We start from the raw sequence: 57011 nt of genomic DNA, 5'->3' as shown, positions 1-57011 counted from the left end.
CGACTGCTCAAGACCAACCGGTTCGGTTATCGAAAGATTATGGATGTCCAGGATGGCATTGCCATTGTCCGTAACCACGCCTTGGCCTTCGGCCGTCTGTCGCCACACCGGCTGGCCGCCGGTCATCGCCAACAACTGACGGGCCACCAGGCTGCGCGCCATGGGAATGACTTCGACGGGAAGGGGGAACTTGCCGAGTACGTCGACGCGCTTGGCCGGGTCTATGATGCAGACGAACTTGTCACTGGCCTCGGCGATGATCTTCTCGCGCGTCAGCGCGGCGCCGCCGCCTTTGATCAGGCACTTGTGCGGGTCACATTCATCGGCGCCATCCACGTACAGGGACAGCGTACCGGTGGTATTGAGGTCAAAAACCTCGATGCCGTGGGCGCGCAGCCGGGCGGTACTCTGTTCAGAGCTGGATACGGTGCCCTTGATGCGGTCCTTGATGCGGGCGAGGGCATCAATGAAATAGGCCACCGTGGAACCGGTGCCGACGCCGACGATCATGCCATCCTCGACGTACTCGATGGCCTTCTCGCCGGCCAGGCGTTTGGCTTCGCTCATGGTGTTGGGGAACTCGTGGTCAGTGGGTGGGGGGCGGGCGTTGCGCGACTTCTGGCCGGACCGCTGCGCTCCGTGAAGGATGGCAGCAGGCGGCCGGAAAGGGCTGATGCAGGCAGGATTGTAACGGGCCTGATTGAATCCGCGTCGCCCGGGCGCTGGCGATCAACCCGCCCAGTGGGATGCAGGCCAGCTCGACCGAATGGAGACCGCGGCCGACCACCCGCGGAAACCCCAAGCGCCGACCGACGCGGCGGTGCGCTTACTCAAGGGCCAGCAGGAACTTCCACTGGCTGGCGCTCACCGGAAACACGGACAGCCGGTTGCCGCGGCGGATAAGCGCGAATTCCTCGCCCAGCTCGTCGCCATGCTGCTTGATTTCATCCAGTGCAATGGTGCGCTTCAGTTTGCGCTCGAAGGCGACATCGACCAGGAACCATCGCGGTTCCTCATGGGTGGCCTTGGGGTCGTGGTAGTCGGACTTCGGGTCGAACTGGGTTTCATCGGGGTACGCCCGACTGGCTACCGTAGCCGTGCCGACGATGCCGGGCACTGCGCAGTTGGAGTGGTAGAACAGCACGCCATCGCCGACCTGCATCTGGTCGCGCATGAAGTTGCGCGCCTGGTAGTTGCGCACGCCGTTCCACGGCTCCGTGCCAACGCGTTGCAGGTCATCGATGGAAAAGGCGTCGGGCTCGGACTTCATCAGCCAGTAACGGCGGCGGGCGGTCATGCGGGAACTTTCCGGCAATCAATGAAGGTGGTTTCAGTGCAAACGGCATCGACGGCCACGTCCCAGGCGGCGCCCGTCAGTGCATCGACCTGTTGCACGTCGAACGCGGCGCCCACCAGGTAAGGCGGCGCGGGGCGTTCTTGGCGGAAGGCGAAGGTGCGGTCGTACCAGCCGCCGCCCATCCCCAGACGCTGGCCCGCGGCATCGAAGCCGACCAGGGGCATCACCGCCATTGCCAGGTGCGACGGCTCCAGCAATGAAGAGGGCGAGACGTCCGGCTCGGGAATGCCGAAGCGGTTGCTGACCAGCGCATCGCCTGGACGCCACGGGGCAAACCGCAACCGCTCGTCGTCACCGAGCACGGGCAGGCAGTACACGCAGTCGCGTGGAAGCTTGAGCTGCCAGGCATGCAGGGCGATCTCTGCGTCCATGGCCCAGTAGCCGGCGACGTAACCGTGCGTGGGGGCGAATGGCATGGCCAGCAGGCGGGTGGCCAGCTGTTCGGCGGCGGCGATGCGGGTGGCGGCCGGCAGGGCGCGACGACGGTCGCGCAGGACGCTGCGAAGTTGTCGGCGTTCTGCCGCGAGGTCGACGGTCATCCAGCGCAATCCGGGGCGGCGGGGTGGACCTGGCCGCGGTTGACCGAGAGTACCGGCAGTGGCCCGCACCGCCGGCAGTGAAAGGGAAGTCCTCCGCTCGTGCCGATGCTTACGAAACGACCTTGAACCCGGGGTTCAAGTGGGAACGCTTGGTGGCCGTCGGGCTTCCCGCTGCGTGGCGGACATGCACTCCGGGCTTCCGTTGCGCCCCCGTGGTCGTAATTAAGGGACAAGGCGAATGTTTGCGTACGCCGTCGAACACAGCAGAGGACGTGGACGCAGTATAGCGTGAGTGCCCGGTAGGCGGCGGCCGCCCGTCGGTGTGGAGTGCGCGGCATTCAGCATCGATCGCTCCGGAGGGTGAGTCCGGGGAGCTGGCCGGCAGAAGGCGCACGGGGGCGCCCTTTACGCATGGCAGTCATGCGCCGTGGCGCGCCGCTTGGCCATCGAAGGGCCGACCCGTTGCTTTGGGGGCTGACGAACTCAACGCGAGGTGGCGTCGAACAGGCCGTCGAGTTTGCGCTGCAGATCACCCAGGGTGCGCGCGAGTTCGCGGTCGCGACCCTCATTCTCGACGCGGGCCACCTGCAGTTCGTGCGCGAGGTTCAGTGCGGCCAGCACGGCCACGCGATCGAGGGCCGCCATGCGGTTGTTCCCGCGGATTTCCCGCATCTTGCCGTCCAGCACCTTGGCCGCGGCGAGCAGGCTGTCGCGCTCGTCGGGCTCGCAGCCCACGGTGTACTCACGGTCGAGGATGCGGATGGTGACCGGATGGTTCGCGCTCACGTGTGCTGCTCCAGCGACTTCAGTCGCGCGATCATCGCCTCGACCCGGGTGCGCGCGAGTTCGTTCTTGGCCAGCAGGGCGGAACGTTCGCCGGCCAGCTGTTCCTGTTGCTGGCGCAGGCTGCGGTTCTCCTCGCCGAGTCGGCGGGCGCGCTCGGTCAGCTCGTCGAGACGGGCGTTGAGCGATTGCAGTTGGGCGAGGAGCTCTTCGCGATCCATCGGTGAACGATAGCAGTGTGGGGCGGCCGGTCAAGGCACGGCGGTCACGCGCTTCGGGCGGTCCCAGTCCAGGATGAAGGCCAGGCACTCGCTTTCCGCCATCGGGCGGGCCAGCCAGTAGCCCTGGATCTCGTCGCAGGCGTGGGCGCGCAGGAACTGCATCTGCGCCTCGGTCTCCACGCCTTCGGCGATGACGTTCAGGCCCAGCGAATGGGCCATGGCGATGACCGTAGTGGTAATGGCCTCATCGTCGGGATCGATGGTGAGGTCGGCGATGAAGGCCTTGTCGATCTTCAGCGTGTTGATCGGCAGGCGCTTGAGGTAGGCCAGCGACGAGTAGCCGGTGCCGAAATCGTCCACGGCCAGGGCGATGCCCAGATCACGGACGGCCTGCAGGGTGGAGGCCGTCTGCTCGGCGTTCTCCATGATCACGCTTTCGGTCAGCTCCAGTTCCAGGCCGTGGGCATCGATACCGGTGGTCTCCAGCGTGCGGGCGACCACACGGGGCAGGTCGCCGCGCAGCAGTTGCAGCGCGGACACGTTGACGGCCATGGTCAGCGAATCCAGGCCGCGGTCCTGCCAGCGCTTGAGCACGGCGCAGGCCTGGCGCAGCGCCCATTCGCCGATCTCCATGATCAGGCCAGTTTCCTCGGCCAGGGGCACGAACTGTATTGGTGCGATTTCGCCGTGCTCGGCACTGGTCCAGCGCAGCAGTGCCTCCACGCCGGTGATGCGCTGGTCGGCCAGCGACAGGCGTGGCTGGAACACCAGGCGCAGTTCACCGCGGTCCAGGACCTTGCGCAGCGCGGCGGAGATGGTGGCGCGCTGGCGGATCTCGTGGTCCATGCTTTCGGTGTAGCGCATGAACGTGCGCCGCCCGATGGCCTTGGCCTGGTACATCGCGGTATCGGCGTGCTTGAGCAGGTCGGTGGGGACCTGGGCGTGGTCGGGGTACAGGCTGATACCGATCGATGGCGAGATCACCACCTCGTGGCGCTCTTCCAGGTCCAGCGGCAGCTCGAATGCGGCGATGATCTCCAGTGCGACCTGTTCGGCCTGTTCGCCAGTGTCGATGTTCTCCAGCACCACGGTGAATTCGTCGCCACCCAGCCGCGCCACGGTGTGCTGCAGACCGACGGTCTGCTGCAGGCGAGCCGCGGCGGCGCGCAGGATGCGGTCGCCCGCGGCGTGGCCGAGGGAGTCGTTGATGTCCTTGAAGCGGTCCAGGTCAAGGAACAGGACGGCGATGCTCTGGTTCTGGCGGCGGGCGCGGACGATGGCGCGGGACAGGCGCTCGGAGAGCAGCGTGCGGTTGGGCAGGCCAGTGAGCGTGTCGTAGTTGGCGAGGTAGCGCAGTTCCTGCTCGGCGCGCTTCTGGTCGGTGATGTCGCCAAGCACGGCGACGTAATGGCCACGCTGGCCACTGGCATCGAGCACGATGCTGGCCTGCAGCCAGCACAGGAATTCCGTGCCGTCCTTGCGCCGCTGCCACACTTCGCCGGACCAGCGGCCGGTCCGTTCCATCTCCACGCGCATGTGCTGGTAGAAGTCGGGGTCGTGCTGCAGGCTGTCGAGCAGTTCGGTGCCGCGGCCGATGACCTCGGCGTCGTTGTAGCCGGTCATGCGCGAGAAGGCGGGGTTGACCGAGACAAAGTTGAAGTCGCGGTCGAACACCGCCACGGCTTCGGCCATGCTGCGCAGCACCTCGCTGGCGATGCGGCGTTCCCGCTCGGCACTGCGGCTGGCGGTGATGTCGCGGGCGGTGCCCGCCACGCGCAACGCGCGGCCATCGGGCCCGCGTTCGACCACCCGGCCGCGTGCGCGTACCCACTGCCAGCTACCGTCCGGTGCGCGGGTGCGGTGCTCGGAGAGGAACAGCGCCGAATCGCCGCGCAGGTGCTGGCGCAACTGGTCCAGCACCTGGGGCAGGTCGTCGCCGTGGATGACGTGGTCGGTGGTGATCTGGGTGTGGATGTCGCCGCCCGTGGGATCGCTGCCCTGGTCGTCCACGCGCATGCGGTGCACCTGGCCGCGCACCAGGTCGTAGTCCCAGAACTGCTCGCCCGAGGCCCACAGCGCCAGCTTCAGGCGTTCCTCACGCTCGCGGATCTGACGGAAGTAGCCCTGGTCCAGGCGCCGCCGTCGGGTCCAGCGCCAACCCATCGTGGCGCTCGCACCCAGCACCACCAGCACCGCCACGAAGATCGCCAGCGGATGGCGCCAGAGCGGCGGTGCGACGTAGACCGGGATCTGCAACTCCTGCGGGCTCCAGATGCCGTCGCGATTGGTGGCTTGCGCACGCAGGGTGTAGTGCCCGGGCGGCAACTGGGTGTAGGTGATGTCGGGTGACGTGCCGTTGTCGATCCAGCCGCGATCGAAGCCGACCATGCGGTAGCGGTAACGGATGCGCGCCGCTGGGTCGAAGTCGAAGGCGCCGATCCGCAGGCGCAGGATGTCGATGCCTGCCGGGATGTCCAGCCGTGTGGGTAGCCACAGGGCGCCGCTGTTGCCGGGGGCATCCAGGCCGATACGGGCCGCGAGCAGGCGGGCCGGGGGGCTGAAGCGGGAGTCGATGATGCGGCCGGGATCGAACAGGTTGAGGCCGCGCACGCCACCAAATGCCAAGCGGCCGTCGTGCAGGCGCGCCGCGGCACCGCCGTTGAATTCGAGGTCCTGCAGGCCGTCCGCGACGCCGTAGCTGCGCACGTCGCCGCTGGCTGGGTCGAGTCGCAGGACGCCGATGTCCGTGCCCAGCCAGAGCGCACCACCGGCGGATTGGCGGATGGAGAAAACCGTGGGCGTGGCCCGGTCGCCCAACTTGCCGCTGAGTGGATGGCTGAACCGGATGCTGCCGTCCGCGCCTTCGATCGCCCGGCTCAGGCCGGAGTGGGTCCCGACCCACACCGAGCCGTCTTCGGCCTGCACCAAGCTGCGCACGAGGTTGCCCGCGAGGCTGTCGGGGGCATGGTCGTGGTGACGAAGGTGGCGGATACGTCCGGTGCCGGGATCGAGCAGGTCAAGGCCATCGCTGGTGCCGATCCAGATCCGGCCGTTGCGGTCCTCCAGCAGCGCATTGGTGGTCGGGTGGGACAACGAGCGGGCGTCACCCTCGCGCCAGGCATAGTGGGTGACACCGGAGCCGTCACGACGGTAATGCAGCACGCCCATGTGGCTGGTGCCCAGCCAGAGGTCGCCGTTGCGCGCGAGCAACAGCGAGCGTATGCCGGGGTGTCCGTAGCCGCCCAGGGCCACGGTTTCGGCGTCACCGTTACGGGGGTCGAATCTCAGCAGGCCGTGCGTGGTCGCCAGCCACAGGCGGCCATGACCCGCATCGCCCATCGCCATGGTCCTGCGCAGGACGGCCAAGGTGGAGGCCGGCGTGGGCAGGCGCGCAGTCCAGTCGGTAAACCGGTCGGTGGTGCTCTCGTAGCGCAGGAGGCGGCCGTCGTCGGTGCCAAGCCAAAGTACGCCGGGCTCGGATTCGTAAACCGAGCGGATGCTGTCGTCCGCGGCGGCGCTGCCCTTGCGGGTGCCCTCCAGTTCCAGCACGTAGGTGAACCGGGAGCCGGCCGGGTTCGTCACGGATACGCCACGGAACCAGCCGCCCGCCCAGAGCATGCCGCCTCGATCCACCATCAGCGTGGTGATGGAGTCCTCCGGCAGGCTGGCCGGAACCGACGCGTTTTCCGCGATGACGGTGACATGGCCGGTTTGCGGGTCCAGTCGACGCAGGCCGCTGCCGACCACGCTGAACCACAATTGGCGGTCAGGGGCCTCGACGACGTTGCGCACTTCGCCGCCCGTGGTGTCGCCGCTGGCAGGCCACTGCCTCAGGAATTCGCGGCCGTTGGAATGCAGGCGGTACAGCCCGTCGCTGCGACCGACCCAGAGCTGCCCTTGCCGATCGAAGCCGAGGCTGGTCACGGCCACCGCCGGCCCGACGCGGGTGGCCTGACCGTCGGCGCTGATGTGGAAAAGGCCCGCCAAGTTGCCGTACCACAGCGTGCCATGCGCGTCGGCCACCAGCTTCTGCGGGGCGACGTCGCGGTCCACGCTGGCGTCCAGGCGCAGCACCGGGTGGCGCTGGCCGCTGGCCGGCTCCAACCATTCCAGCCCCGCACTGGTCGCCACCCATAACCGACCATGCAGCGGCACCAGGCCGGTCACGCGCTGACGGGGGCCTTCCGGCGCATTGCCGCTGAGGTAGCGCTGCACGGAGCCGTTGCCGAGGTCCAACCGGGCCACGTAGCGCGACTGCGTGCCGATCCACAGGCCGCGCTCGCCATCGAGGGCCAGCGCGGTGACGAAACTGTCCGGCAGGCTGGCCGGGTTCTGCGATTCGTGGCGGTAGGGAACGAAGCGTTGACCGTCGTACCGGTGCAGGCCGCCCTGCGTGCCGACCCACACGAACCCCTGGCGGTCCTGGACCATCGAGGTGACCGAGTTCTGGACCAGGCCACGCTCGCTGCCCAGTGACTGGAAATAGAACTCGCGCGTGGCCGCTTGCGCACGCGGGTAGGCCGGTCCCAGCAAGGCCAGGGCCAGCAGGCCACAGCCTACGGCTTTGCGGATGGGCAAGGGCGGCACGGCACCGAAGCGCGGGAGAAGCAACGGGGCCAGTTTAGGCAGCCAATGCAGGCATCACAACCAAAATCAAGCCCTGCCAGTCCAGGCCCGGTTGGTACACTGGACCCCCCTCAACGTGGCAATGCACGTGGCCAATACCGATCTGCCGTCCCTCCCCGCCGTGGAGGCGGAAATCCGCCAGCAGGCATTGGCGATGACCTCCTCGGAACTGCATGGTGCGCTCTGCGGCTGGTTGGCCGGCGGCGGCGCCGCCACCCGCGACTGGCCCGCCAAGGTGCTGGTGGACGCAGGCCTGGAAACGCCCGCCGAGCACTCCCCCTTCGACCAGTTGCGCGAAGCCACCGCGGCCCAGTTCGGCGACCGCAGCTTCGGTTTCGAGTTGCTGCTGCCGGAGGCCGATGCGTCGCTCGCGGTGCGCAGTGGCGCGCTGTTCGACTGGTGCCGGGGTTTCCTGGGCGCGTTTGGCCTGGCCGCCGGCGCCAAGCCGCCCCTGTCCGAAGAAGGCGCCGAAGCCTTGGCGGACTTGGCCAAGCTGGCGGCGGCGCAGCCGCAGGACGAGGGCGACGAGGATGACGAGGCGGCCCTGGTCGAGATCGAGGAGTTCGTGCGCGTGGCGGCCCTGTTGCTGCATGGCGATTGCGTGATGGCCGCCCAGCATCGTGCCCGGTTGAACTGAGACGGTGGCGATGGCCAGCCCCACAGGCATTCCTGCCGCCAACTACGCGCGTCGCCGCAAGCAACTGATGCGCATGGCGGGCAACGACGCGATCCTGGTGCTGCCCGCAGCGGCCGAGCGGATCCGCAGTCGCGATACCCATTATCCGTACCGACAGGATTCCGACCTCTGGTACCTGACCGGCTTCCCCGAGCCCGAGGCGGTGCTGGTGCTGGTTCCGGGGCGCAAGCACGGCGAGGCGTTGCTGTTCTGTCGCGAACGCCATCCTGAACGCGAGGGTTGGGACGGGCCGCGCTTCGGTCCGGAGGGGGCGGTCGAAGGTTTTGGCCTGGACGATGCGTACCCCATCACCGACATCGACGACATCCTGCCGGGCCTGCTGGAAGGGCGCAGCCGGGTGTACTACCACTTCGGTCGCGATGCGGAGTTCGACCTCAAGCTGATCGGCTGGGTTAATCGGGTGCGCGCGATCATGAAAATGGGTGATCGACCGCCGCATGAGTTCCTCGAACTGGGCCACCTGCTGGACGAGATGCGTCTGTTCAAGGACCGCGACGAGCTGAAGTTGATGCAGCGGGCGGCCGACATCTCGGTGATGGCCCACCAGGCCGCAATGCGCGCGGTGCGACCCGGCGTGCACGAATACACCCTGCAGGCCGAACTGGAACGCGTGTTTCGCCTGCATGACGCGCAGCCGGCGTACGGCAGCATCGTCGGCGCGGGCGCCAATGCCTGCGTGCTGCATTACCACGCCAACAACGCGCCGGTGCGCGACGGCGACCTGGTGCTGATCGATGCCGGCGCGGAGTACCGCGGCTATGCGGCCGACATCACCCGCACGTTCCCGGCCAATGGCCGCTTCAGCGCCGCGCAGCGCGCATTGCACGACCTGGTGTCGCAGGCGCAGGCGGCCGCCTTGGCCCATGCGCGACCCGGGGTGCCTTACGAGGCTGGGCACAACGCCGCGGTCGAAACGCTGACCGAGGGGCTGCTGCGTCTGGGCCTGCTCAAGGGCAAGCTCGAGAAGAACATCGACGAAGGCCATTACCGCCGCTACTACCGGCACAAGACCGGGCACTGGCTGGGGCTGGACGTGCACGACGTGGGCGAGTATCGCTTCGATGGCGAATCGCGCCTGCTGGAGCCAGGCATGGTGTTCACCATCGAGCCCGGCCTGTACGTGCCGACGGACGACACCGGCGTGGATGCCAAATGGCGCGGCATCGGTATCCGCATCGAGGATGACGTGCTGGTGACTCGGGACGGGCACAAGGTGCTGACCGATGGACTGGCGCGCAGTGCCGATGAGATCGAGGACTTCATGGCGGACGCGCACGCGGCGGCCTGATTCCCGCGTCGCCGTGCGCCGCGCTGCTCGCGCGATACGGCAGGGGCCACGCACGACCCGATCGTACTGATACAAAGAAGCCCGCGGGAGACCGCGGGCTTTCTGCGGGCAGCTGGCCCCTGCGCCTTAAGCGGCGGCGAAGCCTTCGCGCGTGAGGTTGAGCGGCGCACCTTCGGTGCACACCACGTCGTCCTCGATGCGGATGCCGCCATAGGGCTTGAACGCCTCGATACGCGCCCAGTCCACGTCGTTGGCGTGCGCGCCCTGTCGCAGTTCTTCGAGCAGCAGGTCGATGAAGTACAGACCCGGTTCGATGGTGACCACCATGCCCGGCTGCAGCACGCGGGTCAGGCGCAGGTAGGGATGGCCGGCCGGCTTGGGAATCGTGCCGCCGCGGTCGCTCTCGGCAAAGCCCGCCACGTCGTGCACCTGCAGGCCGATGCCGTGGCCGATGCCGTGCGGGAAGAACACGCTGCTCACCCCCGTCTCCACCGCGGCCTCGGGCGAGAGGCGCGTGATGCCGAAGTCGCGCAGGATGCCGGCGATTGCCAGATGCGCGTTTAGGTGCAGCTGCTTGTAGTCGAAGCCGGCCCGCACCTCGTCGCACATGCGCAGTTGCGCGGCGTCCATGGTGTCGATCAGCGTCTGGAACTCGCCGGCGGTGTCGGCGGCGTAGGTGCGCGTGATGTCGCAGGCATAGCCATGGAAACTGGCGCCCGCGTCGATCAGGAAGCTGCGCGAATCGCGCGGCGGCAGACGGTCGCGCTCGGTGTAGTGCAGCACCGCGCCGTGCTCGTTGAGCGCCACGATGTTGCTGTACGGCAGGTCGTTGGCATCCTGGCCGGCAGCCTGGCAATACGCCAGGTGGATGCCGAACTCGCTGGAGCCCGCGCGGAAATTGCGCTCGGCCGCACGGTGCGCGCGCACGCCAATGCGTGTGGCTTCACGCATCAGCGCGACTTCGTAGGGCGTCTTGAACGCGCGGTGGTACTCCAGGTAATCCACAACCACGGGTGGGTTGTTGGGCACGAAATCGCCCAACGCGCTCTGCGGCTCGCCGAGGATGGCGCAGCGCGACGCATCCTTCGGCAGGTGCTGCAACGCCTCTTCCGGCGTGCGGATCACCACGATGTCGAACTGGTCGACCCACCAGCCGCTCGGGGCTTGCGGTACCGCGTGCCAGTAATCGGCCGGCTGCAGGTAAACCAGCTTGGGCTTCTGGCCGGGCGTGGCCACGACCCAGCTGCCCGGGTTGCGGGTGAGTGGCACCCATGCCTTGAATTGCGGGTTGGTCGCGAACGGGTAATCGCGATCGTCGAAGACATGGTAGTGCAGGGTCCCGCTGGGCACGACCAGGTGGTCGTAGCCGCCGCGGGCCAGGGCCTCGCTCGTCCGCGCAGACGTGGTTTGCACGTGCTGCGGGTATAACATCGCGAGATCTTGGATGGTCATGGGGCTTCTCTTGGGGACGTCGAAGGATGTTGACGGATTCTCCACCTCGCCGCGTTCGACGGCCAGTGTCCCCGCGGTGCGCCCGTGGGCCGTGACGGCCTGGGTGTGGAGCCTGACTGCGCTGCTGGCGGGGATCCTGCTGACGGTTGCCATCTCCAGGGAGCAGCAGCGGCGCGTGGACGCCGAGCAGCGCCTGGCCTTTGACGGATTGGCGCAACGCGGCTTCGAGGCCTTGCAGACGCAACTGGAAGCCTGTGGCCTGCTGTCGCGCACGGTGCAGACGCTGTTCATGACCTCCGAGGAGGTCACGGCCCTGGAATTCGAGCACATCTACGAGAACCTGCGCCCGCGGGAGCGATTTCCGAGCCTGCTGGCGTTGACCTATGCCGACCGGCGGATGATGCCGGACGGTGAGCACTTCATCACCACCCGGGTGGTGCCGCTGCAGGGCAACGAACGGGTGATGGGGTTGGACATCGCCCGGCAAGTGCCCAACCTGCGTGCGCTGCGCCGCTCGACCGCCACGGACCAGCCGGCGCTGTCGGCTCCGTTCACCCTGGTGCAGACCGATGCCCTGGGAGGATCGACCGAAGGAGTGACCTTACGCCTGCCCGTGTTCGCCCCCGGCGTGCGTCCGGACACGCCCGCGGAGCGGCGCGACCGATTGCGGGGATCCTTGGCGGTTTCGTTCCGGATCCGCGACCTCATCGAGAGCGCCATCCAGCGCGAAAGCCGTGATGCGTTGCGGGTGCGGGTGTCGGACGTGACCGATGGCCCCGGCCAGATGCTGTTCGACTCCAACTCCCAGCACCGTGCCAGCGCCTCTGCGCCGGCCTTCGACCGGTTGCTGCGTTACGGCGGGCGCGTCTGGCAGGTGCAGATCCAGCCCTTGGACTACCGGCCAGCGGGCTTGGGTTGGCGGGAGTCGGTGTTCTGGCCCGGATTGCTGGCCAGCGTGCTGCTGGCATTGCTGGTGTGGTCACTGGCCACCACGCGGCACCGCGCCCTGCAACTCGGCCTGCGGATGAGCCACCAGTATCGCGAGAGCGAGGAGCGATTCCGCGCGCTCAACGAGCTGTTGCCAGCACTGGTGCTGCTGGCCGATCGCAAGGACGGCCAGATCAGCTATGCCAACCAGGCGGCACGCGCACGATTGGGTCGCGCGCGACTGGGGCAGGGTTTGGCGGCCCTGTTTGAAGACCCGGCGGTCCACGAGCACCTGGTGGCGGCGGGAGGCGATGACGCTGGCACGGTGGAGGTGGCGTTGCGCGATGCGGAAGGTCAGCGGTTCTGGGCCAGCCTGTCGCTGTCGCCGGCCATGCTCGACGAGCATGAGCAGTGGCTCATGGTCGCGACCGACGTCTCGGAGCAGCGCCAGTTGACCGAAATGCTGAGCTACCAGGCCAGCCACGACGGGCTCACGGAACTGTTCAACCGGCGTGAGTTCGAGCGACGCGCGGAGCTGGTCGTCGAGTCGGTGGTGGTCGGCGGCCCGGCTGCGGCGCTGTTCTACATCGACCTCGACCAGTTCAAGCTCATCAATGACACGTCCGGCCACATCGCGGGCGACCAGTTGCTGATCCAGTTGGCGACGTTGATGCACGAACAGTTGCGCGGGGGCGACATCCTGGCGCGCCTGGGCGGTGATGAGTTCGGCGTGCTCGCCTGCCAGGTGGGCGACCGCGAGGGCGCGAGCCTGCTGGCCGAGCGCATCCGCGAGCACATCGATGGATTCGTCTTCGTGTGGGAGCAGAGTACGTACACCATCAGCGCGAGCATTGGCGCGGTCATGATCGACCATCCGGGCTTGACGCTGAAGGATGTGATGGCGCAGGCCGATACCGCGTGCTACCTCGCCAAGGAAGCCGGGCGCAATCGTGTGCACTTCTACTCCGAGCAGGATGACGAGACCACGCGCCGTCGCAGTGAAATGGAGTGGGCCAACCGCCTACGCTGGGCGATCGACGAGGGCCGGCTGCAACTGCAGTACCAAGAGGTGCGCGCGCTCGATCCGTCCGACGGCGGCGAGCCTCGCGTTGAATTGCTGTTGCGCTTCCGCGACGAAGCCGGTCGGCTGGTGGTGCCCGGTGCCTTCATTCCCGCCGCCGAGCGTTACGGCCTCATGCCGATGATCGACCGCTGGGTGATCGAGAATGCGCTGGCCAATTTCGATCGCCTGCATCCCAGCGGCGATGGCCTGGCGCTGGCCACCATCAACGTCTCCGGTGCCAGCCTGGAGGACGAGTCGCTGACCGAGCTGATCCTGCAGTTGCTGCAGCGCTACCGGGTGGCGCCGCAGCGGGTGTGCTTCGAGATCACCGAGACCGTGGCCGTGCGCAACCTGTCGCAGGTGTCGCGCTTCATCGAGCGGTTGCGCGACGCCGGTTGCCGCATCGCGCTGGACGACTTTGGTGCCGGCATGTCCTCGTTCGGGTACCTGAAGAACCTGCCGGTGGACATCATCAAGATCGACGGCAGTTTCATCCGCGACCTGCTGAACGACCCGATGAGCCACGCCATCGTCCGCGCGGTGACCGACATCGGCCACCAGCGCGGCCTGCAGGTGGTGGCCGAATGGGTCGCCAGCGAGGAAATCCTGCAGGCGCTGGTCGCGCTGGGCGTGGACTATGCGCAGGGCTTCGCCCTGCACCAGCCCACCGTGGTGCCGTTCCAGGCGGGCTGATGCCTGACGGGGTCTCAGTGCACGGGGGCCAGCCACCCGCGCAGGCGGGCCTGCGATGCGTCGGTCAGGGTGATGAAGCGGAATCCGGCCCAGGCCTGGCCGGGGGCGCTGGCCAGGTTTTGCCACAGCAGGTGCGCGCCCACTTCAATGGGCTCGCCGCCGTTGCCGTCGGGCAGGTTGAAGCGCAACTGGTACAGCGCGTCGTCGACGAGGCCGCTGCCCGAAATCAGCAGCATGCCGGTTTCCGAGAGATTGCCCAGCCGGCCGATGACGCGGTCGGTCATGGTGTCGACCACGTCGATGTCCTCCGGCGTGGGCTGGCGCGGCGCTCGGCGGAATTCCTCGGTCATTTCGACACCTCGGCGTTTCGGGCAGGGTGGGCGAAGTTGCGCAGGGCCGACAGGGTGGCCTGCCAGGCGCGATCGATCAGGCGACCGCGGGTGGCCGTGACGACCCGGGCCTGGTTTTTCGCCATCATGCGGGCCAGGCTGTCGAGCGTCTGCTCGTCCACGCGCTGGCCGCGCTGGTTGACGAACAGCACGTGCCCGGTGATGGAGCTGAACCAGGCCAATCGCCGGCGGACCACGTCGCCCTGCTGGTTGGTGACGAATTCGAACCAGGTGCCGAAGGGCAGTTGCGACACTTGCTGGAAGCAGGCTTCCTCGGCCTCGTCGCGGGGCGGCAATGGCGCCTTGTCGTTCTGGGCCTGCTCGCCCAGGCGCGCGCGCGCCTTGAGCTTCATCGCCAGTTCGGTCCGTGAGCCCGGGTCCTCGGAGCTCTGCGCGCCCGATGCGCACAGCCGGCCGGCGATAAGGGCCGCCTCTTCGCCGTGGTAGCCGACCAGTCCGAGCCCCTGCATCACGCGCTGCTCCAGCCCCTTCGGCGCAGCGACACCATCGCAGGTGGCCGCGATGATGCTGCGCGTGTCCTCCTGCTGGCGCTGCCAGGCTTCCGAGTCCTCGCCGTTGCGCAACAGGGTCAGGGTCAACACGTCCGTCCACGCCTGGTCCAGCAGGGCATGGGTGAAGCGCGGCAACACGCGCGGGCCAATGAGCTGGTTGAGCACCTCCTTGGCCCGTCGCTTCGAAACCTCCAGCTTCTCCTTGCCGCGCGCGGCTTCGATGTGGCGGCGCTCGCTGACCTCGGCCTTGCGCGCCATGGCATGCAGGTGGTCCTGCAGCGGCTGGTTGGCCGCCGCGAATACCGAGGGGTCGCCACGGTAGTGCTCGACCACGTGGTCGACGGCGCGCTTGAGGTGATCTTCCAACACCGGATCGCGCTCATCGTCGGCGAGCCAGCTGGCGCCGGACTCGGCCACCGCGTTCAGCAACTGCCGCGCGGGGTGGTGGGTGCGTGCGAAGAAGCCGTGGTCCTGCAGGGCCACGCGCAGCAGGGGCACCTGCAGGCGCTCGAGCAGTGAGCTGCTGGAGGATTCTCGGCGGACGTCACGCGCCAGCTCGGCGTACAGCATGCCCAGCAGTTCGATGGCGTCGCTGTCCTCCTGCGACAGGGTGATGGCCTCGCCGTACTTGCGGCGGCCATGGGCAAGCAGGGTCTGGCGCAGGTCCGACAGGCCGGTAGGGCCCGGTCGCGGTGTGCGACTCAGGCTCTGTTGGGCCTCGAGGGCGGCCTGCACGTCGGTCGGCGACATCTGCTGGCGCAGCGGGGGCGAGACCTCGGGGCGCAGCTTGCCGATCAGGTCACTGCGTCCGGCCAGCAATTCCTGCAGCAGCGGGAAGGTGACGCCATCCTCGTCCTTGCCATCGCCGGCGTCCTCGTCTCCCAGCCAACCGGTGTGCGGACGCTGCAGCGCGGGGGCGGGCGGGGTGGCGGCACGTTGGCCCGCCGGCGCCCGTTGCGCGGATGCGGCGGCAGCGACCGGGTTGACCGGGCGCGTGCGCAGCGGCACGTACGACAGGTTGGGCAGCACGCCTTCCTGCGCCAGCAGCCCATTCAATGCTTCCACGAGGTGCGCATAACCGCCCAGCACGTGGGTGTCGAAGCTGTGGAACAACTCCAGCCGCGCTTCCTGGCTGATCTGCAGCACGTGGCTGGCTTCGGCAACGATGCGCGAGAGTTGCTGGGGCCCCACAGGCAGGTATTCGGCTTCGATGGCCGGCGAACCCGCCAGCACGCCGAAGCGCTGACCCAGCAGCAGCAGCGGCAGGCTGCAGCGCGCCTCGTGCCTTACCGACATGGCTCGCAGCGCGCCGGCTTCCGTCACCACCTCGTCTTCGACCAGACGCAGGTGTCCGAATCCGGCCACCGGATGCGGGGCCTCGGCCGCCTTCACCGCCGGCCGACGAATGCCACTGAGCGAGCGTTCCAACTCGTGCAGGAAGCGCGGGATCAGGTCGGACCGGTTGACCCGCACGCTGCGCAGCGTCTCGAAGTGCACGGTCTGCTGGGTCGGATTGCGCGCCTGTTCCGCGTGGCGGAACAGCTGTTCCTCGTAATCGGCCAGCATCCGCTCCAGGCGCCGGGCCAGGTCATCGGACATCAGCGTCAGGACGCGTTCGAGGATGTGCTGGACGCGCGGTGGCAGCCGTGCCGATTCGAGCGTTGACCGCATGGGATGCACTCCCCGGGCTGCATAGGTATCCATGGCTGCACCTGGCCTGTCGAAGTTTCCGAGGCCACGGACCGGCACCACCCCCAACGACCACCGGTCGGATGAATGCGCCAGGTGAAGCCCCCCCTGATGGCCCTTACGTTACACCCACTCGGAACCGGACAGGAGGGCCGTCAGGCAGCTTCGTCCAGGAACAGGCTGACCACGTCGTTGGTGAAACGGCGGCCCAGTTCGGTCGGGCGGACCAGGTCGCCGTCGCGTTCCAGCCAGCCGGCGCTGCAGGCCGCGTCAATGCGCGGGGCGATGTCGGCCGGAGCCAGCCCAGTCCGCGCCGCGAATTCCGCCAGGGCAAACCCGTCCACCAGGCGCAGGGCGTTGAGCATGTATTCGAAGGGGCGCTTTTCCGGTGCAACGCGTTCATCGCCGCCGATGGCCGCGGCGGTGCCCGCGTGTGCCATGTAGGTTGCCGGGTGCTTGTGCTTCCAACGCCGGAGGATGGCCTGCTCGCTGCCCAGCGTCAGCTTGCCGTGGGCGCCGGCACCGATGCCCAGGTAGTCGCCGTAGCGCCAGTAGTTCAGGTTGTGGTCGCAGCGCCGTCCCGCTTGGGAATAGGCGCTGACCTCGTACTGCGCGTAGCCCGCGTCGGCCAGCAAGGCCTGGCAATGCTCCTGTATGTCCCAGCTGGCATCGTCATCGGGGATGCCGGCCGGGGGGCGTGCGGCGAACACCGTGTTCGGCTCCAGCGTCAGCTGGTAGTGCGACACATGCGTGGGCCGCAGGGCGAAGGCGCGCTGCAGGTCCTGTTCGGCCATCGACAGGCTCTGGCCGGGCAGGGCATACATCAGGTCGAGGTTGATGTTGTCGAAGCCGGCATCCTGCGCCAGCTTGATCGCGGCCTCCGCCTCGGCGCTGTCATGGATGCGACCCAGTCGCTGCAGACAGCCGTCGTCGAAGCTCTGCACACCGAAGCTGAGACGGTTGATGCCCGCCGCGCGGTAGCCCTCGAAGCGGCCGTGCTCGGCGGTGCCGGGGTTGGTCTCCAGCGTGATCTCGCAGCCGGGCGCGAAGCGCAGGCGCGCGCTGGCGCCCTGCAGGAAGCGGTCGATGGCCTCCGGCGGCATCAAGCTGGGCGTGCCGCCACCGAAGAACACGGTGCGCACGTTGCGGCCCCAGACCAGCGGCAGGTCGTGGTCTAGGTCGGCCAGCAACGCGTCCACGTAGGCCTCGAAGAGCGGTGCGCCGCGCCGCTCGTGCGAATTGAAGTCGCAGTACGGACATTTGCGCACGCACCACGGGATGTGGACGTACAGAGACAGCGGCGGGGTAGTCAGCATCATCTGCTTATTGTCCCACCCCGGCAGGGTGGTTGCCGGCCGTTTCAGCGCGGGCGCAGCGGGTCGTTCAGCGACAGCGTCCGCAGCCGGGCCTTGAGCTCCGCCAGGGCCTGGCCGCGGTGGCTCACGCGGTTCTTGGTGGCCGCGTCGAGTTCGGCCGCGGAGAGCCCGGACGCCGGATCGAGGAACACCGGGTCGTAGCCAAAACCGCCGTCTCCACGACGGGCGTGCAGTACGCGGCCGTGCCAGCGGCCCTCGACCACCAGCGGCTGCGGGTCGTCGGCCGCGCGCAGCAGCACCAGCACCGCATGGAAGTGGGCGGTGCGTGCCTCGTCCGGAACGCCTTCGAGCGCGCCCAGCAGCTTGTCGATGTTGGCCTGGGCGCCGGCCCCCGGCCCCGCGTAGCGGGCGGAGTACAGCCCGGGGGCGCCGTTCAGTGCGTCCACGCACAGCCCGGAGTCGTCGGCCAATGCCGGCAGGCCGGTGGCCTGCGCCGCGTGCCGAGCCTTGATCAGCGCATTCTCGATGAAGGTGAGTCCGGTTTCGGGTACGTCATCAACGCCCAGGCTCCCCTGCGTGACGAGCGTGAAGCCCTCGTCGCCGAGGAGCGCGTTGAGCTCGGCAAGCTTGCCCGGGTTGCTGGAGGCGAGGACCCATTTCATTCGAGGCTCCAGCGCGGTGGACTCAGCCCGCCAGCGCCGCGCGCTGCATGTCCACCAGGCGGGCAATGCCGGTCTCGGCCAGCGCCGTCATCGCCTGGAGCTCCTCGCGGCGGAACGCATGGCCCTCGGCGGTGCCCTGCACCTCGATGAAGCCGCCACCGTCGTTCATCACCACGTTCATGTCGGTGTCGCAGTCGCTGTCCTCGGCGTAATCCAAATCCAGCACGGGCACGCCCCGGTAGACGCCAACCGACACCGCCGCCACCGCGCCGAAGATGGGGTCGCGGGTGATCTCCTTCCGCGACTGCAGCCAGCGCACCGCATCGACCAACGCCACGTAGGCGCCGGTGATCGCCGCGGTGCGGGTGCCGCCGTCGGCCTGCAGCACGTCGCAGTCCAGGGTGATGGTGCGCTCGCCCAGCAGCTTGCGGTCCACGCAGGCGCGCAGGGAGCGGCCGATCAGGCGCTGGATTTCCAACGTGCGCCCGCCCTGCTTGCCGCGCGCGGCTTCGCGATCGCTGCGGGTATTGGTGGCACGCGGCAACATGCCGTACTCGGCGGTGACCCAGCCTTCGCCCTTGCCGCGCAGGAACGCCGGCACCTTGTTGTCAACGCTGGCCGTGCACAGCACGCGGGTGTCGCCGAAGCTGACCAGCACCGAACCCTCGGCGTGGCGCGTGTAGCCGCGCTCGATGCGCACCTCGCGCAGCTGGTCGGGGGCGCGGCCGCTGGGCCGGGTGACGCCTTGCGGCAGGGAGCTGGTCATCGGCGCGATTACCGGGATTGGGGCCGGCGAGTTTACCATTCGCCCCTCGCCGGCCCGGTTCCGGACAGGACAACCGCATGATCCGCAGCATGACTGCCTTCGCCAGCGGCGAACGCGACACCGAATGGGGCACGCTTTCGTGCGAGTTGCGTTCGGTCAACCACCGCTTCCTCGAGATCGGCGTGCGCCTGCACGACGAGCTGCGCACGATGGAGCCCGCCCTGCGCGAACGCGTCGCCGCCCGCATCGCGCGCGGCAAGCTGGACCTGACCGTGCGCCTGCGCACGCCGGAGGGCGAGGGTGCGTTGCAGGTGAATGCAGAGCGCATCGGCGAGCTGTCCGAGCTGGCGCTGAAGATGTCCTCGCGGTTCCCCGCGCTGCGCACCGACTTCACCGACCTGCTGCAGTTCCCCGGCGTGCTGCAGGCCAAGGCTGCCGACCCGGCGGTGCTGCAGGCCGAGGCGCTGGCGCTGCTGGAGGCGGTACTGGACGAGTTCGTCGCCGCGCGCGAACGTGAGGGCGCCAAGCTGGCCGCCGTGATCATCGAACGCGTGGACGGTATCGCTGCAATTACCGGTGAAGTGCGCGAACTGATGCCGGTGATCCGCGCCGGCCAGCGCGCAAAGCTGCAGGCGCGCCTCTCCGAGCTGGTCCAGCCCGCCGACCCTGGCCGGTTGGAGCAGGAGCTGGTGATGTGGCTGCAGAAACTAGATGTGGAAGAGGAGCTTGATCGCCTCAATGCCCACGTCGGCGAGGCTCGCCGCGTACTCAAGCTGAAGGAGGCAGTCGGCCGCCGGCTTGACTTCCTGCTGCAGGAATTCAACCGCGAGGCGAACACGTTGGGCTCCAAGTCGGTGGATGCCCGTACGTCGACTGCGGCTATCGAACTCAAGGTCCTGATTGACCAGGTCCGCGAACAGATCCAGAACATCGAATGACCATGCGCGGAACCCTGTTCATCGTCGCGGCGCCCTCGGGCGCCGGCAAGTCGAGCATCGTCAATGCGGTGCTCGCACGCGACCCCAATATCGCCCTGTCGATCTCGTTCACCTCGCGCAAGCCGCGCCCGGGCGAGCGCCATGCCGAGCATTACCACTTCGTCAGCGCCGAGGAATTCGAGGGCATGGTCGCCGCCGGCGACTTCTTCGAGCATGCGTTGGTGCATGGCGACTGGAAGGGCACCGCCCGCCAGTCCGTGGAGCCGCAACTCAATGCCGGCAAGGACGTGCTGCTGGAGATCGACTGGCAGGGCGCGCGCCAGGTGCGGGACAAGGTTCCGGGCGCGGTCAGCGTGTTCATCCTGCCGCCGTCGCGCGAGGCGCTGGACCAGCGCATGCGCGCCCGCGGCCAGGACTCGGAAGAGGTGATCCAGCAGCGGTTGGCCGCCGCCCGCGAGGAGATGTCGCACTACGGCGAGTTCGACTATGTGATCGTCAATGAGCACTTCGCCACCGCGGTGGACGAGATGTGTGCTGTGTTCGTTGCCAGCCGGCTGCGCCGCGAGCAGCAGGTGGCACGCCATGGGCGGCTGATCACCACGCTGTTGGCGGACTGAGGCCACTGCGGGCGCGGCGGGGCTGCCCGCAGTGAGGGTTGCTCAGCCCGTAAATTGCCCGCTTCCGCCGGGAGTGGGGCATGACTGGAGGAAAAGCGCTTCTGAAACAACGGGTTGTGCTGGCGACTCGGTGCCCCGTATAATCCTCGGTCCCACCGCGTTTGTATGGACGGCCCTCGGCCGCCAGGAGCCCCATGGCCCGCATCACCGTTGAAGATTGCCTGGAAGTGGTCAACAACCGCTTCGAACTCGTCATGATGGCCGCCAAGCGCGCCCGCCAGCTGGCCAACGGCGTCGAGCCGCAGCTGGACAACAGCGAGTCCAACGACAAGCCGACCGTGCTTGCCCTGCGTGAGATCGCCGCGCGCCGGATCGATCCCGAGTACATCGACGCCGTCGAGAAGGCCGAGCGCGAGCGCAAGGAACGCGAGGCGCTGGAATGGGCCGCGGCTGAAGTCGTGGCCGACGACGACATGTCCAAGGGCGACGACTGAGTCCCCTTCGCGCGCGCTCCGTGCGCGTGCCAGTACCTGCGGCCCCGCCTGTGCGGGGCCGCGTCGTTTCCGTCGTTCAGGTACGCGTTGCCGCCTTGCGTTGCGCCGCGTAGATTGCCTGCATGAACCCTCGCGAGACCGCCATCCGTCCGGCCCCGACGCCTGCGTCCCATGACGCCGGCGTGCCGGACTACGTGCGCGATCTCGAGCGGGTGGCGGCCTATCTGCCGCCGGACCAGTTGGGCCTGCTGCGGCGCGCGTGGGTGGTGGGCGCGGCCGCGCATGCGGGCCAGACGCGCAAGTCCGGCGAGCCCTACATCACCCATCCGGTGGCCGTGGCGCAGGTGCTGGCGGAGCAGGGGCTGGACGTGGAAACCCTGGTCGCGGCGATCCTGCACGACACCATCGAGGACACGCCGCTGACCTACGACGGCCTGGTCGCCGAGTTCGGCGACACCGTGGCCGAACTGGTGGATGGCGTCACCAAGCTGGACAAGCTGCAATTCCGCGACCGACAGGAAGCGGCCGCCGAAAGCTTCCGCAAGATGCTGTTGGCGATGGCGCGCGACCTGCGCGTGATCCTCATCAAGCTGGCCGATCGCCTGCACAACATGCGCACCCTGGGCGCACAGAGCAGCGAGGCGCGCGAACGCATCGCCCGTGAAACCCTGGAGATCTACGCACCCATCGCCCAGCGACTGGGCATGAACCTGATCAAGGCCGAACTCCAGGACCTGGGCTTCCGCGCCCTGCATCCGTGGCGGCACGCGGTAATCGAGAAGCGGATCCGCACCCAGCCAGTGGTTCGCCGCGAGGCCCTGGTGCAGATCGAGGCCACCCTGGCCCAGCGACTGGCCAAGGAAAAACTCATCAACCGCCTGGTCAGCCGGGTGAAGTCGCCGTGGAGCATCTACAGCAAGATGCGCGCCGAGCACAAGAACTTCGCCCAGGTGATGGACGTGTTCGGCTTCCGCATCGTGCTGCGCGGCGTGGCCGACTGTTACCACGCGCTGGGCGTGGTGCATGCCGCCTACAAACCGCTGGATGCGCGCTTCCGCGACTTCATCGCCATCCCCAAGGCCAACGGTTACCAGTCGCTGCACACCGTGCTGTTTGGCCCGTATGGCTCGCCCATCGAGGTGCAGATCCGCACCGAGGAAATGGACCTGATCGCCGAGCGCGGCATCGCCGCGCACTGGTCCTACAAGCACGGCAGCGAAGGATCGGCCAGCGCGCAGAACCGCGCGCAGAGCTGGATCACCGGCCTGGTGGAGGCCCAGCACGCAACTGGCTCGTCGCTGGAGTTCCTGGAGAACGTCAAGGTCGACCTCTTCCCCGACGAGGTGTACCTGTTCACGCCCAAGGGCGACATCCTGGCGCTGCCGCGAAATTCCACCGCGCTGGATTTCGCCTACGCGGTGCACACTGACGTGGGCAACCGCGCGGTCGCCGCGCGCGTGGATGGCAAGCTGGTGCCACTGCGCAGCAAGCTGGCCAGCGGCCAGCGCGTGGAGATCATCACCGCCAAGTCGTCCGCGCCCAAGCCGCAATGGCTGGAGTTTGTTGTGTCGGGCAAGGCGCGCACCTCGATCCGCCAACAGCTGAAGCAACTGGAGCATGAGGACGCCGTGCAGCTCGGCCACCGCATGCTCGACCGCGCGCTGGAGGTGTTGGAGACGTCGCTGGAGCGCGTGCCGACGGTGCGCATGGATGCCTACCTGGCCGAACAGCGCTACGCGCGCCTCGAGGCCTTGCTGGCCGACATCGCACTGGGCAATCGCATGCCCGCGCAGGTCGCGCAGGCCCTGGTGCGCACGGCCCCAGATAAGCTCGAACGTCGCGAGGTACGCGCGCCGTCAGCGGAAGACCGGATCCTCATCACCGGCCGCGAGCGCGGGGTGATCAGCTTCGCCAACTGCTGCCTGCCGGTGCCCGGCGACGAGATCATGGGCTACCACACCGCCGGCAAGGGCATCGTCGTGCACCGGCTCGATTGCCCCAACGTGGTGGAATACCGCAAGTCGCCGGACCGCTGGGTGTCCATCGGCTGGGACCGCAAGGTGGAAGGCGATTTCGGGGCCGCGCTCAAGATCGAAGTGGACAACCGCCCCGGTGCGCTGGCCCAGGTGGCCGCAGCCATTGCCGAGGCCGACTCCAACATCGACCGCGTCGAGTACCTGGAGCGCGATTCCAACCTGGCGGTGATGCGGTTCGGCGTTGAAGTGCGCGACCGCCGCCACCTGGCCGACGTGATGCGCCGCGTGCGCCGGCTGGGCGTGGTGCTGGGCATCCAGCGCTTCTGAGTCGGGGCGCGCCTTGGCGGCCCGTCCGCTAAACTGGGGCATTGCACGCTGTGTCCCCAGGAGCCCCCATGTCCCGCCAGATCATCCACACCGACAAGGCCCCCGCCGCCATCGGCCCGTATTCGCAGGCCGTGCGCGCCGGCAACACCGTGTACCTGTCCGGCCAGATCCCGCTCGACCCGGCCACCGGCCTGGTGGTCGAAGGCGGCATCGACGCGCAGGCGCGCCGCGCCTTCGACAACCTCGTCGCCGTCTGCGAAGCCGCGGGCGGTTCGCTGGAGAAGATCGTGCGCCTCGGCCTGTACCTCACCGACCTGGGTGAGTTCGCCACGGTCAACGCGGTGATGGGCGAGTACTTCAACGCACCGTTCCCCGCGCGCTCCACCATCGAAGTGTCCGGCCTGCCGCGTGGCGTGCTGTTCGAGGTCGATGCGGTGATGGTGCTGGACTGAGACGCCTACGCGCCACCTGAGGGATGCCCCGCGCTGCCCGACCCGCGCCCGCACTCGCCGTCATCGGTGAAACGCCGCTGACGGCATTGCCCGGCTGTGGGCCCAAGGTGGCGGAGAAGCTGGCGGCGCGTGGCCTGCTCCTGTTGCAGGACCTGTGGCTGCAACTGCCGCGACAGTACGAAGACCGCACCCGCCTCACGACGATCGCCGCGCTACAGCCCGGCGTGGCGGCGCAGGTGGAAGGCCGGGTGGAAGCGGTGGACCGTGGCTTCCGCTACCGGCCGATGCTCCGCGTCGCGCTGGGCGATGAATCACGGGGCACCCTGGTGCTGCGGTTCTTCCATTTTCGCGCCGCGCAGGTGGCGCAGTTCCGACCCGGCGTCCGCGTGCGCTGCTACGGCACCCCGCGGCCGGGGCAACACGGGTTGGAGATCGTCCATCCCAGCTACCGCGTAGTGGGCGACGCCGACGATGCGCTGGGTGACTCACTCGATCCCGTGTACCCGGCGGTCGAGGGCATCGGCCCGGCAACCCTGCGCCGGCTGATCGGGCTGGCCCTGGATCGACTGCCCGAGGCGGCTGCCCTGGAGCTGCTGCCCGAGCGCCTGCGCACCGAGCTGCAATTGCCCACGCTGCGCGAGGCCCTGCTCACCGTGCACCGACCGCCGCCCGACGCCGACGTGGCGGCGCTGCTGGCCGGCACACATCCGGCGCAGCGACGCTTGGCGCTGGAGGAACTGCTGGCCCATCACCTGAGCCTGCGCCGCCAGCGCATCGCGCAGCAGGCGCATGCGGCCGTGGTGCTGCGCGATATGGCGCTGGCCGAGCGCCTGTGCGCGTCACTGCCGTTTGCACTGACCGGGGCGCAGCAGCGCGTGTTCGCCCAGATCCGTGCCGACCTCGCGCGGCCCTCGCCGATGTTGCGGCTGGTGCAGGGCGATGTCGGCTCCGGCAAGACGGTCGTGGCCGCGATGGCCGCGATGATGGCCGTCGCGGCGGGGCGACAGGCCGCGCTGATGGCACCGACCGAACTGCTGGCCGAGCAGCACCTCACGAACCTGCGTGGCTGGCTGGAGCCATTGGCTGTCAACGTGGCTTGGTTGGCAGGCAAGGTCACCGGACGCGCGCGCGCCAAGGTGCTCGAGGCGGTGGCGTCCGGCGGGGCGCAGGTGGTGGTGGGCACGCATGCGCTCATGCAGGAAGGCGTGGCGTTCCGTGACCTGGCCTTGGCCATCGTCGACGAACAACACCGCTTCGGCGTGCACCAGCGCCTCGCGCTGCGCGACAAGGGCGCAGGCGTCCTGGCCGATGGCGTACGCGATCGCATCCAGGTCGTGCCACACCAGCTGGTGATGACCGCCACGCCCATTCCGCGCACGCTGGCGATGGCTGCCTATGCCGACCTGGACGTGTCGGCCATCGACGAGCTGCCACCCGGCCGCACGCCGGTGCAGACCGTCGCGCTCGGCGCGGAGCGACGCCCTGACCTGGTCGAACGCATCCGCAAGGCCTGTGCCGAAGGTCGCCAGGCCTACTGGGTCTGCACGTTGATCGACGACAGCGACGAGGTCGTGGCGCAGGCCGCGCAGACGACGTACGAAGAGCTCGGTCGCCAGCTTCCCGCGCTGCGCGTCGGCCTGGTGCACGGACGCATGAAGGTTGCCGACAAGCAGACCACCATGCTCGCGTTCAAGCGTGGCGAGATCGACCTGCTGGTGGCCACCACCGTCATCGAAGTGGGCGTGGACGTGCCCAACGCCTCGCTGATGATCATCGAGAACGCCGAGCGGTTGGGCTTGGCGCAGTTGCACCAGTTGCGCGGGCGGGTAGGGCGCGGCAGTGCCGCGTCCAGCTGCGTGCTGCTGTACCAGCCGCCGCTGTCGCAGCTCGCCCGGCAACGGCTGGAGACCATGCGCGAGACGAACGACGGCTTCGTCATCGCCGAGAAGGATCTTGAACTACGAGGGCCCGGCGAAATCCTCGGCACCCGCCAGACTGGACTGGCGGCCTTCCGCGTGGCCGACCTCGCGCGCGATGCTGACCTGCTGCCGCGCGTGCAGGCACTGGGCGAGCGGCTGTTGGCCGAGTCGCCCGACATTGCCGAGCGCATCGTCGCGCGCTGGGTAGGCGGCGCCGCGCGCTACGCCTCGGCTTGATTCCAACTGGATATGCGCATAATCCCCACATGACCGACACGATTCCGCTGCTCATCGATACCGATCCCGGCGTGGACGACGCGCTGGCCCTGCTGATGGCCTTCAACGATCCGCGCCACCGCGTGGTAGGCCTCACCGTTGCCGCGGGCAACGTCGGCCTGCGCCACACCGTGGCCAACGCGCTCAAGCTGTGCGAAGTCGCCGGCGTCGACGTGCCGGTGTTCGCCGGTTGCACCTCGCCGCTGGTGCACGAGGCCGAGGATGCCGCGCATGTGCACGGCGCCGATGGCTTTGGTGACGTGGGCTACGTGCCCGCCGCCGCGCAGGCGCAGGCCGAACACGCCGCGCTGGCCATCCTGCGCCTGTCGCACGAGCACGCCGGTCGGCTGCTGCTGGTGGCGCTGGGGCCGCTGACCAACCTCGCCCTGGCGCTGCGCCTGGACCCGACGCTGCCGCAGCGTGTGGCGCGTCTGGTGGTGATGGGCGGCGCGGTCACTGCGCACGGCAACATCACCCCCGCCGCCGAGTTCAACATCGCCTTCGACCCCGAAGCCGCGCACGTGGTGTTCAGCGCGTTCCCGCACCTCGACCTGGCCGACTGGGAGGCGACCATCGCCCACGGCCTGCTGCACGACGACGTGGTGGGCTGGCTACGCGTGGACTCGCCGCGCGCGCGCTTCTACGACGCCATCTCGCGCAAGACCCGCGAATGGTCCGCGGACCGGCGCGGCGCCTACTGGCATTCGGCCGACGCCCTGGCCATGGCCTTCGCACTGCAGCCCGACGGCGCCGTCGAGCAGGTGGAGCGGCCGGTGGTGGTGGAGTTGGAAGGGCGCCACACCCGCGGCGCCACGGTGGTCGACTGGAACCGCCAGACCGGACGCTCCGACAATGCCCGCGTGCTGCTGCGCTACGACCAGGAGCGTTTCCAAGGCCTGATCCGGGCCGCCCTGGCGGCCGGCTGATCTGAGGGGTTGCCCACGGCGTCATCGCGGGCTACAATGCCGCTCTTTCCTGTTTAGCTACTGGTGTGAGCCATGAAGGCCGGCATTCATCCCGATTACCGCGAAGTCGTCTTCCAGGACGTCACCACCGATTACCAGATTCTGACCCGCTCGACGCTCGGCTCCAAGGAGACGATCAAGTGGGAAGACGGTAACGAGTACCCGCTGATCAAGGTCGATATTTCCTCGGCCTCGCACCCGTTCTACACGGGCAAGCACAAGATCGTGGATACCAGCGGCCGCGTGGACAAGTTCCGCAAGCGCTACGGCAAGTAATCGCCGTCGCTCCGCAATGCCAGACGGCCGCCTCCGGGCGGCCGTTTGCATTTCCGGCCATACGCCAAATACGCGCCGCGAACGGAATGCACACGCTTCGGCCTGACTAAAGTCAGAGTCCGGACTCTGGGACGTTGTGCGATAATTCACGATTGCAAGGCCGAACCGGTTGGACGCATGCCGCCGGGTCGGACCTGCTCCCTTCCCCCTTACGTGCCGCGGTGCTCCCGTGGTGCGCAGACCGAGGAGTGCTTCGTGTCCGATAACAAGTCTGGCCTGGACCAGGTCACCCTTGCCGCTGGCGACAAGACCGTCGTCCTGCCCGTGCAGCACCCGACCCTGGGCGCGCCCTGCATCGACATCGCCAAGCTGCCCAAGGAAACCGGTTGCTTCACCTACGACCCGGGCTTCGGCGCCACGGCCAGCTGCAAGTCGGCCATCACCTACATCGACGGCGACGCCGGCGTGCTGCTGTACCGCGGCTACCCGATCGAACAGCTGGCCGAGAAGTCGAGCTTCCTCGAAGTCGCCTACCTGCTGATGCACGGTGAGCTGCCGACCAAGGAGCAGTTCTCCTCGTTCGAGCACGAGGTCACGCATCACACGATGATGCACGAGGCCTTCCGCACCTTCCTGTACGGCTTCCGCCACGACGCGCACCCGATGGCCATGCTCACCGGCATGCTCGGTTCGCTGGCCAGCTTCTACCACAACGACCTTGACCTCGAGGACCCGGAGCAGCGCCGCCTGGCCGCGATCCGCCTGATCGCCAAGATCCCGACGATCGCCGCCGCCTGCTACCGCTACTCCATCGGCTGGCCGATCCGTTACCCGAAGAACAACCTCGAATACACCACGCGCTTCCTGCACATGATGAAGGAAGTGCCGTCGGAACCGTTGGAGCTCAGCCCGATGGCCGCCAAGGCCATGGACCTGCTGTTCATCCTGCACGCCGACCACGAGCAGAACGCCTCGACCTCGACCGTGCGCCTGGTCGGTTCGACCGGGGCCAACCCGTACGTCAGCGTGGCTGCCGGCGTGGCCGCGCTGTGGGGGCCCGCCCACGGCGGTGCCAACGAAGCCGTGCTCAAGATGCTGGAAGAGATCGGCCGTCCGGAGAACGTGGGTTCGGCGATCGCCAAGGCCAAGGACAAGGAGTCGGGTTTCCGCCTGATGGGCTTCGGCCACCGCGTCTACAAGAACTTCGACCCGCGCGCCAAGATCATCCGCGAGATGACCCACAAGGTGCTGGGCGAGCTGGGCATCAACGACCCGCTGCTCGAGGTTGCGATGAAGCTCGAGGAGGCTGCGCTGAAGGACGAGTACTTCGTGCAGCGCAAGCTCTACCCGAACGTCGACTTCTACTCGGGCATCATCTACAAGGCGCTGGGCATCCCGACCGAGATGTTCACGGTCATGTTCGCCATCGCCCGCACCGCCGGCTGGGTCAGCCACTGGCTGGAGCAGCAGACCGATCCGGAAGCCCGCATCGGCCGTCCGCGCCAGATCTACACCGGCTCGCCGGTCCGCGATTACGTGGGCTTCGACCAGCGCTGATCCGCATGGAGCAACCGCTGTCCGGCGCACGCGCCGACGCAATGATGGAGCCGCGGCCTCGCCGCGGCTTCGTCGTTTTCAAGTGGTTGATGTACACGCTGCTGGCTGGCGACGTGGTGCTGTACGCGCTGTTCGGACGCCTGACCGAGCTGGTGGATACGACGGCCTGGCTGGTGTTGCTGATGCTGTTCGAGTGGGAGACCGGCGGCTGGCCGCTGCCAGCGCGTTGGCGTTCGTCGCTGCATGGTGTGCGTGCGATTGCCGCGTTGGCGGTGCTGGTGGCCTGCGTCGGCTATGCGTTGGAACGGCAATGGCTCGACTTCGCCAACGAGATGGTGTGGCTCGGCATCGTGGCATTGCTGGAATTGGAGGTACGACTGCCGGCAGGGGGCGTGCGGTTGCATCGTGGGCGCCGCGCGTGCGCAGTCGTGCTCTATGTGACCCTCGTCGGTTTCCTGCTTGCGTGGGCGATCCAAGGCGCCACTGGGCCCGAACCGTTGCACGCCTGGCTGGATGCCTGGGATGCGCTGCTGTGGCTGTCGGCGTTCGTAGTGATCGAGCTCAACGTGTTCGGCTACGCCAGACACCGGCGCGGCAGGCGCCTCCTGGCCTGACTACAGCAACAAAGGCCTACCGTGAGAGAGGTGCCATGACACTGGGCGATCAGTCGTGAGGGATCAGTCCCGGCTCTGTTCAAAACCACTGATGTCCTCTTCCACCAGCAACTGTTGAAGTTGCGCGGCCGAAGCGCGCCGCATCGGCTTCTCGTCGACGCTGGACAGCGGGGCCTGGCGCAGTACGGCGCGCGGCAGCACGGTCACGTCGAAGGCCAGTTCCTCGGCGCCGAACACCCACACCGGGAAGTCGCCCTCGCGCTCGCGGTCCAGGCGCAGGCGGCGACTGCGCGCCTCGGCGGGGATGCCGTGCTGCTCCAGGAAGCGGGGCACGGCGTCGGGATCGTCGTCGTGCAGGTGCAGCGCCACCGGGCTGCGCAGGTCGGCCGTGCCCTCCAGTACCGGTCCGACCAGTCGGGGGTCGAAACCGCCGAAGAACTCCATGGCGCGCAGCGCCGCTTCGCGCCGTTGCCTGATCGCGTCGACATTGCCGGGTTGGAACAGCCGCTGGTACTCGCGCAGCGCCGCCTCGATCTCGCGATTGCGGGGTAGGGAAGCGTCGTCGTGGATGCCCAGCCGCGCAGCGGCCTTGAGCTTGGCCTGGTGGAAGTCGCGGATACCGCCTTCTGCCATCAGGCGGGCCGCTTCATGCGCCAACCGGTGGCGGCGCTCACGTGTGCGCGTCTGCATGTGCAGGTGGGCGTGCTGTCGGGCGTGGCTCACGAGGACCTCCGCGGCTGCACTGCGCAGGCGGGAACCGCCGCGGTCGGCCACGAGGGCCGACCATCAAACCCTACCACACGTCAGAAGATGTCGAAGGACTCTTCTTCCGTCGGCGCTTCGGCTTCTTCCGGGCCGTAGTCGACATAGGTTTCCATGCGTTCCAGGTCCTCGGCCTTGACCCATTCGACGATGCCCCCGCCGCCGTCGGGAATCAGGCGGCCACCGGGGCCCACCGATACCTGCACCATGCCGTCGGGCGGATCGTTGGCGCGGATCGGCTGGTCCTTGAGCGCCACGCGCATGTAGTCGATCCAGATCGGCAGGGCGGCCTTGCCGCCATATTCGCGGTAGCCCAGCGACTGGAAGTTGTCGCGGCCCACCCAAACGGTGGTCACCAGCGGGCCGCCGAAGCCCGAGAACCAGGCGTCGCGGTGGTCGTTGGTGGAACCGGTCTTGCCGCCGACGTCCTCGCGCTCCAACACCTTGGCCGCGGTGCCGGTGCCGCGCAGCACCACGTCGCGCAGCATCGAGACGATCTGGTAGGCGATGCGGTTGTCGATCGCGCGCGGGGCCAGGGACAGCTTGTCGAGGTCCAGGGGCGCCGCCGCGGGGGCAGGCTTGGTCTCGGGTTTGGCCGCCGGCTTGGCCGCGGTGGCCGCGCCGCCGGCCGGACCGAGGTCGAAGCCGTCCACGACCGTGCCGGTGGCCGGAACGGCCTTTGCCGTGGTCGCGCCGACCGCGCAGGTGCGGCAGGCGATGGCCGGCTTTTCCTTGAACAGCACGGCGCCGTCGCGGTCCTTCACCTCGTCGATGAACCACGGGGTGATCCGGAAGCCACCGTTGGAGAACGCGGCGTAACCCTGCGCCACCGAGATCGGAGTCAGCGACGCGGTGCCCAGCGACATCGACAGGTTGGGCGGCAGTTCCGACTCCGGGAACCCGAAGTGGCTGATGTACTTGCGTGCATAGTCCACGCCCATGGCGTCCAGCAGGCGCACGGACACCAGGTTGCGGGACTGCACCATTGCCTCGCGCAGGCGCATCGGGCCGGCGAAGTTGCCGCTGTCGTTCTGCGGACGCCACACGTGCCCGCGACGGTCCTTGAACACCACCGGTGCGTCCAGCACGATCGATGCCGGGTTGAAGCCGCGCTCCATCGCCGCGGCGTAGACGAACGGCTTGAAGCTCGAGCCGGGCTGGCGGCGTGCCTGGGTGGCGCGGTTGAACTTGTTGCCGGCGTAGCTGTAGCCGCCAGACAGTGCGCGCAGCGCGCCGGTATCGGCATCCAGCGACACCAGCGTCGCCTGGGCGCGCGGGATCTGCGTGAGGCGGTAACGCACGGCGGCGGGCGCGGCGGCGGGCTTGGCATCAGCGGGGGCTTCGATCCGGGTCACGCGGACGATGTCGCCGCGCTTGACCAGGCTGGCCGGGTTGCGTCCACCCCAGCCCTGCTCCGGCCCCAGCTCCAGGGTAGTGCCATCAGCGAGCGCCACGCTGGCGGTGCGGTCGCCCGTGCCCAGCACCAACGCCGGGCGCAGTGCAGCCTGCGAGGTGAAGCCCCGCAGATGGGTGCGCGCCTGTGCGGCGGTTTCGCCCTCGGCCAGGTCGACGTGCTTCTCCACCCCATGCCAGCCGTGGCGCACGTCATAGACGTGCAGGCCATCGCGCAGCGCCTTGTCTGCGGCTGCCTGCAGCACCGGGTCGATCGTGGTGGTTACGTGGTAGCCCTTGGTCAAAGCCTCGGCGCCGAATTTGTCGACCATCGCCTGGCGCACCATTTCGGCCACGTAAGGGGCCTCGATCTCCACCGGGCGTTCGTGCGGGGACGCGTGCATCGGCACGGACTTGGCCGCCTCCGCCTCGTCACGGGAAACGAACTTCAGCTCCGCCATCCGCTGCAGGATGTAGTCGCGGCGTTCCTTGGCGCGCTCGGGGTTGCTCAGCGGGTTGCCGCTGGACGGGAACTTGGGGATGCCCGCTAGCGAGGCCATTTCGTCCAGCGACAGCTCGTCCAGCTTCTTGCCGTAGTAGAACTCGGCGGCCGCGGCCACGCCGTAGGCGCGGTTGCCGAAGAAGCTTTTGTTGAGGTACAGCTCGAAGATCTCGTCCTTGCTCAGCTCGCGCTCCATGCGCATGGCCAGCAACATCTCGGTCAGCTTGCGGGTGTAGCTGACTTCCGAACTCAGGTAGAACTGGCGAGCCACCTGCTGGGTGATGGTGGAGCCGCCGGGGACGCGCTTGCCATCGGTGGTGGCCAACAGCCACACCGCGCGGAACGTGCCCTTGTAGTCCACGCCATGGTGCTGGTAGAAGCGGGCGTCCTCGATGGCGATGAAGGCCTGCTTCAGCCGCTGCGGCACATCCTCGATCTTCGCCGGATAGCGCCGGGTCTCGCCGAACAGCGCCATGAGCTTGCCGTCCCGGGAATAGACGTACATGGGCTCCTGCATTTCCACGTCGCGCAGGGTCTCCACGTCCGGGAGGTTGGGCGCGATCAGGTAATACAGGACGCCAACGGCGACCAGGCCCAGCAGGAACAGGCCGGCCAAGGCGGCCAGCGCCCAGCGGAACAGGCGGCGGAGTGGGGGCATCTGGGATTCGGTCCGATTGCGGGTGTATTGGCCGTGGAGTATAGATGAGGCGGGGGTTGGACCCCGGCGTCCGGTCACGCTTCCAGTTGCCGTTTAAGGGGCATGACGGAATCGGCTCGTCAGTTTCTGACAAGAAATGGTTGCCAGCCGGGGGAAAGTCCGTTATTTAAGACGCGGCCACACAAAGTTCGCGCAAGCGCTTGTGGCAAGGGGAGAATATTGTGGGCGTCATCACGAAAAGCCAGCCGGCCCTCGTCGGCGTGGACATCAGTTCGACTGCGGTGAAGCTGCTGCAGTTGTCCCGGTCGGGCAACCGCTACCGGGTCGAGCACTATGCCGTCGAGCCGCTGCCGCCCAATGCGGTGGTGGAAAAGAACATCGTCGAGGTCGAGGCGGTGGGCGAGGCCATCAAGCGCGCCGTGGCGCGCTCGGGCACGCGCGCGAAGTTCGCGGCCGCGGCCGTGGCCGGCTCTTCGGTGATCACCAAGGTCATCCCGATGCCAGCCGACCTGGACGAGGACGACCTCGAGTCGCAGGTGGAACTGGAGGCGGTCAATTACGTGCCGTACCCGATCGAGGAAGTGAACCTCGACTTCGAGGTGCTCGGCCCGATGCCCAACAGTCCCGAATCGGTGCAGGTCCTGCTCGCCGCCTCGCGCGCCGAGAACGTCGAGGTCCGCTCCTCGGCGCTGGAGCTTGGCGGCCTGACGCCCAAGATCATGGACGTGGAGGCCTTCGCGGTCGAGAACGCCTTCGCGCTCATCGCCGACCAGCTGAAGACCCCGCGTGACGGCCTGGTGGCCCTGATCGACTCGGGCGCGACCATGACCACGCTCAACGTGTTGCGCAACGGTCGCACCATCTACAGCCGCGAGCAGGTGTTCGGCGGCAAGCAGCTTACCGACGAAGTGATGCGCCGCTATGGGCTCAGCTACGAGGAAGCCGGTCTGGCCAAGCGCCAGGGCGGCCTGCCTGAGAGCTACGAGGCCGAGGTGCTGGAGCCGTTCAAGGAGGCGATGGTCCAGCAGATCAGCCGCCTGCTGCAGTTCTTCTACGCGGGCAGCGAGTTCAACCGCGTCGACCAGATCGTCATCGCCGGTGGCGGCGCCTCCATCCAGGGCATCGCCCAGATGGTGGAAGAGCAGCTCGGCGTGCCGACCGCGGTCGCCAACCCGCTGGCGCAGATGACGTTGGGTCCGCGCGTGCAGGCCCACGCCCTGGCACAGGATGCCCCGGCGCTGATGATCGCCTGCGGCCTGGCCCTGAGGAGCTTCGACTGATGGCACGGATCAACCTGCTCCCCTGGCGCGCGGAGCGCCGCAAGCAGCGGCAGAAGGAATTCGCCACCATGCTGGGCCTGTCGGCCCTGGGCGCGGTGCTGCTGTCGTTCCTGATCATCAGCTTCTACAACGGCCAGATCAGCGGCCAGAACGAGCGCAACCAGTTCCTGCGCGACCGGATCACCGAGGTCGACAAGCAGATCGTCGAGATCGAGGAGCTGGACAAGAAGAAGGCCAAGCTGCTGGCGCGCAAGGAAGTCATCGAGCAGTTGCAGGCCAACCGCTCGCAGATGGTGCACCTGTTCGACTCCCTGGTGCGCACGATTCCTGACGGCGTAATCCTCACCTCGATCAAGCAGGACGCGGAAATGCTGACGCTGGAAGGGCGCTCGCAGTCCAACGCGCGCGTGTCCACCTACCTGCGCAACCTGGAAAGCTCGGGCTGGATGACCAACCCCGACCTGTCGATCATCGAGGCCAAGGGCGCCGACAAGGGCCTGCCTTACATGTTCAGCCTGCAGGTCAAGCTGGCCAACCCGAACGCGCCCAAGGACGAGGATGGCGATGGCGTGCCTGACGCGCCGCCGGCACCCGCGCCGGCCGCCGAAAGCGCGGCGCCGGCTGGAGCGGCTCCGGCCGCAACCACCCCGGCACCGGCACCGACTACTGCAGCGCCCGCAACAGGAGCCTCGTCGTGAGCCAGAAGAAGGTTTCACTCAAGGAACTCGATTTCAACAACATGGGCGCTTGGCCGCAGCAGGCCAAGATAGGTTTCTGTGCGCTGGTGGCCGTGCTCATCATCGGCCTGGCCTGGTATCTGTTCGTGCGCGACAAGCGCACGGAGCTTGAGGGCCTGGAGCGCCAGGAGTCCGACCTGCGCACGGAGTTCGAGACCAAGCAGGGGCGCGCCGCCAATCTTGAACCGCTGAAGCAGCAGCTCGCGCAGATGGAGCAGCAGTTGCAGCAGATGCTGCGCCAGCTGCCGAGCAAGACCGAGATGCCGGACCTGATCGTCGACATCTCGCAGACCGCGCTGGCCACCGGCATCACCAATGAGTTGTTCCAGCCGGGTCCGGAACAGCCCAAGGAGTTCTACGCCGAGAAGCCGATCGCGCTGCGCATGGTGGGGACCTACCACCAGTTCGGCGGCTTCGTCAGCGGCGTGGCGTCGCTGCCGCGCGTGGTCATCATGACCATGCACGACATCCAGTTGCGGCCGCGCGCGACCCAGGGCAAGGACGGTGCGATCACGCCGAACAGCCCGCTGGAGCTGGCCGGCACGGTAAAGACGTATCGTTACCTCGACGAAGAGGAAGTGGCCGCGCAGCAGAGCACTGCAGGCGCGCCGGCGTCGGGCCAGGGGGGGACCTGAGATGGGTGAGTTGACTGTCCGCGGTGGGTCGCCCCTGGTGCGCCACATCCTTGCCGTTGCGCTGGTGGCCACACTGGCCGGTTGCGCGCGCGGGGTGACCAGCACGCCAGGCGAGGCCCCCAATCTGGAAACGTGGGTGGCCGAGGTGAAGGCACGCCCTGCGCCGCCGTTGGATCCGTTGCCGGTGATGCAGCAGTTCGAGACGTTCGAGTACGCGGCCCAGGCCCTGCGCGATCCGTTCAGCACCGCCTTCACCGATGATGGTGGTGGCAGTGGCCCACGCCCGGATGCGTCCCGACGCAAGCAGGTGCTGGAGCAGTTCCCGCTCGACAGCCTCGACATGGTCGGCACGCTGGGACGCGGTGGTGGATTGGTGGCGCTGGTGATGGCGCCCGACAAAGTGACGTATCGCGTGCAGCCAGGTGCCTACATGGGTCAGAGCGACGGTCGAGTGACCGGTGTGTTCGACGACCGCATCGAGCTGGTGGAACTGGTGCCGGATGGCGCGGGTGGTTGGCTGGAACGTCCGGCCACGGTCGCGTTGGAAGATCAATGATTCTGGGGGATAGGAAGATGACCGATTTCAACGCCAACCGCTCCCGGCCCGGCCGGCGCCCGTTGATCCTCCGCACGGGGGGCATTGGCCTCGCGATCGGCGTGGTCGCGGCACTCAGTGCGGCCCATGCGGCAGCGCCTTCGACCTCCACAACGGTCGCCATGCCGGTGTCGCTGGCCAATGGCATGCCCGTGGCGACCGATCCCGCCAAGCAGGTTCCGGGCGCCGTGCAGGTATCCAACATCGACTTCAAGCGCGGCGACGGCGGCTCGGGTCGGCTGGTGATCAAGTTCGACGGCAATGGCGCCGCACCGGACCTGAAGAACCAGGGACAGAAGATCGTGATCGATGTCGGCAACGCGCAGTTGCCGGCGTCGTTGCAGCGCCCGCTGAACGTCACCGACTTCGCCACGCCGGTCCAGCGTATCGACGCACGTCCTGCAGGCAACGGTACCCAGCTGGTGCTGGATACCCGCGGCGGGTTCGATTCGATGGCCTACCAGATGGGCAACGAGTACATCGTCGAAGTGATGCCCAAGGCGGCCGTGGCCAGTGCCAAGGCAGCCGGTGGCCGCGCCGTCGGAGCGACGGGCGCGGCGATCCCGAGCAAGGCCTACGCGGGCAAGCCGGTGACCTTCAACTTCCAGGACGTGCCGGTGCGCACGGTACTGCAGCTCATCGCCGAGGAGTCGGGGCTCAACATCGTCGCCTCCGACACCGTGCAGGGCAACGTCACGCTGCGCATGATCAACGTGCCGTGGGACCAGGCGTTGGACATCGTCTTGCAGGCCAAGGGCCTGGACAAGCGCCGCAGCGGCAACGTGGTGTGGGTCGCCCCCCAGGCCGAGCTCGCCAAGTACGAGCAGGACAAGGAAGACGCGCGTATCGCGCTCGACAACCGCGTCGACACGGTGACCGAGTACATCCAGATCAACTATCACAATGCTGCGCAGATCTTCAAGGCGCTGTCTGAGGCCAAGGGAGTGGGTGGCGGTGGTAGTGGTGGCAGTGGTGGTGGTGGCGGTGGTCAGAGCAACCAGGACAGCGGTTTCATGTCACCCCGCGGCCGCATGGTGGCCGATGAGCGCACCAATACGCTGATGATCAGCGACATCCCGAAGAAGGTTGCGCAGATGCGCGAGCTGATCCGGGTCATTGATCGTCCGGTTGACCAAGTGGTGATCGAAGCCCGCGTCGTCATCGCGACGGAGAGCTTCTCCCGCGAGCTGGGCTCTCGTTTCGGCATCAATGGTGCGGCGGGTAAGGACGGTGATCGCAGCACCTTGGGTTTCGGCGGCAGTGCTGACGCCTCGTCCGAAACCGCGCTTTCGCGTTCTAACGCGCTCATGGCTGGCGAGCCGGGCTTTACCGTCACCCGCCAGATGATGACGAACTTGGCAGTCAATAACCCCGCTGGCGCCGTGGCACTCTCGATCCTGAATGCCGGCTACCTGCTTGATGTCGAACTCTCGGCCATGCAGCAGGAAGGCCGCGGCGAGGTCATTTCCAATCCGCGCATCGTCACTGCCAACCAGCGCGAAGCGGTAATTAGTCAGGGTCAGGAAGTTGGCTACGTCACGATTTCGCCGCAGCAGGGTGGCAACTCGATCCCGATTCCGAACGTCCAGTTCAAGGACGTGCTGCTGGAAATGAAGGTCGTCCCGACCATCACCAATGACGGCCGTGTGTTCCTCAACATGGACGTCAAGAAGGACGAGATCGACGGCTTCATCAATACCTCCATCGGTGATGTGCCGCAGATCAGCAAACGCGCGATCAACACAGCCGTTCTTGTCGACGACGGCCAGACCGTGGTGATCGGTGGCGTGTACGAGTTCCGTGACCGCAACGACGTCTCCAAGGTGCCGTTCCTGGGCGATATCCCGTTCCTTGGCAACCTGTTCAAGAAGAAGGGGCGTCAAAAGGAGAAGGCAGAACTGCTGATCTTCGTAACGCCGAAGGTGTTGCGCGTGTCGCAGCGCTGACCTGTCCTGACAATGATCGTGCCAAGGGCTCCTTCGTGGAGCCCTTGGCGTTTTTGCGTTCCGGGCGGTGCCGCTCGGCTCCCAGCTGAACCTGCGACCGCGTCGTTGAACCATGCGGCCCGCTATCGGTCAGAATCCCTGCACCACCTGCGCGGAACGACGATGGACGGAGCGGATAACCAGCCTGCGACGCTGCACGCCACCTTTTCGGCGCTGCGGGACGATTTGGGCCGGCGGATCATTGGCCAGGCGGCACTGGTCGAGCGGTTGCTGGTCGCCTTGCTGGCCGATGGTCACCTTCTGGTCGAAGGCGCGCCAGGCCTCGCGAAAACCACGGCCATCCGGGTATTGGCCGGACGGCTGGACGCGGACTTTGCCCGCGTGCAGTTCACCCCGGATCTGCTGCCGGCGGACCTCACGGGCACCGAGGTGTGGCGACCGCAGGAAGGGCGTTTCGAGTTCCAGTCGGGCCCGATTTTCCACTCGATCCTGTTGGCCGACGAGATCAACCGCGCCCCGGCCAAGGTGCAATCCGCATTGCTTGAGGCGATGGGCGAGCGCCAGGTCACCGTTGGTCGACACACGTACGCCTTGCCGCCGCTGTTCCTGGTCATGGCCACCCAGAATCCGATCGAGCAGGAGGGCACCTTCCCGCTGCCCGAGGCGCAGTTGGACCGGTTCCTGATGCATGTACGTATCGGGTATCCGCAGGTCGATGCGGAGGCCGAAATCCTGCGCCTTGCGCGCGAGCAGGCACGGATGGCGGTGGCGCCGACTCCGCATGTCGAATCCCAACAGATCACCCAGGCGGAGGTAATGGCCGCGCGAGCGGCGGTACTGGATCTGCACGTGGCACCTAGCGTCGAACGTTACGTGATCGAGCTGGTGGTCGCCTCGCGCGATGCGGCTCGCTACGACCCGAATCTCGCGCGACGGATCGGCTGGGGTGCAAGCCCGCGTGGGTCGATCGCTTTGGAGCGCTGCGCGCGTGCCTACGCATGGCTGGCCGGGCGCGACTTCGTGACCCCCGACGACGTGCGCGCGGTGGCGCCAGATGTCCTGCGCCACCGCATCCTTCCCTCGTACGAAGCCACGGCCGAGGGCTGGGACGGTGACCGACTTACTGCCGAACTGTTGCGGTTGGTACCGCTGCCCTGAGGCCTGCGTCATGCGATCGACTCCATCTTGGATCAATCCCGGTGCGACGCAGTCTCCGGTGTTGACGGGGAAGCCTGTGACCCAAGGGGCGACGTCCGCGCGCGAACCCACCGAAGGCATGGCGCCTTCGCTGCAGGAGCTGGTGGCCCTGCGGTCCGTTGCGCTCGGCCGCCGTCGGGCTTGGCATGGACGCCACGGCGTCACGGGGCAGGCGCTGTCCCCGCTGCGAGGCCGGGGCATGGAGTACGCCGAATCACGCGAGTACATCCCCGGCGACGACGCGCGCCACATCGATTGGCGGCTGACCGCGCGCAGCGGGCGACCGCATACCAAGCTCTTCCAGGCCGAGCGCGAGCGGATGACGGTGCTGGTGGCCGATACGGCGCCCGCGCTTTATTTCGGCACGCGGGTGCGATTCAAATCGGTGCAGGCGGCGCGAACCGGCGCAATGGCGGCCTGGGTGGCCGTCGCCGAGGGCGACCGGCTTTGCGCACTCCGTGGCTCCAGCCGCGAGGCGCCCCTTGCGCCCGCCGCCGGTGCGCGTGGCGCATTGCGAGTGCTGGATGCGCTGGTGCGCTGGTACCGGGAGCCGCCCGCCAATGACGAGGGCTTGGGCGCCGCGCTCGACCGGGCGCGACGGATCGTGCGCCCCGGTTCGCGACTCATCGTGCTGGCCGACCCTGCCAGCCTGATCGAGGTGCCCGCCGAGCGCTGGCCCGCACTCAGTCAGCACCACGAAGTCATCGTGTTGCTATTCACCGATCCGCTGGAACTGCGACCACCCGCGAAGCAGTTGCCGATGCAGTCCGGCGATTCGCGGCTCGACCTCGACCTCGCCAGCCCCGCGCAGCGCAAGCAATGGATGGCGACCTTCTCGGAGCCTTTGCGCGCGGCGATGGCAACACTGCCCCTGCGCGGCGTGCGGGTGCAGGCGGTGTCCACCGACGAGCCCGGCGATGCATGGCTGCCCTTGCTGGGACGGCCGCGGCCCCTGGTGGCATGAGCAGCGACCCCACTCTCGTCCTGCGTGACATCCATGCGGTGGCCGCACCGTCGTGGTGGCCGCCTGCGCCGGGCTGGTGGTTGGTGGGCGTTGCGGTGCTGACCGTGCTGGCTGGATTTCTCTGGCGCCACTGGCGCCGCCGTCGGCGGCACGCCCGCATCGCCGATATATTCGATCAGGCGATTGCCGCCGCGCCATCGCGGCCCCAGGCCGTGGCCGCGATGTCGGAGCTGTTGCGGCGTGCCGCCCGGCTGCACGATCCGCAGGCCGATCGGCTTCAGGGCGACGCCTGGTTGGTCATGCTCGATCGCGGCCTTGAGCCGGCCGTCTTCAATACACCGCAAGGCCGTCTGCTGCTCGACGCGGCCTTCCGCCCCGATGTGCACGCCGATGAAGTCCAGGCTCTGCAGCGAATTGCCCGGCCGCGTTTCATCCTCTGGATGATGCAACGGTGATGGACTGGATGCCTCTGCCGGTGAACTGGCGCGATGTGTCGCTGGCATGGCCATGGTTGTTGCTGGCTCTGCCACTGCCGGCAATCGTTTCCTGGTGGGCCCGCCCAGTAACCAGCCACGATCCGGCCTTGCGCGTGCCCTATGGCGCGCGCGTGCAATCGACAAGTGCGTCGCGCGGTGGTCCGCGGCGGCTGCTCGCTGCAGGTGGATGGCTGTGGGCCGCCTGGGCCCTGCTGTGCCTGGCCGCCGCGCGACCGCAGCAACTGGGCGATGCGGTGCAGCCACCGCATGCCGGCCGCGAACTGATGCTGGCCCTGGACCTGTCGGGCAGCATGAGCGAGCCGGACATGGAGCTGGGCGGGCAGCGTGTGGATCGGCTCACCGCCGCGAAAGCCGTGCTCGCCGACTTCCTCGACCATCGCGCCGGCGATCGCGTTGGGCTGCTGGTATTTGGGCGAAGCGCGTATGTGCTTACCCCGGCCACGTTGGACCACCAGTCGGTGCGCGACCAGTTGCAGGACAGCGTGGTGGGCCTGGCCGGGCAGGAAACCGCAGTGGGCGATGCCATTGGTTTGGCGGTCAAGCGCTTGCGCGCCCAGACCGAGGGGCAGCGCGTGCTGGTGCTGCTCACCGATGGCGTGAACACCGCGGGCGCACTGCAGCCGGCCAAGGCTGCAGAGCTGGCGCGTGATGCCGGGGTGCGCGTGCATACCATCGCCTTTGGCGGAGAGGGCACGCTGTCCCTGTTCGGGTTCCAGCTGCCGATGCCGGGCGCGGGTGACGAGATTGACGAGAAGGGACTGGCCGCCATTGCCCGGACCACCGGTGGGCAGTTTTTCCGTGCGCGCGACACGGCCGAGCTGGCGGGCATCTACGCCGAGATCGATCGCATCGAACCGATCACCCGCGCCGGCGAAGCAGTGCGTCCGCGCCTGGAACGTTATCCGTGGCCATTGGGCGCCGCTTGGCTGCTGGCCATGGTCGCCTTCCTGCGGCCGCAGCGGCGGAGGAACTGAGCATGGACGCGGGAGTCGTGCACTGGTTGCGGCCGCTGTGGTTGTGGGCGCTGCTGGCGTTGCCACTGGGGTGGTGGCTGGCGGCCCGACGCACGCGGCGCGGCGAAGTGTGGCGCGGGGTGGTGGATGCCCACCTGCTTCGCCACCTGCTGGTCGTCGAGGCCGCGCCTGCGCACCGGCGTGGGCGCTGGTTGACGGGCGCTGCCTACGTGTTGGCGATCCTGGCCTTGGCCGGACCGAGTTGGCGTCAGGTCGAACAACCGCTGTGGCAAAGCCACGCCCCTCTGGTGGTGGCGCTGGACCTGTCCACTGCAATCGATCGTCGCGACCTCCCGCCGTCGCGGCTGGCACAGGCCCGGGCCAAGTTGGCGATGCTGCTGCAGCAACGCCGCGGTGGTCAGGTGGGTCTCGTCGCCTACGCAGGCGATGCCTTCACCGTGGCGCCGTTGACGGCCGATGCGAACAACGTGGCGGTGTTCCTGGATGCGCTGTCGTCGGAGGTGATGCCGGTGGACGGCCAACGCATCGACCGCGCCATCGGCTGGTCGGCGAAATTGCTGCGCCAGGCTGGCTTCACGCAAGGCGACATCGTGGTCATGGGTGACCACGCGACCGACGCTGACGTTGCGGCCAGTACCCAGGCCGCAACAGCGGGCTTCAACGTCTCCGTCATCGGGGTCGGGGTGGCGACGGGGGCCGGAGGCGGATTCGATGAAGCGTCGCTGCGACGGCTCGCCAGCGCGGGCAACGGGCGTTACCAGCGCATCACGATGGACGATGCGGACCTGCGGGGCCTCGGCGTACTGGCGCCGCGCGGCACCACAGGTGCAGGCGACGCTGAAAGCGGCGGCCGCCATTGGTTGGATGAAGGTTACTGGCTGTTGCCTGCGGTGATGCTGTTGGCTCTGCCGCTGTTCCGCCGCGGTGCCGTGGTGGCGATCCTGGTCCTGGCGCTTGGTTGGCCGCTGGGCGCGGTGCAGGCGGCCGACTGGTGGCGGCGTCCCGACCAGGTGCAGCATGCCGCGATGGAGACGGCCACGCAGCGGTATCGGCAAGGCGATTTCGCGGGCGCGGCGCAGGGCTTCGCCCAGGTGGACAGTGCGGATGCGCACTACAACCGGGGCAACGCGCTGGCCCGGGCGGGGCGTTACCAGGAGGCCATCCGCGCCTACGACGCGGCATTGCAGCGCGCGCCCGGCATGGCGGATGCCGAGGCCAACCGGCGTGCGGTGGAAGCCGTGATGAAGCGCAAATCACCGCCGGGTGGGAAGCCGCCGGCGGGCAAGGGGCGCCCCGAGGCCGGTGACGGTCGTCCTGGTGAGCGCGGTTCGGCCGGAGCCGACCAGGGAGCGGGTGACCCTGCCGTGCCGCAGGAACAGAGTCGAACATCGCCCTCCAGCCAAGCGGAGGGCGCGGCACCTCGGCCGAAGCCCACGCAGGGCGCGGACGCGGCTGCGCAGGCCCAAGCCGACGCGGCCCAGCGCGAGCGTATGCGCCAGGCCGTGGCCCAAGGCGGTCAGCCCAGCGAGGGCGCAAAACCGGGGCAGGGCGACCGCCCGGCCCAGACCGAAACCGCCGCCGAGCGTGAACGGCGCATCGCCAACGAGGCGTGGCTGCGGCGTGTCCCCGACGAACCCGGCGGCCTACTCCGGGAGAAGTTCCGGCTGGAATACCAGCGCCGCCTGCGGCAGGGAGGTTCATCGCGGTGACCATTGATTGCATTGCCCGACATGGCGCTTTCCCACGGGGCTGGATCGCAGGCGCACCGCGTGCACGTCGATCGACGAGGGCGTCGTTTGCCTGGGGGCTGTGGTGCGCCTTGCTGCTGCAGTTCGCAGTGGTCGCAGCGGCTTCGGCACAAACGCGCGCGTGGCTGGACCGGGATCGCATCGGTGCGGGCGAAACCGTCACCCTCAACGTGGAAACCACCCAGCCCGGCAACCCGATGCCGGACTTCTCTCCGCTGCAGCGCGACTTCGTGGTCAGTGGCAACACCAGCCGCCGCGAATTCCATATGCGCAACGGCCAAGCCACGGTGCGGGCGCTGTACGGCGTGGCGCTGCGCCCACGCCGCGACGGCGTGCTCACCGTGCCGGCGCTGGCCGTCGGCGCGGCACGCACATCGCCGCTGACGTTGGTGGTTGCGTCGGGAGCGACTTCGGCGCCCGCACCCGCGCGCACCGGCGACAACGTCTTCATCGAAAGCGAGCCGGATGACGAGACGCCGTATGTGCAACAGGCGGTGGGTTGGGTGGTGCGGCTGTACTCGGCCGTGCCGCTGGTTTCCGGCGCGCTCGACCAGCCTGCGCCGGACGGCGCGACGCTCCAGCGCGTGGGCGAGGATGCGCAGTACACGCGCGACGTTGGTGGCCGGCGCTACATGGTGGTCGAGCGGCGTTTCCTGCTGCTGCCCGAGCGTAGCGGGACGCTCACCCTGCCCGGCGCGAGCTTCGAAGGGCGGGGCACCGGTGGATTTTTCGATGACCTGTTCGGGGATCGAGGGGGCGTGCTGAAAGCGCAGGCCCGCCCCCGTTTCCTGCAGGTGCAGGCGCCGCCCGCCAACGCGCCGCAACCGTGGCTGCCCTTGCACGCCCTGGAGTTGCGTTACCGCACCGTGCCCACGACCCTGCGCGTGGGCGAGGCCACCGACCTGGTGGTCGAGATCACGGCCGATGGCGCGACGGCCGCGCAGATGCCCGAGGTGCGGTTTCCGTCGATCGATGGGGTGCAAGTCTTCGCCGAGCCGGTGAAGAGCGACGAGGGCTTCGCGGGTGGCCGTCCAAGGGTGAAGCAGCTGCGGCGATTTTCGCTGGTCCCGGCGCGCGCCGGCGCGGTCCATGTGCCTGCGTTGAAGCTGGCCTGGTGGGATGTCCGCACGGGCAGCACGCGAGTGGCCAGCTTGCCGGCGCTGTCTCTCAAGGTCGCGGTGGCCTCGGGCGTAAAGGTGTCACCGTCCGCATCCGCCCCGGCGTCGACCGCGCCGGATGGCGCCGGGTCGCCAGGCGCTGCGGGCGACCGGGGGGGGATGGCCGCGCGCCTGGGCAACCCCTGGGTGGTCGCCACAGTGGTCTTCGCGGCGTTGTGGCTGGTGACGCTTGTGTGGTGGCTGAGCCATCGCGGGGGACGCGCGCCCGCGGGCGGACGCGTCGGTACGCCGTCGCTCCAGGCATCGGCCGCAGGCATCCTGTCTGTCGATCCCGGGGTGCTGCGTCGCGCGCTGGACACCGGCAGTCTGGGCGACGTGGCGGAGGCCTTGCTCGCGCTGGCACCGCAGCCGTGCATGGGCATGGACCCGCTGCGTGCGCAGCTGGCTGACCTCCGCCAACGCGATGCCGTGGATCTGTTGCAGCGCGCCCGCTGGTCCGAAGGCGATGGCCGCGCGGCACGTGCTGCGCTGCGCGAGGCCTTCGCCAAGGGCCCGCGTTGGCGGCCGGCCCCGGCCGCCAGCAAGCCCGATCCGCTACCGCCGCTGTACCCGGAGCGCTGAGCCCGCCAGGACCGGTTTGCTAAGCTCCCGGGATTCCACCGGGGACCCCCACGATGACCGAAGCCCATGCGACCACCCAGGGCAAGAAGAAACTGCCCTTGCACTGGAAGATGGCCATCGGCTTCTTCGCGGGACTGCTGCTGGGGATGTTCGTGCACTACAGCGCCGGCGCCGACGCGGGCTGGGTGCAGTGGCTGACGAGCACCGTGACCCAGCCGGCCGGCACGCTGTTCCTGCGGCTGATCTTCATGCTGGTGATCCCGCTGCTGTTCTCCGCGCTGGTGGTGGGTATCGCGGAGATGGGCGACATCCGCGCATTGGGGCGGGTGGGTTGGCGCACATTGGCCTACACCGTGGTCGTTTCGGCAATCGCGGTGCTGATCGGCCTCGTGCTGGTCAACTGGCTGCAGCCGGGGGCCGGCGTGGACCGCGCCGCCGCGCAGCAGATGCTGGCCGAAGGCTCCGAACGCGCGCAGTCCATCATCAGCAGCACCGCCCAGCAGCCCAAGGGCATGGACATGCTGTTGTCCATCGTGCCCGACAACGTGGTCGCGGCCGCGTCCAACAACGCCATCCTGGCGGTGATGTTCTTCGCGCTGATGCTGGGCATCGGCCTGGTCGCAACGCGCAGTGAGGCGTCCGACACGCTCAAGCGCGGCATCGAAGGCCTGTTCGAAGTGTCGATGACCCTGATCGGCATGGTCATCAAGCTGGCGCCGTACGCGGTGTTCTGCTTCATGTTCAACCTGGCCGCGCTGTTCGGCTGGGACCTGCTGGTGCGACTGGGTGCGTACGTTGGCGTGGTGGTGCTGGCGTTGGCGCTGCACATGTTCGTGACCTATTCGCTGGCGCTGAAGTTCGTGGGCAACTACTCGCCGGTGAAGTTCTTCAAGGGCTCGCAGGAGGCGATGGTGATGGCGTTCTCCACCGCGTCCAGCAACGCCACGCTGCCGACCGCGCTGCGCGTGGCCGAGGAGGAACTGGGCCTGCCCAAGCGCGTGTCGCGTTTCGTGCTGACCGTGGGCGCCACGGCCAACCAGAACGGCACGGCGCTGTTCGAGGGCGTGACGGTGCTGTTCCTGGCGCAGTTCTTCGGCGTGGAGCTGTCGCTGGCGCAGCAGGTGACGGTGATGTTCGTGTGCATCCTGGGCGGTATTGGTACCGCAGGCGTGCCGGCGGGTTCGCTGCCGGTGGTGGCGCTGATCTGCGGGATGGTGGGGGTGCCGCCGGAAGGGATTGGCCTGATCCTGGGCGTGGATCGGTTCCTGGACATGTGCCGGACTACTTTGAATGTCACCGGAGACTTGGCGGCTGCGGCCGTGGTGTCTCGCGGGGAAGTGGATTCGCCTGCTGGTTGAGCAATGACGGTGCGGGCGGGCTTCGGGTCTCGGGGCGTTGCTCCAGCCCTCCGTCGCGGCATCCCGCCACGAGTCGGGCCGCCGGCCATCCATGGCCGGCTTTTCCGCAACGCCCCCGAGGCCCGAAGCACTCTTCACCTCGGTGGCACCTGGAGCGAGGCGATTCGAGCCCGAGTTGGCAGCCCGTTCACTGAAGCCAGGGGAAACCTGAACGGCCCCGAGGGCGACACGGGAGGCTGCCGGATGGGACAATGGGCGTCCGGCCCGCCCGTCCAGGCCCGGCCGCGCCTCCTTCCGCCTCCCAGAAAGCCCTCGCCGACCCATGACGACGCCCAGCCGCCGCGATCTCGCCAACGCCATCCGTTTCCTCGCCATCGACGCCGTACAGGCCGCCAACTCCGGCCACCCCGGCATGCCGATGGGCATGGCCGACATCGCCGAGGTGCTGTGGAACGACTACTACAGCCACAACCCCAACAACCCGAAGTGGTTCAACCGCGACCGCTTCGTGCTGTCCAACGGCCATGGCTCGATGCTGCAGTACGCGCTGCTGCACCTGTCCGGTTACGACCTGCCCCTGGATGAGCTGAAGAACTTCCGCCAGCTGGGCAGCAAGACCGCCGGCCACCCGGAGAACACCCACACCCCGGGCGTTGAGACCACCACCGGTCCGCTGGGCCAGGGTTTCGCCAATGCCGTGGGCATGGCGCTGGCAGAGAAGCTGCTCGCACAGCGCTTCAACAAGCCCGAGCTCGAGATCGTCGACCACCGCACCTGGGTGTTCATGGGCGACGGCTGCCTGATGGAAGGCGTCTCGCACGAGGCCGCGTCGCTGGCCGGCACCTGGGGCCTGCACAAGCTGGTCGCATTCTGGGACGACAACAAGATCTCGATCGACGGCAACACCGACGGCTGGTTCACCGACGACACCCCGGCGCGTTTCGAGGCCTACGGCTGGAACGTGATCCGCGGCGTCGATGGCCATGACGCCACCGAGATCAAGACCGCGATCGAAACCGCGCTGAAGTCCACCGACAAGCCGACCCTGATCTGCTGCCGCACCACGATTGGCTTCGGTTCGCCGGCGAAGGCGGGCAAGGAATCCAGCCACGGCGCGCCGCTGGGCAAGGACGAAGTCGTTGCCACCCGCGCCGCGCTGGGCTGGGAGCACGGTCCGTTCGAGATCCCGCAGGCCATCGCCGATGGCTGGCGCGCGGGCAACGCCGGCCTGGTGCGCGAGGACCAGTGGAACCGCGTGTTCGATGCTTATGCCGCGCAGTACCCGGAACTGGCCGACGAGCTGGTGCGCCGTTCGCACGCCGAGCTGCCGGCCACCTTCGTCGCCGACGCTGATGCCTACATCGCCAAGCTGCAGGCCGAAGGTCCGGTCGTGGCCTCGCGCAAGGCCTCGCAGATGGCCATCGAGGCCTATGCGCCGCTGTTGCCGGAACTGGTCGGTGGCTCGGCCGACCTGGCGCATTCCAACCTGACCCTGTGGAAGGGCAGCAAGTCGGTCGCCACCGACGACCCCAACGCCAACTACATCTACTTCGGCGTGCGCGAGTTCGCGATGACCGCGATCAGCAACGGCCTGAGCCTGCACGGTGGCTTCATCCCGTACGACGCCACCTTCCTGGTGTTCAGCGACTACGCGCGCAATGCGGTGCGCATGAGCGCGCTGATGGGCGCGCAGGCCATCCACGTGTACACCCACGACTCCATCGGCCTGGGCGAGGACGGTCCGACCCACCAGCCGATCGAGCACCTGGCCAGCCTGCGCTACATCCCGCACAACGACGTGTGGCGCCCGTGCGACGCGGTGGAATCCGCCGTGTCGTGGAAGGCGGCGATCATGCGACATGACGGCCCGAGCTGCCTGGTGTTCTCTCGCCAGAACCTGGCGCACCAGCCGCGCAGCGCGCAGCAGGTGGCTGATATTGCGCGCGGCGGTTACGTGCTGAAGGACAGCGTCGGCGCGCCGGAGATCATCCTGATCGCCACCGGTTCGGAAGTCGGGCTGGCCACGCAGGCCGCCGAGCAGTTGGGCGACAAGGTGCGCGTGGTATCGATGCCGTCGACCGACGTGTTCGACCGCCAGGACGCGGCTTACCGCGAAGCCGTGCTGCCCAAGGCCTGCCGCAAGCGCGTGGCCATCGAAGCCGGCGTGAGCGACTTCTGGCGCAAGTACGTGGGCCTGGACGGTGCCGTGATCGGCATCGACGAGTTCGGTGCCAGCGCGCCGGCGGAGAAGCTGTTCGAGAAGTACGGCTTCACCGTGGACAAGGTGGTGGAGGCGGCCAAGGCGCTTTGACCGGCCTGCCACGGCGTGGAATGAAAACGGGGCCTTTCAGCCCCTTTTTTTTTTTTTTTGGTGCTGGCCGTGCCGCTCATAGCGGTATCGCAGCTGCAGGCCGAAGTTGTTGGCCGTGAACGCATCCACCGCATCGGTGCTTTCCACCAACCGCCCATCCGTGCCGATGCGGTACGCCACTGGATTTTCACGCCAAGCCACTGCAGCTTCGCGCGCAGTTCACCGCCACGGGGGTGCGAAACCACAGGGTCTTCCACACGGCCCCGTCAAACATCGCAACCTCCCGCGCGCAACGCAGCATCCACCAGCGTCGCCGGAGCGATGTAGAGGTTGGACTGCCCGTTCAATGTGCCGCCCGGATCGGCGGCGCCATCGCCCGCACGCAGGCTGGCGAAGTAAAGCACGCGGCCATCGCCGCTGAAGGCAGGGGTGAAGTCCATGCCCACGCCATTGATCGGTGCTGGCAGTCGCACGGCCCGCGACCAGGCCGTCGGCCGTCTGCAGGTGGCGAACAGGTCCAACTCGTCCGAGCCGTCCCGTCTGCTCCAGAACATCGCCACGCGGCCATCGGGCGACAGCGTGAAGTCACCTTGGATGTCGCCGTCGTTGAACGGTGCTGGCAGGGGCAGCGGCTTGCCGATCCCGCTGCCATTCACGCGGGCCTGGTAGATCGCCAGCTTGGCGGGACCGCCTTTGCGGGAACTGTTGAAGTACAGCCAGCCATCGTGGAGTTCAGGGCCCAGTTCCTCACCGTCGGACGCCACCGCTGCGAGGTGTTCTGGAGTGCCAAAGTGCCCGGCATCCACGCTCACGCGCCAGATGTCGAGGTTGCCGTTCGGCGCGTCGCCGGCCACGGGCCGGTTGGAGACGAAGTACATCGTCTTGCCATCCGGCGTCAGCCACGGATCCGAGTCCTTGTAGCGCGGATCCGTGAAGGGCACTTCCGTCGGTGCGTTCCAGCCTTGGCCTTCGCGGCGTGCAAACCAGATGCGGCTGTCCTTGAAGTCCGCGGCCGAACGGGCGAACACCATCAACCGTGCATGCGCGTCCGTGCTCAGGTTGTAGTCGTTACGCGGGCCAGACAGCCAGCCTTCACCGATCAGGAACGCGACATCGGCCTGCGCGGTCGGCAGGGTGCGCACCTCCGCCGCGGAGCTTCTCTCCGCGGCGGCGGCAAAAACTGGACTGGCTTCGCTTGGATCGACCGTATTGGGTGCCTGTTCTGCTGTACTGCAGCCGGCGACCAGCAGTCCCGCCATTGTCATTGCGATAAGACGCATTCGTCCTCCATTACGTCGCCGGGAGCATGTCCCGGCGTGGCGATCACTTGGGTTTGCTGTACCAGAGCGCGTTGACGATGATCCAGCGCTCGCCGAACTTGCCCATGTGGAAGTAGTCGACGAACCACGGCGTTTCCAGCCGCACGGATGCGGCGTTGCCGGTTACGTCCAGCACGCGGCACGTACGGTTCCACTGCTCCTTGGGTGTCTTCAGCGCGCCCTGCCGGGTCAGCCCCACCAGTTCCTCCTTGCCCATGCGGCGCAGGCCGAGCCGCTCGTATGGCGTGTCACCAATGACCATGCGCTTGGCGAGGTCCGGATGCAGCGCGCGCGCCACGCGCTCGGGGTCGGCTTCCAGTTGGCCGTCCACGTAGTCGAAGCACGTCGCCTCGATTGCGGCGAGTGTGGCCGCATCGGGCGGCGGCGGGTTGGTCGCCGCTGCGGCAGCGGCAAGGAACAGGGAAAACGCGGACATCGCTCCTCCAAGCAGGTTCTGGGTGAGGTACCGGTGCATTGGACGATGCCGCTACACCCCTTGTCTGCGGGGCCTGCGACGAAACGTTGGCGGTTTGCGGCGAAGCGTTACGCGGCGGCGACCAGCCGCCCGTTGATCAGCGTGACCTTGTCGCGGTAGCTGCGTGACAGCTTCAGCTCATGCCCGGAATCCAGCGACAGGAAACACTCGCCGTTGTGGTGCGGGCGCAGTGCCTTCACCCGCTCCAGGTTGACGATGCTGGAGCGGTGCACCCGCGCGAAACGGCGCGGGTCCAAGCGACGCTCCAGGTCCTGCATCGTGCCGCGCAGGACGTGGGTTTCGCCGTCGGTGTGGATGCACATGTAGTCACCGGCCGCGTCGATCCAGCGGATCGCATCGAGCTCGATCCGCAGCAGACGCTGACCATCACGAATGCTCAGTTTTCCGCCGGTGCGTGCATCCTCATCCAGCATCAGCGCGTCGAGCTGAGCGCGGTTGACGTCTGGCAGCGTCGCGATCAACTTGAGCAGCCGCTCGTAATGGTCTTCGGCCTTGTGTGCGGCCAAGCGCACGCGCGCGCGCTCCACTGCTTCGTCCAGGCGCCGGTCGTCGACCGGCTTGAGCAAATAGTCCAGGGCGCTGGCGGCGAACGCCGCCAGTGCGTACTGATCGAAGGCAGTCACGAACACGGTCAGCGGGATCTGCGTGGCCGGCAGCGCGCGGAACAGGGCGAAGCCGTCCATGCCCGGCATCTGCACGTCAAGGAACATCAGTTGCGGACGCAGCTCGGCGATGGCCTGCAGCGCCTGCCTGCCACTGCCCGCCTCGCCGACGATCTCGATGTCGGCATGACGCTGCAGGTGAAGTTGCAGGCCCCGGCGGGCAAGCGGCTCGTCATCAACGATGAGGGTGCGGATGCTGCCCATCTCACGCGACCCCGTTGGTGGCAAACGGCAGGCGCAGATGCACGTCTGCGCCGCTTGTCTCACGGTTGGTGATGCCCACGTGCTGGCGCTCGCCGTAGATCAGTCGCAGCCGTTCGCGCGTGTTGGCCAGCCCGACGCCGGCGCCGCTTGCCGCGGTCGCCATGGCGATGCCCGGCCCGTCGTCACGCAGGTGCAGGTCCAGCATGTCGCCGTCGCGGCGTGCGACCAGCTCGATGCGACCGCCGGCTTCGCTGGTGGAGACGGCGTACTTGATCGCGTTCTCGACCAGGGGCTGTAGGATCAAGCTCGGTACCCGCGCCGCGCGCGTATCCGGGTCGATGTCCACCACGACCGAGAGCCGTTCACCGAAGCGCACGCGCTCGATGCCCAGGTACAGCTCCAGCGCCTCGACCTCCTGCGCCAAGGTCACCGACTGCTCCGGGTCGGATTCCAGTGAGTGGCGCAGGAAGGACGACAGGCTGCAGATCATGCGGTAGGCCGCGTCGCGGCGGTTATCCAGCACCAGCGTCGAGATTGCGTTGAGTGTGTTGAACAGGAAATGCGGGTTGAGTTGGTAGCGCAGCATCTTCAGCTGAGCGGCATGCGCCGCGTTGGCCGTGCGCAGCGCCGCCTCTTTTTGCTGTTGCAATTGCTGGGCCAGCCTGATGCCGAAATACAGGCCACTCCAGGACAGCAGCAGGTACAACGCGGAGGCGAAATACCACAGGTAGCCGAATACGCTGTGTATCTGGCAGTCTTTGCAATGGCTGAAGGTGATGATGACGTGCAGCTTCATGTGCACCACGGTAGCCAACACCAGCATCAGCGCGGCGGCGGGCACCATCACCCGCGGCGGCTTGCCCCACAGGCGGCGGTAGCCCAACCGCAGCACGCTGGTGGTGGCGAAGCCGCACAGCGCGACGGAGAGCGAAACAAGCGCGTAGTTCAGGGGCCGGCCGTCGCCCATCGCCACCAGGAAGTTGAGCACGAAGTAGCCGCACCAGCCGCCGATCTGCAGCGGCCAGAAGAGGTGTCTTGGCTCGGACTGGGACGTCGTGGGTAGGGCGATGGTGTTCATGGGGCCGGGCTCGCTTGCGTGGCACGCACTATGTACAGAACCGTAGTGGTTTGGAAAGTTTGGCAATCAGCCAGGGTGTACCGGTGGTTGGAAGCATGGGCATCCCTTGGAACGGCCCGTGCCGTCGGCTTGTGTGATCTAAACCCCAGGTTGGCGCGCTGCATCCCACTCCGTGCACTGGGTGGGGGAAGCTGGCCCTCACCCAGTGCGTCGACACCCCATCAAAGGCGAGAACGCCAAAGGGAATTGCATGCTGCCTCGGATACTCCGCGTCACCGTCACCGTCATCGTCGCGACGGTGCTCATTTCCTGCCCTTGCGAGGCGCTCGCTGCCACCAAGGTGCAGGAAGCCAATCGCCTGACCACCCAGTTTGTGCGGCAGACCATGGCGGAGCAACGGATACCGGGCCTGCAGGTGGCCGTCATCAAGGACGGGCAGGTGGTGCTGTCCGAGTGCCATGGTTTCGCCAACGTGGAGAACCGCGTACCGGTCACGCCCGACACGCTGTTCCCCATCAACTCCGCCACCAAGTCGTTCACGGGCGTGGCCGTGATGCAACTGGCCCAGGGCGGGCTGGTGGACCTCGAGGCCCCGGCCTCGCGCTACCTGGACGACCTGCCCGCGGCCTGGCGCGGGATCCGCGTGCACCAACTGCTCGGCCATACCTCCGGGCTTCCCGACATCGTCGGCCCGGACGGCCTGATTGGCGGCGGGACGGAGCGCGACGCGTGGACGGCCGTCAAGGCGCTGCCCCTGGACGCACCCGTCGGCGAACGCTTTGCCTACAACCAGACCAACTTCGGCCTGTTGGCGCAGATCATCGTCAAGCAGACGAAGATGCCCTACGAGCGGTACCTGGCCGACCACCAGTTCGCGGTCGTCGGCATGCCCCTGACCACGTTCGGCGACAGCTACGACCTGGTGCCCAACGCGGCGACGATCTACAGCCATTCCCCCCGCGGCACCTTGGCCCCCAACGACAATGCACGCATGTCGCGTTGGATCTATGACATGCCCTACAGCCTGTGGGCCGGTGGCGGCATCCAGACCACGGCGACGGAGTTGTCGCGTTGGCTCATCGCGTTGTCGAACGGCCGATTGATCAATCAGGACCACCTCCAGCGCATGTGGACTCCGGAGAAGCTCAACAACGGCACCGAGGGCGCGTGGGCCGCCGGCTGGTCGGTGCTGCAGGCGGCCCCGCCGCGGCAAGTGGCCGGGATCGGCGGGGCCCGCGCGGCGTTCGTGGTGTATCCGGACGAGGGATTGGCCATCGTCCTGTTGACCAATCTCGCCGGCGCGAATCCGCAGAGGTTCATTCCGCGGATCGCCGAGTTCTACCGGCCGGCGCAGCCGACGCCAAAGCACTGAAGGGTTCGATGGGCGGTGGGCCACGTCACTTCGCGGGCTTGCGTCGACCGCTCCACGACTTGCTGACGATCATCCACTTTCCGTCGATCTTCGACAGCGCGAGGTAGTCCAGGCCGTCCCAGCCGGGATAATCCAGCCGCACTTTGACGACTGCGGCATTCTCGTTCACGTCCAGGATCTCGTAGCTGCGGTGGCGCTGGTCCTCGTCGTCGGCCGGGCGGCCGGGAAATCCCTTCGCCCATTCCTCGGCGGTCTGTGTGACCACCTGGCCCTTGGTGGTCGAATAGCCCAGGACCATGCCGTCTTTTCGGAGCACTTGATACGCCAGGTTGGCGTCGCCGGCTTCGAACGCGCTCATCATCGTTTGCATGGCGCGATCTACGGCGTCGCGGTCGCTGTTCTGTGCCATGACGGATTGCGGGACGAGGAGGGCAGCTGCCAGGACAACGGATTGGATCGACAGTTTCATGAGGGCCTCTAGGGTTATCGGGTTTGGGGTTGAGGCACCGGCCGCGGTCGGCGACTGGTGGTCAGGCACGTTCGGACCTACTTCGCACGGTGGCTTGACGACTGGGCGGCCTGCTTGCGCAGGATCTCGACCACGGCTTGCGCCACCGGTGTTGCGGACGCGTAGTTCTGGCCGGTCACCACCGCGCCGTCGACTTCGATGTACGGCTGGTCTCGTTCGCGCACATGGAAGGCGCCGCCGCGGGATTCGACGGCCTGCCGGATCAGGAAGGGGAACTGCTTGAAGTAGTCAGCGTCCTGCTCTTCATGCTCTTCGGGATAGCCGGTGATGCGCTTGCCCGCGACCAGCGGCTGGCCGTTGGCGAGCTTGAGGTTCACGATGCCCGCCGTGCCGTGGCACACGGCCGAGATCACCCCGCCATTGCGCTCGTACACATGCATGGCGATGCGCTGCAGGACCGGATGCTCCGGCACCCCGTACATGGCGTTGCTGCCGCCGACGTAATACACGGCACGGTATCGGGCAGGGTCGATCTGCGCGGGCGTAGCGGTGTTCCGCAGCCCGTCCATGATCCGGTCGTCCTTCAGCCGCGGCTCCATGTCGGTGCTGACGTAGCGGTCGAGGATCGGTACCGAGCCGCCTTCGGGCGACACGAAGTCCACCGCATAGCCGGCGGCCTGGAATGTATCCCACGCATTCACGACCTCGCCGAAACTGATGCTGGCCGGGAGGACCGAAGTGCCGTGGACCTTGCTGCTGGCCAGGATGAAGAGGATGCGATCCTCGCTGCCCTGGGCGGCATGGGCGGTGGAAACTCCGCCCAGGCCTGCGGACAGCAGGAGCAGCAGGAGAGATTGGATGACGTGAAATGTGCGCAAGAGGGTGGGCCCGTGGGAAGGAGCCCGTACCCTATCCGTCCTGTTTCAGATCAATGTCTTGCAATCGCTTTCAGGAGTTTTGGAATCGATTTTCGGAGTCGGCCCCGGTCGCGCGGAAGGCCGTGGGCGTGACCCCCTCCAGCTTCTTGAACGCGCTGAAGAAGGTCGACATCGAACGGAAGCCGGCCTCTTCGGCCACGAGTTCGAGCGGCTTGGGCGGGAGCTGCCGGAGCAGGTCCTTCGCCTCCACCACACGCAGTTGCGTCAGGTACTGCTTGAACGAGGTCTGGTTGTTGTCGTTCAGCAGCTGCGACAGCCGCGTCTGTGGCAAACCGAGTCGGCGGGCGACCCGGGGCAGGGTCAACCCAGGGTCCAGATGCAGGCGCTCGCGCGCCATCAACTCGGCCAGTGACTGCAAGTGCGCGGCGGCCTCGGACGGGGGAATTCGGCGATCCTGGTACGGCTCGATCGGGGCCTGTCCGGACCGCAGGCGCAGATAGACCAGCACGCTCAGGGCGAGGACGAAGGTGAAGGACAGCGCGCCGACGATATAGGAGGTATAGCCGGAGGTGTAGTACGCGATCCAGATGAACCAGACGCCCGCCACCGCACCCACCAGCAGCGGGCCTGACGGCGTCTCCCGGGCCTGTGCGCGGCGCACGTACAGTTGCGCGGTGGCAAGCAGGAGGTAACCCAGCCACGAGTAGGTGATGCCCGGCGTGATCACGTGCCGCCACAGCTCGGCATTCCCCACGTAGGGCAGGAACACGTTGACGGCGGCGACGATGGCCAGCACTGCGGTGATGTGCCAACGGTCGGCCCGTCCGGGGCCGGCGGTATCGCCCTGACTGGATCGCACCAGAAAGTACAGGCACGGCCCGATCAGGAAACAGGCGGTCAGGCCGACCTGCAGCACGATTCGGGGAATGTCGGGCCAGAAATGGAATGCCGCGGATTTGCCCGTTCGTACGCTGACCACCAGGATCAGCAGCGCCAACCAGCGCTGCGTGGGCTTGCCCTTGGCCTGCCACCACAGGAGCGACGCCAGGGCGATGCCGTTGAAGGCGCCCAGCATGGCGAAGAAGAACAGGAAGTGTTGGCTGAGCATGATCGATGGATTGGAATGGTCGCTATTCGAGTCGCCACTGCCCAGCGAGATGGTGACTCGCGCTGGCCCCCAAACGGGCATCGCATTCTGTCAGCGCCTCGTTGCGGTGCGCTGACGTCGCCCACGCAAACGGGGCCTTTCGGCCCCACGCGGTTTCACGGCACTGCCCTGCGGCGGGCTCGGTTCAAAAAAGGGGCGCGTCCGCGCGCCCGGTGGGTTCAGGGGAGCCCATGAACCGGGCGGGCGGACGCAACGGGGGAATCAAACGCGAGAGAGACTCTTGTCGCCGGCAGGCACGAACATCCACATCAGCACATACGCCACCACGCCACCGCCACCGGCCAAGCCCAGGCAGAGGAAACCCACGCGCCACATCCAACTGGGCACCGGCGTGTGTTCGCCGAGCCCGCCGCAGACGCCACCCAACCGCACGTCAGTGGTCGAGCGCTTCAGGGCGTGCAGGTCCCAGGTCGTGGCGGCGGATGCGCCCGCGGTGCCGGCCTTGGGCATCAGCAGGCTGGCGACCAGATAGAGCACCACGCCGGCACCGCCCGCAAAGCACAGCGCCACGAAGATCAGGCGCCACATCCAGCTGGGGACGGGCGTGTGTTCGCCCAGGCCGCCGCAGATGCCGTCAAGCTGGCGGTCGGTAGAGGATTTACGCAGTGCTTGCAGGTTCCAGTCCATGGCGCGGTGCTGTTGTTGGCCGCGTGGGTGCGGCGTTGCACACATCCTCGTG

The 57011-nt window shown here is 67.7% G+C and carries 50 protein-coding genes and 1 other RNA gene; 27 read left to right on the top strand and 24 right to left on the bottom strand.

The window, feature by feature from the left end; translation table 11 throughout:
* The 7 genes from rpiA to N800_RS15255 form a co-directional block, all read right to left on the bottom strand.
* Positions 1 to 567, bottom strand: a 567-nt coding sequence (gene rpiA / locus N800_RS05635; RefSeq protein ID WP_036135688.1) for a ribose-5-phosphate isomerase RpiA, incomplete at its 3' end; no start/stop codon positions are given.
* A gap of 259 nt (positions 568 to 826) precedes the next feature.
* Positions 827 to 1297, bottom strand: a complete 471-nt coding sequence (locus tag N800_RS05630) for an EVE domain-containing protein (protein WP_036135686.1) — start codon at positions 1295 to 1297, stop codon at positions 827 to 829.
* Positions 1294 to 1896: a 5-formyltetrahydrofolate cyclo-ligase gene (locus N800_RS05625; RefSeq protein WP_036135684.1), complete on the bottom strand. Its 603-nt coding sequence runs from the start codon at positions 1894 to 1896 to the stop codon at positions 1294 to 1296. The genes N800_RS05630 and N800_RS05625 overlap by 4 nt, the downstream gene beginning before the upstream one ends.
* Positions 1897 to 1982: 86 nt before the next feature.
* A non-coding RNA gene (ssrS, locus tag N800_RS15585) (6S RNA) lies at positions 1983 to 2169 on the bottom strand.
* Positions 2170 to 2379: 210 nt separating this feature from the next.
* On the bottom strand, positions 2380 to 2682 hold the full coding sequence (locus N800_RS05620; RefSeq protein ID WP_036135682.1) for a cell division protein ZapA: 303 nt from the start codon (positions 2680 to 2682) through the stop codon (positions 2380 to 2382).
* On the bottom strand, positions 2679 to 2900 hold the full coding sequence (locus N800_RS05615) for a TIGR02449 family protein (RefSeq protein ID WP_036135680.1): 222 nt from the start codon (positions 2898 to 2900) through the stop codon (positions 2679 to 2681). The genes N800_RS05620 and N800_RS05615 overlap by 4 nt, the downstream gene beginning before the upstream one ends.
* A gap of 30 nt (positions 2901 to 2930) precedes the next feature.
* A complete protein-coding gene (locus N800_RS15255; protein ID WP_156962880.1) occupies positions 2931 to 7478 on the bottom strand; it encodes an EAL domain-containing protein in 4548 nt (1515 codons plus the stop codon).
* A gap of 130 nt (positions 7479 to 7608) precedes the next feature.
* Here N800_RS15255 and N800_RS05605 point away from each other — a divergent pair, with 130 nt between their 5' ends.
* The gene (locus N800_RS05605) at positions 7609 to 8163 is read left to right on the top strand and encodes a UPF0149 family protein (protein WP_036135678.1); all 555 of its coding nucleotides are present in this window, start codon (positions 7609 to 7611) and stop codon (positions 8161 to 8163) included.
* Between the two features lie 10 nt (positions 8164 to 8173).
* Positions 8174 to 9511 (top strand): aminopeptidase P N-terminal domain-containing protein, encoded by a 1338-nt coding sequence (locus tag N800_RS05600; protein ID WP_036135676.1) that lies wholly within the window; start codon positions 8174 to 8176, stop codon positions 9509 to 9511.
* A 126-nt stretch (positions 9512 to 9637) separates the two neighbouring features.
* Here N800_RS05600 and pepQ read toward each other — a convergent pair whose 3' ends face one another.
* Positions 9638 to 10963: a Xaa-Pro dipeptidase gene (gene pepQ, locus N800_RS05595; RefSeq protein ID WP_036135674.1), complete on the bottom strand. Its 1326-nt coding sequence runs from the start codon at positions 10961 to 10963 to the stop codon at positions 9638 to 9640.
* Between the two features lie 10 nt (positions 10964 to 10973).
* On the opposite strand from pepQ, the gene N800_RS05590 reads away from it, so the two are divergent.
* Entirely contained in the window at positions 10974 to 13646 is a 2673-nt protein-coding gene (locus N800_RS05590; RefSeq protein WP_232227547.1) for a bifunctional diguanylate cyclase/phosphodiesterase, read from the top strand.
* A gap of 14 nt (positions 13647 to 13660) precedes the next feature.
* Here the strand turns inward: N800_RS05590 and N800_RS05585 are convergent, their stop codons facing one another.
* From N800_RS05585 to rph, 5 genes are all read right to left on the bottom strand, one after another.
* The gene (locus N800_RS05585; RefSeq protein ID WP_036135672.1) at positions 13661 to 13996 is read right to left on the bottom strand and encodes a PilZ domain-containing protein; all 336 of its coding nucleotides are present in this window, start codon (positions 13994 to 13996) and stop codon (positions 13661 to 13663) included.
* Complete coding sequence (locus N800_RS05580; protein ID WP_052107952.1) at positions 13993 to 16218, bottom strand: DUF1631 domain-containing protein; 2226 nt, start codon at positions 16216 to 16218, stop codon at positions 13993 to 13995. The genes N800_RS05585 and N800_RS05580 overlap by 4 nt, the downstream gene beginning before the upstream one ends.
* Positions 16219 to 16391: 173 nt before the next feature.
* Positions 16392 to 17555 (bottom strand): radical SAM family heme chaperone HemW, encoded by a 1164-nt coding sequence (gene hemW, locus N800_RS05575; protein WP_036135670.1) that lies wholly within the window; start codon positions 17553 to 17555, stop codon positions 16392 to 16394.
* A 41-nt stretch (positions 17556 to 17596) separates the two neighbouring features.
* Positions 17597 to 18214: an RdgB/HAM1 family non-canonical purine NTP pyrophosphatase gene (gene rdgB / locus N800_RS05570; protein WP_036135669.1), complete on the bottom strand. Its 618-nt coding sequence runs from the start codon at positions 18212 to 18214 to the stop codon at positions 17597 to 17599.
* Positions 18215 to 18236: 22 nt separating this feature from the next.
* Entirely contained in the window at positions 18237 to 18980 is a 744-nt protein-coding gene (rph, locus tag N800_RS05565) for a ribonuclease PH (protein WP_036135668.1), read from the bottom strand.
* A gap of 77 nt (positions 18981 to 19057) precedes the next feature.
* On the opposite strand from rph, the gene N800_RS05560 reads away from it, so the two are divergent.
* From N800_RS05560 to N800_RS05515, 10 genes are all read left to right on the top strand, one after another.
* Positions 19058 to 19918, top strand: coding sequence for a YicC/YloC family endoribonuclease (locus tag N800_RS05560; protein WP_036135667.1), 861 nt, complete (start codon positions 19058 to 19060; stop codon positions 19916 to 19918).
* A 2-nt stretch (positions 19919 to 19920) separates the two neighbouring features.
* Positions 19921 to 20535: a guanylate kinase gene (gene gmk / locus N800_RS05555; protein ID WP_036135771.1), complete on the top strand. Its 615-nt coding sequence runs from the start codon at positions 19921 to 19923 to the stop codon at positions 20533 to 20535.
* 194 nt (positions 20536 to 20729) lie between these two features.
* A complete protein-coding gene (rpoZ, locus tag N800_RS05550; RefSeq protein ID WP_036135665.1) occupies positions 20730 to 21029 on the top strand; it encodes a DNA-directed RNA polymerase subunit omega in 300 nt (99 codons plus the stop codon).
* A 122-nt stretch (positions 21030 to 21151) separates the two neighbouring features.
* Positions 21152 to 23332: a RelA/SpoT family protein gene (locus tag N800_RS05545; protein WP_036135662.1), complete on the top strand. Its 2181-nt coding sequence runs from the start codon at positions 21152 to 21154 to the stop codon at positions 23330 to 23332.
* 68 nt (positions 23333 to 23400) lie between these two features.
* Positions 23401 to 23784: a RidA family protein gene (locus N800_RS05540; protein WP_036135660.1), complete on the top strand. Its 384-nt coding sequence runs from the start codon at positions 23401 to 23403 to the stop codon at positions 23782 to 23784.
* Between the two features lie 23 nt (positions 23785 to 23807).
* The gene (gene recG, locus N800_RS05535) at positions 23808 to 25940 is read left to right on the top strand and encodes an ATP-dependent DNA helicase RecG (RefSeq protein ID WP_036135656.1); all 2133 of its coding nucleotides are present in this window, start codon (positions 23808 to 23810) and stop codon (positions 25938 to 25940) included.
* A gap of 29 nt (positions 25941 to 25969) precedes the next feature.
* Positions 25970 to 26905 (top strand): nucleoside hydrolase, encoded by a 936-nt coding sequence (locus tag N800_RS05530; RefSeq protein ID WP_036135653.1) that lies wholly within the window; start codon positions 25970 to 25972, stop codon positions 26903 to 26905.
* A gap of 72 nt (positions 26906 to 26977) precedes the next feature.
* Positions 26978 to 27220 (top strand): type B 50S ribosomal protein L31, encoded by a 243-nt coding sequence (locus N800_RS05525; RefSeq protein ID WP_036135651.1) that lies wholly within the window; start codon positions 26978 to 26980, stop codon positions 27218 to 27220.
* Positions 27221 to 27475: 255 nt separating this feature from the next.
* Positions 27476 to 28777, top strand: coding sequence for a citrate synthase (locus N800_RS05520; protein ID WP_036135769.1), 1302 nt, complete (start codon positions 27476 to 27478; stop codon positions 28775 to 28777).
* A gap of 5 nt (positions 28778 to 28782) precedes the next feature.
* Positions 28783 to 29391, top strand: coding sequence for a hypothetical protein (locus N800_RS05515; RefSeq protein WP_036135648.1), 609 nt, complete (start codon positions 28783 to 28785; stop codon positions 29389 to 29391).
* A gap of 63 nt (positions 29392 to 29454) precedes the next feature.
* Here N800_RS05515 and N800_RS05510 read toward each other — a convergent pair whose 3' ends face one another.
* Together N800_RS05510 and N800_RS05505 are read right to left on the bottom strand one after the other, a co-directional pair.
* A complete protein-coding gene (locus tag N800_RS05510; RefSeq protein WP_198032476.1) occupies positions 29455 to 30081 on the bottom strand; it encodes a hypothetical protein in 627 nt (208 codons plus the stop codon).
* Positions 30082 to 30194: 113 nt separating this feature from the next.
* Positions 30195 to 32705 carry a penicillin-binding protein 1A gene (locus N800_RS05505; protein WP_036135646.1) on the bottom strand — a complete coding sequence of 837 codons (2511 nt, stop codon included), beginning with the start codon at positions 32703 to 32705 and terminating at the stop codon, positions 30195 to 30197.
* Between the two features lie 221 nt (positions 32706 to 32926).
* Between N800_RS05505 and N800_RS05500 the strand changes: the two genes are divergently transcribed.
* From N800_RS05500 to tkt, 13 genes are all read left to right on the top strand, one after another.
* Entirely contained in the window at positions 32927 to 33985 is a 1059-nt protein-coding gene (locus N800_RS05500; protein WP_036135643.1) for a pilus assembly protein PilM, read from the top strand.
* Entirely contained in the window at positions 33985 to 34683 is a 699-nt protein-coding gene (locus N800_RS05495; RefSeq protein ID WP_036135640.1) for a PilN domain-containing protein, read from the top strand. The genes N800_RS05500 and N800_RS05495 overlap by 1 nt, the downstream gene beginning before the upstream one ends.
* The gene (locus N800_RS05490) at positions 34680 to 35357 is read left to right on the top strand and encodes a type IV pilus inner membrane component PilO (protein ID WP_036135638.1); all 678 of its coding nucleotides are present in this window, start codon (positions 34680 to 34682) and stop codon (positions 35355 to 35357) included. Before N800_RS05495 ends, N800_RS05490 begins: the two co-directional genes overlap by 4 nt.
* A gap of 1 nt (position 35358) precedes the next feature.
* Positions 35359 to 35913: a pilus assembly protein PilP gene (locus N800_RS05485; protein WP_156962879.1), complete on the top strand. Its 555-nt coding sequence runs from the start codon at positions 35359 to 35361 to the stop codon at positions 35911 to 35913.
* Positions 35914 to 35930: 17 nt separating this feature from the next.
* The gene (locus tag N800_RS05480) at positions 35931 to 37898 is read left to right on the top strand and encodes a type IV pilus secretin PilQ (protein ID WP_036135635.1); all 1968 of its coding nucleotides are present in this window, start codon (positions 35931 to 35933) and stop codon (positions 37896 to 37898) included.
* A gap of 162 nt (positions 37899 to 38060) precedes the next feature.
* On the top strand, positions 38061 to 39056 hold the full coding sequence (locus N800_RS05475) for an AAA family ATPase (RefSeq protein WP_036135632.1): 996 nt from the start codon (positions 38061 to 38063) through the stop codon (positions 39054 to 39056).
* 10 nt (positions 39057 to 39066) lie between these two features.
* A complete protein-coding gene (locus tag N800_RS05470; RefSeq protein WP_084087246.1) occupies positions 39067 to 40059 on the top strand; it encodes a DUF58 domain-containing protein in 993 nt (330 codons plus the stop codon).
* Positions 40017 to 40514 (top strand): DUF4381 domain-containing protein, encoded by a 498-nt coding sequence (locus N800_RS05465; protein ID WP_332257263.1) that lies wholly within the window; start codon positions 40017 to 40019, stop codon positions 40512 to 40514. The genes N800_RS05470 and N800_RS05465 overlap by 43 nt, the downstream gene beginning before the upstream one ends.
* Entirely contained in the window at positions 40514 to 41530 is a 1017-nt protein-coding gene (locus tag N800_RS05460) for a vWA domain-containing protein (RefSeq protein ID WP_036135626.1), read from the top strand. The genes N800_RS05465 and N800_RS05460 overlap by 1 nt, the downstream gene beginning before the upstream one ends.
* 2 nt (positions 41531 to 41532) lie before the next feature.
* Positions 41533 to 43239 carry a VWA domain-containing protein gene (locus tag N800_RS05455; RefSeq protein ID WP_036135624.1) on the top strand — a complete coding sequence of 569 codons (1707 nt, stop codon included), beginning with the start codon at positions 41533 to 41535 and terminating at the stop codon, positions 43237 to 43239.
* A gap of 110 nt (positions 43240 to 43349) precedes the next feature.
* On the top strand, positions 43350 to 45017 hold the full coding sequence (locus tag N800_RS05450) for a BatD family protein (RefSeq protein WP_052107951.1): 1668 nt from the start codon (positions 43350 to 43352) through the stop codon (positions 45015 to 45017).
* A 53-nt stretch (positions 45018 to 45070) separates the two neighbouring features.
* Positions 45071 to 46375, top strand: coding sequence for a dicarboxylate/amino acid:cation symporter (locus N800_RS05445; RefSeq protein ID WP_036135622.1), 1305 nt, complete (start codon positions 45071 to 45073; stop codon positions 46373 to 46375).
* A 322-nt stretch (positions 46376 to 46697) separates the two neighbouring features.
* Complete coding sequence (tkt, locus tag N800_RS05440; protein ID WP_036135619.1) at positions 46698 to 48686, top strand: transketolase; 1989 nt, start codon at positions 46698 to 46700, stop codon at positions 48684 to 48686.
* Positions 48687 to 48722: 36 nt separating this feature from the next.
* On the opposite strand, the gene N800_RS15845 is transcribed toward tkt, so the two are convergent.
* The 5 genes from N800_RS15845 to N800_RS05420 all read right to left on the bottom strand — a co-directional run bounded on the left by N800_RS15845 (position 48723) and on the right by N800_RS05420 (position 52445).
* Positions 48723 to 48887, bottom strand: coding sequence for a hypothetical protein (locus N800_RS15845; RefSeq protein WP_156962878.1), 165 nt, complete (start codon positions 48885 to 48887; stop codon positions 48723 to 48725).
* Positions 48888 to 48952: 65 nt separating this feature from the next.
* Complete coding sequence (locus tag N800_RS15250) at positions 48953 to 49966, bottom strand: TolB-like translocation protein (protein ID WP_084087244.1); 1014 nt, start codon at positions 49964 to 49966, stop codon at positions 48953 to 48955.
* Positions 49967 to 50009: 43 nt separating this feature from the next.
* On the bottom strand, positions 50010 to 50441 hold the full coding sequence (locus N800_RS05430; protein ID WP_036135617.1) for a nuclear transport factor 2 family protein: 432 nt from the start codon (positions 50439 to 50441) through the stop codon (positions 50010 to 50012).
* Between the two features lie 107 nt (positions 50442 to 50548).
* The gene (locus N800_RS05425; RefSeq protein ID WP_036135615.1) at positions 50549 to 51367 is read right to left on the bottom strand and encodes a LytR/AlgR family response regulator transcription factor; all 819 of its coding nucleotides are present in this window, start codon (positions 51365 to 51367) and stop codon (positions 50549 to 50551) included.
* A gap of 1 nt (position 51368) precedes the next feature.
* Positions 51369 to 52445 carry a sensor histidine kinase gene (locus N800_RS05420; protein WP_052107949.1) on the bottom strand — a complete coding sequence of 359 codons (1077 nt, stop codon included), beginning with the start codon at positions 52443 to 52445 and terminating at the stop codon, positions 51369 to 51371.
* 250 nt (positions 52446 to 52695) lie between these two features.
* On the opposite strand from N800_RS05420, the gene N800_RS05415 reads away from it, so the two are divergent.
* The gene (locus tag N800_RS05415; RefSeq protein WP_425476498.1) at positions 52696 to 53817 is read left to right on the top strand and encodes a serine hydrolase domain-containing protein; all 1122 of its coding nucleotides are present in this window, start codon (positions 52696 to 52698) and stop codon (positions 53815 to 53817) included.
* 25 nt (positions 53818 to 53842) lie between these two features.
* Here the strand turns inward: N800_RS05415 and N800_RS15245 are convergent, their stop codons facing one another.
* The 4 genes from N800_RS15245 to N800_RS15235 all read right to left on the bottom strand — a co-directional run bounded on the left by N800_RS15245 (position 53843) and on the right by N800_RS15235 (position 56959).
* Entirely contained in the window at positions 53843 to 54286 is a 444-nt protein-coding gene (locus tag N800_RS15245) for a nuclear transport factor 2 family protein (protein ID WP_084087242.1), read from the bottom strand.
* A 77-nt stretch (positions 54287 to 54363) separates the two neighbouring features.
* A complete protein-coding gene (locus N800_RS05405; protein ID WP_052107947.1) occupies positions 54364 to 55164 on the bottom strand; it encodes a type 1 glutamine amidotransferase domain-containing protein in 801 nt (266 codons plus the stop codon).
* A 70-nt stretch (positions 55165 to 55234) separates the two neighbouring features.
* Complete coding sequence (locus N800_RS15240; RefSeq protein ID WP_052107946.1) at positions 55235 to 56272, bottom strand: helix-turn-helix domain-containing protein; 1038 nt, start codon at positions 56270 to 56272, stop codon at positions 55235 to 55237.
* Positions 56273 to 56533: 261 nt separating this feature from the next.
* On the bottom strand, positions 56534 to 56959 hold the full coding sequence (locus tag N800_RS15235; RefSeq protein ID WP_052107945.1) for a PspC domain-containing protein: 426 nt from the start codon (positions 56957 to 56959) through the stop codon (positions 56534 to 56536).
* Between the last annotated feature and the right edge of the window lie 52 nt (positions 56960 to 57011).

The sequence above is a fragment of the Lysobacter daejeonensis GH1-9 genome, from assembly GCF_000768355.1.
GTDB classification, from domain to species: Bacteria; Pseudomonadota; Gammaproteobacteria; order Xanthomonadales; family Xanthomonadaceae; genus Aerolutibacter; species Aerolutibacter daejeonensis.
This window is presented reverse-complemented; position numbering and strand designations above follow the sequence as displayed.

What these genes read in the sequence shown, in the direction of transcription:
- N800_RS05630 (WP_036135686.1), bottom strand. Translation starts at nt 1,297, where the DNA reads ATGACCGCCCGCCGCCGTTACTGGCTGATGAAGTCCGAGCCCGACGCC.
- N800_RS05625 (WP_036135684.1), bottom strand. Translation starts at nt 1,896, where the DNA reads ATGACCGTCGACCTCGCGGCAGAACGCCGACAACTTCGCAGCGTCCTG.
- N800_RS05615 (WP_036135680.1), bottom strand. Translation starts at nt 2,900, where the DNA reads ATGGATCGCGAAGAGCTCCTCGCCCAACTGCAATCGCTCAACGCCCGT.
- N800_RS05605 (WP_036135678.1), top strand. Translation starts at nt 7,609, where the DNA reads ATGCACGTGGCCAATACCGATCTGCCGTCCCTCCCCGCCGTGGAGGCG.
- N800_RS05600 (WP_036135676.1), top strand. Translation starts at nt 8,174, where the DNA reads ATGGCCAGCCCCACAGGCATTCCTGCCGCCAACTACGCGCGTCGCCGC.
- pepQ (WP_036135674.1), bottom strand. Translation starts at nt 10,963, where the DNA reads ATGACCATCCAAGATCTCGCGATGTTATACCCGCAGCACGTGCAAACC.
- N800_RS05585 (WP_036135672.1), bottom strand. Translation starts at nt 13,996, where the DNA reads ATGACCGAGGAATTCCGCCGAGCGCCGCGCCAGCCCACGCCGGAGGAC.
- N800_RS05580 (WP_052107952.1), bottom strand. Translation starts at nt 16,218, where the DNA reads ATGCGGTCAACGCTCGAATCGGCACGGCTGCCACCGCGCGTCCAGCAC.
- hemW (WP_036135670.1), bottom strand. Translation starts at nt 17,555, where the DNA reads ATGATGCTGACTACCCCGCCGCTGTCTCTGTACGTCCACATCCCGTGG.
- rdgB (WP_036135669.1), bottom strand. Translation starts at nt 18,214, where the DNA reads ATGAAATGGGTCCTCGCCTCCAGCAACCCGGGCAAGCTTGCCGAGCTC.
- rph (WP_036135668.1), bottom strand. Translation starts at nt 18,980, where the DNA reads ATGACCAGCTCCCTGCCGCAAGGCGTCACCCGGCCCAGCGGCCGCGCC.
- N800_RS05560 (WP_036135667.1), top strand. Translation starts at nt 19,058, where the DNA reads ATGATCCGCAGCATGACTGCCTTCGCCAGCGGCGAACGCGACACCGAA.
- gmk (WP_036135771.1), top strand. Translation starts at nt 19,921, where the DNA reads ATGCGCGGAACCCTGTTCATCGTCGCGGCGCCCTCGGGCGCCGGCAAG.
- rpoZ (WP_036135665.1), top strand. Translation starts at nt 20,730, where the DNA reads ATGGCCCGCATCACCGTTGAAGATTGCCTGGAAGTGGTCAACAACCGC.
- N800_RS05545 (WP_036135662.1), top strand. Translation starts at nt 21,152, where the DNA reads ATGAACCCTCGCGAGACCGCCATCCGTCCGGCCCCGACGCCTGCGTCC.
- N800_RS05540 (WP_036135660.1), top strand. Translation starts at nt 23,401, where the DNA reads ATGTCCCGCCAGATCATCCACACCGACAAGGCCCCCGCCGCCATCGGC.
- recG (WP_036135656.1), top strand. Translation starts at nt 23,808, where the DNA reads ATGCCCCGCGCTGCCCGACCCGCGCCCGCACTCGCCGTCATCGGTGAA.
- N800_RS05530 (WP_036135653.1), top strand. Translation starts at nt 25,970, where the DNA reads ATGACCGACACGATTCCGCTGCTCATCGATACCGATCCCGGCGTGGAC.
- N800_RS05525 (WP_036135651.1), top strand. Translation starts at nt 26,978, where the DNA reads ATGAAGGCCGGCATTCATCCCGATTACCGCGAAGTCGTCTTCCAGGAC.
- N800_RS05515 (WP_036135648.1), top strand. Translation starts at nt 28,783, where the DNA reads ATGGAGCAACCGCTGTCCGGCGCACGCGCCGACGCAATGATGGAGCCG.
- N800_RS05510 (WP_198032476.1), bottom strand. Translation starts at nt 30,081, where the DNA reads ATGCAGACGCGCACACGTGAGCGCCGCCACCGGTTGGCGCATGAAGCG.
- N800_RS05505 (WP_036135646.1), bottom strand. Translation starts at nt 32,705, where the DNA reads ATGCCCCCACTCCGCCGCCTGTTCCGCTGGGCGCTGGCCGCCTTGGCC.
- N800_RS05495 (WP_036135640.1), top strand. Translation starts at nt 33,985, where the DNA reads ATGGCACGGATCAACCTGCTCCCCTGGCGCGCGGAGCGCCGCAAGCAG.
- N800_RS05485 (WP_156962879.1), top strand. Translation starts at nt 35,359, where the DNA reads ATGGGTGAGTTGACTGTCCGCGGTGGGTCGCCCCTGGTGCGCCACATC.
- N800_RS05480 (WP_036135635.1), top strand. Translation starts at nt 35,931, where the DNA reads ATGACCGATTTCAACGCCAACCGCTCCCGGCCCGGCCGGCGCCCGTTG.
- N800_RS05475 (WP_036135632.1), top strand. Translation starts at nt 38,061, where the DNA reads ATGGACGGAGCGGATAACCAGCCTGCGACGCTGCACGCCACCTTTTCG.
- N800_RS05470 (WP_084087246.1), top strand. Translation starts at nt 39,067, where the DNA reads ATGCGATCGACTCCATCTTGGATCAATCCCGGTGCGACGCAGTCTCCG.
- N800_RS05465 (WP_332257263.1), top strand. Translation starts at nt 40,017, where the DNA reads ATGGCTGCCCTTGCTGGGACGGCCGCGGCCCCTGGTGGCATGAGCAGC.
- N800_RS05460 (WP_036135626.1), top strand. Translation starts at nt 40,514, where the DNA reads ATGGACTGGATGCCTCTGCCGGTGAACTGGCGCGATGTGTCGCTGGCA.
- N800_RS05455 (WP_036135624.1), top strand. Translation starts at nt 41,533, where the DNA reads ATGGACGCGGGAGTCGTGCACTGGTTGCGGCCGCTGTGGTTGTGGGCG.
- N800_RS05445 (WP_036135622.1), top strand. Translation starts at nt 45,071, where the DNA reads ATGACCGAAGCCCATGCGACCACCCAGGGCAAGAAGAAACTGCCCTTG.
- tkt (WP_036135619.1), top strand. Translation starts at nt 46,698, where the DNA reads ATGACGACGCCCAGCCGCCGCGATCTCGCCAACGCCATCCGTTTCCTC.
- N800_RS15250 (WP_084087244.1), bottom strand. Translation starts at nt 49,966, where the DNA reads ATGCGTCTTATCGCAATGACAATGGCGGGACTGCTGGTCGCCGGCTGC.
- N800_RS05430 (WP_036135617.1), bottom strand. Translation starts at nt 50,441, where the DNA reads ATGTCCGCGTTTTCCCTGTTCCTTGCCGCTGCCGCAGCGGCGACCAAC.
- N800_RS05425 (WP_036135615.1), bottom strand. Translation starts at nt 51,367, where the DNA reads ATGGGCAGCATCCGCACCCTCATCGTTGATGACGAGCCGCTTGCCCGC.
- N800_RS05420 (WP_052107949.1), bottom strand. Translation starts at nt 52,445, where the DNA reads ATGAACACCATCGCCCTACCCACGACGTCCCAGTCCGAGCCAAGACAC.
- N800_RS05415 (WP_425476498.1), top strand. Translation starts at nt 52,696, where the DNA reads ATGCTGCCTCGGATACTCCGCGTCACCGTCACCGTCATCGTCGCGACG.
- N800_RS15245 (WP_084087242.1), bottom strand. Translation starts at nt 54,286, where the DNA reads ATGAAACTGTCGATCCAATCCGTTGTCCTGGCAGCTGCCCTCCTCGTC.
- N800_RS15240 (WP_052107946.1), bottom strand. Translation starts at nt 56,272, where the DNA reads ATGCTCAGCCAACACTTCCTGTTCTTCTTCGCCATGCTGGGCGCCTTC.
- N800_RS15235 (WP_052107945.1), bottom strand. Translation starts at nt 56,959, where the DNA reads ATGGACTGGAACCTGCAAGCACTGCGTAAATCCTCTACCGACCGCCAG.